At 38.3% G+C, this 51,402-nt stretch carries 44 protein-coding genes; 24 read left to right on the forward strand and 20 right to left on the reverse strand.

The features are described 5' to 3' along the window. Nucleotides 1-194 (forward strand): hypothetical protein (locus Q0X77_RS10295; protein ID WP_297796919.1); only part of this gene is annotated, 194 nt, incomplete at its 5' end. Between the two features lie 252 nt (nt 195-446). On the opposite strand, the gene Q0X77_RS10300 is transcribed toward Q0X77_RS10295, so the two are convergent. Continuing rightward, a complete protein-coding gene (locus Q0X77_RS10300) occupies nt 447-2,426 on the reverse strand; it encodes a putative porin (protein ID WP_297796921.1) in 1,980 nt (659 codons plus the stop codon). Nucleotides 2,427-2,719: 293 nt separating this feature from the next. Here Q0X77_RS10300 and Q0X77_RS10305 point away from each other — a divergent pair, with 293 nt between their 5' ends. Genes Q0X77_RS10305 through Q0X77_RS10315 form a run of 3 tightly spaced genes read left to right on the forward strand, consistent with a single transcriptional unit; the run spans nt 2,720 to nt 7,658 of the window. Continuing rightward, nucleotides 2,720-6,682: a thrombospondin type 3 repeat-containing protein gene (locus Q0X77_RS10305; protein ID WP_297796922.1), complete on the forward strand. Its 3,963-nt coding sequence runs from the start codon at nt 2,720-2,722 to the stop codon at nt 6,680-6,682. 14 nt (nt 6,683-6,696) lie between these two features. Then, nucleotides 6,697-6,951: a T9SS type A sorting domain-containing protein gene (locus tag Q0X77_RS10310; RefSeq protein ID WP_297797014.1), complete on the forward strand. Its 255-nt coding sequence runs from the start codon at nt 6,697-6,699 to the stop codon at nt 6,949-6,951. Then, nucleotides 6,948-7,658, forward strand: coding sequence for a hypothetical protein (locus Q0X77_RS10315; RefSeq protein WP_297796924.1), 711 nt, complete (start codon nt 6,948-6,950; stop codon nt 7,656-7,658). Before Q0X77_RS10310 ends, Q0X77_RS10315 begins: the two co-directional genes overlap by 4 nt. 26 nt (nt 7,659-7,684) lie before the next feature. On the opposite strand, the gene Q0X77_RS10320 is transcribed toward Q0X77_RS10315, so the two are convergent. From Q0X77_RS10320 to Q0X77_RS10335, 4 genes are all read right to left on the reverse strand, one after another. Further along, a complete protein-coding gene (locus Q0X77_RS10320) occupies nt 7,685-8,365 on the reverse strand; it encodes a hypothetical protein (protein ID WP_297796926.1) in 681 nt (226 codons plus the stop codon). Between the two features lie 98 nt (nt 8,366-8,463). Then, nucleotides 8,464-9,300, reverse strand: coding sequence for a hypothetical protein (locus Q0X77_RS10325; protein WP_297796928.1), 837 nt, complete (start codon nt 9,298-9,300; stop codon nt 8,464-8,466). 17 nt (nt 9,301-9,317) lie between these two features. After that, complete coding sequence (locus Q0X77_RS10330) at nt 9,318-10,766, reverse strand: RagB/SusD family nutrient uptake outer membrane protein (protein ID WP_297796930.1); 1,449 nt, start codon at nt 10,764-10,766, stop codon at nt 9,318-9,320. Between the two features lie 20 nt (nt 10,767-10,786). Next, nucleotides 10,787-13,822 carry a TonB-dependent receptor gene (locus Q0X77_RS10335; RefSeq protein ID WP_297796932.1) on the reverse strand — a complete coding sequence of 1,012 codons (3,036 nt, stop codon included), beginning with the start codon at nt 13,820-13,822 and terminating at the stop codon, nt 10,787-10,789. Nucleotides 13,823-14,042: 220 nt separating this feature from the next. Between Q0X77_RS10335 and Q0X77_RS10340 the strand changes: the two genes are divergently transcribed. The 4 genes from Q0X77_RS10340 (at nt 14,043) to Q0X77_RS10355 (ending at nt 19,454) form a co-directional block, all read left to right on the forward strand. After that, nucleotides 14,043-14,639 (forward strand): ribonuclease HII, encoded by a 597-nt coding sequence (locus Q0X77_RS10340; protein ID WP_297796934.1) that lies wholly within the window; start codon nt 14,043-14,045, stop codon nt 14,637-14,639. Nucleotides 14,640-14,756: 117 nt separating this feature from the next. Further along, on the forward strand, nt 14,757-17,219 hold the full coding sequence (locus Q0X77_RS10345; protein ID WP_297796935.1) for a ribonuclease HII: 2,463 nt from the start codon (nt 14,757-14,759) through the stop codon (nt 17,217-17,219). A gap of 201 nt (nt 17,220-17,420) precedes the next feature. After that, nucleotides 17,421-18,761, forward strand: a complete 1,341-nt coding sequence (locus Q0X77_RS10350; RefSeq protein WP_297796937.1) for an OmpA family protein — start codon at nt 17,421-17,423, stop codon at nt 18,759-18,761. Between the two features lie 3 nt (nt 18,762-18,764). Then, nucleotides 18,765-19,454: a hypothetical protein gene (locus tag Q0X77_RS10355; RefSeq protein WP_297796939.1), complete on the forward strand. Its 690-nt coding sequence runs from the start codon at nt 18,765-18,767 to the stop codon at nt 19,452-19,454. Nucleotides 19,455-19,475: 21 nt separating this feature from the next. Here Q0X77_RS10355 and lipB read toward each other — a convergent pair whose 3' ends face one another. The 3 genes from lipB to Q0X77_RS10370 form a co-directional block, all read right to left on the reverse strand. Beyond that, nucleotides 19,476-20,192, reverse strand: a complete 717-nt coding sequence (gene lipB / locus Q0X77_RS10360) for a lipoyl(octanoyl) transferase LipB (protein WP_297796941.1) — start codon at nt 20,190-20,192, stop codon at nt 19,476-19,478. Between the two features lie 20 nt (nt 20,193-20,212). Then, nucleotides 20,213-20,368 (reverse strand): YqaE/Pmp3 family membrane protein, encoded by a 156-nt coding sequence (locus Q0X77_RS10365; protein ID WP_297796943.1) that lies wholly within the window; start codon nt 20,366-20,368, stop codon nt 20,213-20,215. 176 nt (nt 20,369-20,544) lie between these two features. Next, complete coding sequence (locus tag Q0X77_RS10370) at nt 20,545-21,459, reverse strand: hypothetical protein (RefSeq protein ID WP_297796945.1); 915 nt, start codon at nt 21,457-21,459, stop codon at nt 20,545-20,547. Nucleotides 21,460-21,725: 266 nt separating this feature from the next. On the opposite strand from Q0X77_RS10370, the gene lysS reads away from it, so the two are divergent. The 3 genes from lysS (at nt 21,726) to Q0X77_RS10385 (ending at nt 26,482) form a co-directional block, all read left to right on the forward strand. Further along, nucleotides 21,726-23,417 (forward strand): lysine--tRNA ligase, encoded by a 1,692-nt coding sequence (lysS, locus tag Q0X77_RS10375; RefSeq protein ID WP_297796947.1) that lies wholly within the window; start codon nt 21,726-21,728, stop codon nt 23,415-23,417. 135 nt (nt 23,418-23,552) lie between these two features. Beyond that, complete coding sequence (locus Q0X77_RS10380) at nt 23,553-24,950, forward strand: PKD domain-containing protein (RefSeq protein ID WP_297796949.1); 1,398 nt, start codon at nt 23,553-23,555, stop codon at nt 24,948-24,950. A 98-nt stretch (nt 24,951-25,048) separates the two neighbouring features. Further along, entirely contained in the window at nt 25,049-26,482 is a 1,434-nt protein-coding gene (locus Q0X77_RS10385; protein ID WP_297796952.1) for a DASS family sodium-coupled anion symporter, read from the forward strand. 55 nt (nt 26,483-26,537) lie between these two features. Here the strand turns inward: Q0X77_RS10385 and Q0X77_RS10390 are convergent, their stop codons facing one another. Next, nucleotides 26,538-26,960, reverse strand: a complete 423-nt coding sequence (locus Q0X77_RS10390; RefSeq protein WP_297796955.1) for a hypothetical protein — start codon at nt 26,958-26,960, stop codon at nt 26,538-26,540. A gap of 364 nt (nt 26,961-27,324) precedes the next feature. Further along, nucleotides 27,325-27,948: a hypothetical protein gene (locus Q0X77_RS10395; RefSeq protein ID WP_297796957.1), complete on the reverse strand. Its 624-nt coding sequence runs from the start codon at nt 27,946-27,948 to the stop codon at nt 27,325-27,327. Between the two features lie 268 nt (nt 27,949-28,216). Between Q0X77_RS10395 and Q0X77_RS10400 the strand changes: the two genes are divergently transcribed. From Q0X77_RS10400 to Q0X77_RS10410, 3 genes are all read left to right on the forward strand, one after another. Further along, the gene (locus tag Q0X77_RS10400; RefSeq protein ID WP_297796959.1) at nt 28,217-30,724 is read left to right on the forward strand and encodes a zinc-dependent metalloprotease; all 2,508 of its coding nucleotides are present in this window, start codon (nt 28,217-28,219) and stop codon (nt 30,722-30,724) included. A 185-nt stretch (nt 30,725-30,909) separates the two neighbouring features. After that, nucleotides 30,910-31,098 (forward strand): hypothetical protein, encoded by a 189-nt coding sequence (locus tag Q0X77_RS10405; protein WP_297796960.1) that lies wholly within the window; start codon nt 30,910-30,912, stop codon nt 31,096-31,098. Between the two features lie 206 nt (nt 31,099-31,304). After that, a complete protein-coding gene (locus Q0X77_RS10410) occupies nt 31,305-31,763 on the forward strand; it encodes a hypothetical protein (RefSeq protein ID WP_297796962.1) in 459 nt (152 codons plus the stop codon). Nucleotides 31,764-31,834: 71 nt separating this feature from the next. Here the strand turns inward: Q0X77_RS10410 and hemL are convergent, their stop codons facing one another. Genes hemL through Q0X77_RS10430 form a run of 4 tightly spaced genes read right to left on the reverse strand, consistent with a single transcriptional unit; the run spans nt 31,835 to nt 35,198 of the window. Further along, nucleotides 31,835-33,124 carry a glutamate-1-semialdehyde 2,1-aminomutase gene (hemL, locus tag Q0X77_RS10415; protein ID WP_297796964.1) on the reverse strand — a complete coding sequence of 430 codons (1,290 nt, stop codon included), beginning with the start codon at nt 33,122-33,124 and terminating at the stop codon, nt 31,835-31,837. A 6-nt stretch (nt 33,125-33,130) separates the two neighbouring features. Further along, on the reverse strand, nt 33,131-33,952 hold the full coding sequence (locus tag Q0X77_RS10420) for a glucosaminidase domain-containing protein (protein WP_297796966.1): 822 nt from the start codon (nt 33,950-33,952) through the stop codon (nt 33,131-33,133). Continuing rightward, a complete protein-coding gene (locus tag Q0X77_RS10425; protein ID WP_297796968.1) occupies nt 33,949-34,851 on the reverse strand; it encodes a 1-aminocyclopropane-1-carboxylate deaminase/D-cysteine desulfhydrase in 903 nt (300 codons plus the stop codon). The genes Q0X77_RS10420 and Q0X77_RS10425 overlap by 4 nt, the downstream gene beginning before the upstream one ends. 14 nt (nt 34,852-34,865) lie before the next feature. Next, complete coding sequence (locus Q0X77_RS10430) at nt 34,866-35,198, reverse strand: hypothetical protein (RefSeq protein WP_297796970.1); 333 nt, start codon at nt 35,196-35,198, stop codon at nt 34,866-34,868. A 178-nt stretch (nt 35,199-35,376) separates the two neighbouring features. On the opposite strand from Q0X77_RS10430, the gene Q0X77_RS10435 reads away from it, so the two are divergent. The 4 genes from Q0X77_RS10435 (at nt 35,377) to Q0X77_RS10450 (ending at nt 39,287) form a co-directional block, all read left to right on the forward strand. Beyond that, nucleotides 35,377-35,538 carry a DUF5522 domain-containing protein gene (locus Q0X77_RS10435; RefSeq protein ID WP_297796972.1) on the forward strand — a complete coding sequence of 54 codons (162 nt, stop codon included), beginning with the start codon at nt 35,377-35,379 and terminating at the stop codon, nt 35,536-35,538. A gap of 73 nt (nt 35,539-35,611) precedes the next feature. Then, the gene (locus Q0X77_RS10440; protein ID WP_297796974.1) at nt 35,612-36,199 is read left to right on the forward strand and encodes a DUF4136 domain-containing protein; all 588 of its coding nucleotides are present in this window, start codon (nt 35,612-35,614) and stop codon (nt 36,197-36,199) included. A gap of 60 nt (nt 36,200-36,259) precedes the next feature. Continuing rightward, a complete protein-coding gene (locus tag Q0X77_RS10445) occupies nt 36,260-38,011 on the forward strand; it encodes an aromatic amino acid hydroxylase (protein WP_297796976.1) in 1,752 nt (583 codons plus the stop codon). A 10-nt stretch (nt 38,012-38,021) separates the two neighbouring features. Continuing rightward, a complete protein-coding gene (locus Q0X77_RS10450; RefSeq protein ID WP_297796977.1) occupies nt 38,022-39,287 on the forward strand; it encodes an acetylxylan esterase in 1,266 nt (421 codons plus the stop codon). A gap of 17 nt (nt 39,288-39,304) precedes the next feature. On the opposite strand, the gene Q0X77_RS10455 is transcribed toward Q0X77_RS10450, so the two are convergent. From Q0X77_RS10455 to alaS, 3 genes are all read right to left on the reverse strand, one after another. Next, nucleotides 39,305-39,925: a DUF4230 domain-containing protein gene (locus Q0X77_RS10455; RefSeq protein ID WP_297796979.1), complete on the reverse strand. Its 621-nt coding sequence runs from the start codon at nt 39,923-39,925 to the stop codon at nt 39,305-39,307. Then, complete coding sequence (locus tag Q0X77_RS10460; protein WP_297796982.1) at nt 39,922-40,884, reverse strand: GSCFA domain-containing protein; 963 nt, start codon at nt 40,882-40,884, stop codon at nt 39,922-39,924. Before Q0X77_RS10460 ends, Q0X77_RS10455 begins: the two co-directional genes overlap by 4 nt. An 80-nt stretch (nt 40,885-40,964) precedes the next feature. Continuing rightward, nucleotides 40,965-43,580 carry an alanine--tRNA ligase gene (gene alaS, locus Q0X77_RS10465; protein ID WP_297796986.1) on the reverse strand — a complete coding sequence of 872 codons (2,616 nt, stop codon included), beginning with the start codon at nt 43,578-43,580 and terminating at the stop codon, nt 40,965-40,967. A 104-nt stretch (nt 43,581-43,684) separates the two neighbouring features. Between alaS and Q0X77_RS10470 the strand changes: the two genes are divergently transcribed. Genes Q0X77_RS10470 through Q0X77_RS10490 form a run of 5 tightly spaced genes read left to right on the forward strand, consistent with a single transcriptional unit; the run spans nt 43,685 to nt 46,832 of the window. Then, complete coding sequence (locus Q0X77_RS10470; RefSeq protein ID WP_297796988.1) at nt 43,685-44,662, forward strand: M23 family metallopeptidase; 978 nt, start codon at nt 43,685-43,687, stop codon at nt 44,660-44,662. Beyond that, complete coding sequence (locus Q0X77_RS10475) at nt 44,662-44,991, forward strand: MerR family transcriptional regulator (protein WP_297796991.1); 330 nt, start codon at nt 44,662-44,664, stop codon at nt 44,989-44,991. Before Q0X77_RS10470 ends, Q0X77_RS10475 begins: the two co-directional genes overlap by 1 nt. 27 nt (nt 44,992-45,018) lie before the next feature. Continuing rightward, a complete protein-coding gene (locus Q0X77_RS10480; protein ID WP_297796994.1) occupies nt 45,019-45,618 on the forward strand; it encodes a LemA family protein in 600 nt (199 codons plus the stop codon). A gap of 10 nt (nt 45,619-45,628) precedes the next feature. Further along, the gene (locus Q0X77_RS10485) at nt 45,629-46,066 is read left to right on the forward strand and encodes a TPM domain-containing protein (protein ID WP_297796997.1); all 438 of its coding nucleotides are present in this window, start codon (nt 45,629-45,631) and stop codon (nt 46,064-46,066) included. Further along, nucleotides 46,047-46,832 carry a TPM domain-containing protein gene (locus tag Q0X77_RS10490; RefSeq protein WP_297797000.1) on the forward strand — a complete coding sequence of 262 codons (786 nt, stop codon included), beginning with the start codon at nt 46,047-46,049 and terminating at the stop codon, nt 46,830-46,832. The genes Q0X77_RS10485 and Q0X77_RS10490 overlap by 20 nt, the downstream gene beginning before the upstream one ends. 104 nt (nt 46,833-46,936) lie before the next feature. Here Q0X77_RS10490 and Q0X77_RS10495 read toward each other — a convergent pair whose 3' ends face one another. Both Q0X77_RS10495 and der read right to left on the reverse strand, forming a co-directional pair. Continuing rightward, nucleotides 46,937-49,243, reverse strand: coding sequence for a hypothetical protein (locus Q0X77_RS10495; RefSeq protein ID WP_297797003.1), 2,307 nt, complete (start codon nt 49,241-49,243; stop codon nt 46,937-46,939). 25 nt (nt 49,244-49,268) lie between these two features. Further along, a complete protein-coding gene (gene der, locus Q0X77_RS10500; protein WP_297797006.1) occupies nt 49,269-50,570 on the reverse strand; it encodes a ribosome biogenesis GTPase Der in 1,302 nt (433 codons plus the stop codon). A 150-nt stretch (nt 50,571-50,720) separates the two neighbouring features. Between der and Q0X77_RS10505 the strand changes: the two genes are divergently transcribed. Then, nucleotides 50,721-51,215, forward strand: a complete 495-nt coding sequence (locus Q0X77_RS10505) for a GTP-binding protein (RefSeq protein ID WP_297797009.1) — start codon at nt 50,721-50,723, stop codon at nt 51,213-51,215. 1 nt (nt 51,216) lies between these two features. Here the strand turns inward: Q0X77_RS10505 and Q0X77_RS10510 are convergent. Further along, nucleotides 51,217-51,402, reverse strand: a 186-nt coding sequence (locus Q0X77_RS10510) for a KH domain-containing protein (protein ID WP_297797011.1), incomplete at its 5' end; no start/stop codon positions are given.

The following is a 51,402-nucleotide window of genomic DNA, read 5'->3' on the forward strand; positions in this document are numbered from 1 at the left end:
TACGCCTATATAACTACGAAAATCCTAATCCCAACCCTCGTTTTTATCCTCTTAATCTCAAAATAATTCAAATTTCTTTGCCCAAAACCATCACTGGCCCCAAACAAAAAAACGCTGTTCGTCAATATGTCAATGAACTTCTAATCGCTTATCCTAAATCCTTCTTCACCAAATCTATCATCTGCCTCTCCTGATAAGCGGGTGCAAATATAAAGCACTTTTTCTGCTTGCACAACACTAAATCAAAAAAAATTACCTTCTAAAAATATTTAAATTATAAACCCCTGAAAATAAAGTGTTTATTATTCATATTCATACAAAAAATATTTAAATTTTATAGCTAATAATCCACATGCTCACTAAACAAATCTATAATAATACCGCATGGAAAAGTCAGCTCTTCAATCTGAACCGGTTTTTATGTTCCATTTTGAGGCAAATTATAACTAAGAGAAGAAATTCCATACCAACCCAAAACGAATCACAAAATCCCTGTAAGGATAATCCGGGGCAGCGTAAAAATTATTTCCGGTGAATGAAGAATTAAAATGTTCTGCTTTGAGATAGATCCTCGCAGTTCTGACTTTGGCGTTCACAAAAAAGTCTAATAATGGAAATCCCCCCAGTTTCTCCCGATTCTGCGTGTAGAATTCCGCAAGTAAGGGATTATAGGCATCCATATTGTACGAACTAAAATACTTGAAGGTAATCCCGGTTTGTAAAAACATTGCCTTTTTAAAAACATGCTTGGAATAATAAAATGTATTTCTGGTAAGAAAGGTTGGTAGATTTAATACCTCATTATTCTGTGAGACATTCTGATACATCAAAGTATTGCTCAAAGCAAAGTCTCCAAATTTGAATTCTTTGAAGTATTGAACTTTAAGGTAATTCACACTCTGCTCTTCCTGAAAAGGCTTTATAAACGCATTTTCTAAATTAGTATCCGCTTGTTCATCATTTGCCAAGGACCTGAAATAGGTATAATTGTCCGTCGTGGTATATTTTGCACTTAGATCCCCCCATACCTGTGACTCTAAATTAAACTGCAGACTACTTATTTGTTCTTTATCAAAACCCGGTTCATTGTACCAATTGTAATTCTCATAGTCAGATTGGTACAACAAAAAATTGAAGTCGGGTAATCGGGAAGAAGAATGTAAACTTGCACTTATCTTATTCTTCTCATTTATCTGATAACTGGCAGAGGCATTAATAATATTTCCAGTTAAATCACCCACGAGGTTGAACGCAACATCAGCTGCTATCTTAAAACCCCCAATCTGTTTATTATATTTTGCCCCCAATGCAATCTCTTCTCCTGTTAATCGATTGGGTATAAAGCCTTCATCGGTAGTGACCGTGCTATTAAAAAAGTAATTATAATTATATAAGCTAATCGATGCCTTTAATACCCCCAGGGTTCTATTCGAAAATTCAGTGTTAATTTCATTGTACATGGTCTTTAAGTTAGCCCGATCACTTATTGGACTTACCAATGCATCACCAAAAAACTCATTTTCACTATCCTGTGAAAACTGGTAATTCTTTGTTTCGTAAGTAAAGATATGGCCAATCCCTAAGTAATTAGATTTCGATCGAACAGAATCCGTCTCACTTTTCAAAAATCGATATTGATGATCTAGAAAATATCTTTTCCCAATTAGGATATTCTCTGCATCGGTAAAAAAAACATCTATCCTGGACCTATCCTTAAAATCCGGGTCTTTCGACTCAAACTGTAATTCTTTATTGGAAATACCGCCGTTTTCTTCACCTTCCAATTCCTGGGAGGTCCAGTGTGCTCTTAATCTATAGCGACCATCCTTGGTAACGTAATTGGCTGTGGATCTGAAATTACCCCATTTGGATTGACTCCACTGGTACTTACCTAAAGATCTGCCTCCTTTATAGGCAACAGAAAAGTTAAATCGCCTGGAGGTGTTAAACGTAAGCATAGCATCCAGAAGCTGACCCTGTTCAAAGGTCGTTTTAAAGAACAGATCTGTCATGGGTGTTGCTACATTATAATAGGATATATCCTGTACCTCCATATAATTAAAATGCCTGGCATTTGCACCTAAAGAGGGGTATAGGGTATTGCGCTCAAAATTGAGGCCGAGATGATTGTAAGGCTGGCCTACATTGGAAAAGGGCATTAATTCAAAATCATCCTTTCGTAAAAAATTATACTTGTATTCTTTTTGTATGCTTAAGGTCGTATCTAAATAGGTGGTGTCCCTGGCGTAAGAAACAATTTTATAATCCTTAATTGTAATTCCCAGGCTATCCTTCTTTATAGCCCTTTTTGATTTCTTCTTTCTCAACAATGAAGTATCTTTAGCTCCTTCGGGAGTAACCGGATCTTTTTGCGCACTAAGAGCGTGGCTCAACAAAATTAGAATTAACAAAAGGAGATATCTCATTGAAAGACTTAGGTTACAGTTTTTAAAATGCCAGATTCATATCCAAATGTTCATAATATTAACGAAACAATTTGTCACAGCATTATTCTCCTAAAGGCAAATAAAAATTGTTCGATCTTGTTCGCAAAGTTAATTTTTTTGTTCCTAACTAAATGTGAAAGTTTAAGTAGATTAAAAGTGGTAAATTATCAAACATGCATAAATTCCAAAAATACCATGACTATAATTGGTGCCGTTCGACAGAAAAAATTGAATATTCCTAGTTTTTTAGTGATATTAGCAAAAAAAATTACATGATAAGAAGATTCACAGTTCTCCTCTTACTGGTGGGTTCCTTTTCGTATGCTCAGTTTAATAGTAGTGCTCCCTGGATGCAAGACTTAAAAAGCAAGAAGTCAGTAACTGCGAAATCCGGTCAACAAGATTTTACTTTTAACGAAATAACCAATGCTTTTGATGCGTATTGGAAGGGAAAGGATATTACTAAAAAAGGAATAGGATACAAGCCTTTTAAACGATGGGAAAATTATTGGAAGCATTTCGTTAATAGCGACGGATATCTCCCCACATCTAAACAACTTCATAATAGTTGGAAAAATAAACAAACCAACAAGGCAGTAAACCCAACCAGCGACTGGACAGCAATTGGTCCTTTTACATCCGGCACATTAGCTATTGGGCAGCCAGGAACAGGTAGAATAAATGCGATAGCTGTTGATCCGAATAACGAAAGCATATGGTATACAGGAGCCCCTTCAGGAGGCTTGTGGAAGAGTATTGATGCAGGTAGTACATGGACCAATCTTTTTGACAATTTTGCTCAGATTGGGGTCTCAGGAATTGCTATAGATAAAAATGATTCCAATATTGTGTATATCGCAACTGGAGATGATGATGCGGGTGATTCTTATAGCGTTGGTGTATTTAAGTCCCTGGATGGCGGAGCTACCTGGAATGAAACCGGACTGAATGCCAGTATTTCTGATTTTAGTTGGTCCATGAATGAAATAACGATAGACCCCACCAATTCTCAGGTAATTTGGGTTGGAACCAATAAAGGCCTCTACAAATCTACAGATGCGGGTGCCAGTTGGGATAGGACTTTTGATAGCGAAGTAAAAGATTTTAAGCTAAAACCCGGAACTCCCAATACTGTATATTTGGTAACTCCAAATACCTTTCACAGATCTACGGATGGAGGAGTTACTTTCGAAAGAATCAGAGAACCTTTACCCGATGCTTCCGGAAGGCTCGTCATTGGAGTAACTCCAGCCAATGAAGACGTTGTTTACGTTCTTAGTGCGGCAACACGGGCTAATGACTATGTTTTTCAGGGGTTATATAAATCTACCGACGGAGGTTCCACTTTCGTGAAAACGGCGAATACTGCAGACTTAATGGAGCGGAACCAGGCATGGTACAATATGGCAATAGCAGTTTCTCCAACGGATGAGGATCTATTGTATACCGGAGCCATTAATATTTGGAAAAGCACAAATGGTGGAGATTCTTTTATTCGATTAAACAATAACGATACCGAAGTTACACCTGCGTATACACATGTAGATACACATACGCTGAAGTTCTTTAATAACCGATTATTTGCAGGAACAGATGGCGGTTTTTATGTCAGCGAAGATGAAGGGTTAAGCTTCACCGATTATAATTCCGGTCTGGCAGTATCTCAATTCTATAGAATTTCTATAGGCAAAAATAACGCCAACAAGATAGCCGGAGGTACCCAGGATAATTCCGGTTTTGTTTTCAATAACCAAAATTGGAATATTTATACGCTTGCCGATGGGATGGATTACGAAATTGATCCCGCCAATAGCGATGTTATTTATGGTTTTAGTCAGTTTGGCAGCATCCTTTTTATTACCAATAATTCCGGTCAAAATATCGGTGCAATTGGTGCACCCCTGGACGGCAATGGCAATAGTATTTCCGGAGAATGGATCACCCCATTGGCCATAAATAGTGAAGGAGAGGTATATGCCGGATTCGATGCTGTTTACAAATTGGCAGGAAACACCTGGGAAAAAGTGTCTTCCAATATTAGTTCGGATGCAATTGATGATTTGGAAATAGATCCTAACAATTCACAGAATATTTATTTGGCAGAAGGGAATAATCTTTATCGAAGTCAAAATGGGGGAGCCACTTTTATTCTTTTAAAAGGTTTTCCGGCAGATATTTCGGATATTGCCATCAATGGAAATGACAGTAATATTGTTTATGTGACGACTTCCATAAGGGTAGGTATAGCACAAGAAGATCAACCTGGTGAAAGAGGCATTTATAAAGTTACTATTGATGGAAGTACCGCAACTGAAGAAAACATTACTTATAATCTCCCAACGGACCAGGCATTTTTCTCTATTGTCCATCAGGATCGGGACGCCCTAAATCCAATATTTGTTGGCACGAGTACAGGGGTTTATCGGCTGGATGATACGCTTACTGAATGGGAAGATTATTTTACCAACCTACCCAACACCGGTGTAAGTGATTTGGAAATCAGTATTGATGATGAAGTAATTGTAGCAAGTACTTATGGCAGAGGTGTATGGCAATCGCCGATAGATGTTGTTCTTCCCGATAACGACGTGAAATTAGTTTCTTTGACTCCCAAACCGGGCGCTGTGCTATGTGGCGAGATTTTCCCGGAAATTACGGTTCAAAATAAAGGTCTCAATCCTATTTCAGAAATTGATATTACCTATTCCATCGATGGGGGACCCCCGCAAGATATTGCCTGGAATAGCAGTACTATTGCCAGCGAGGAAATTGTAACTATTCCCCTGCCTTCCCAAAATATTAATAACATTGGCGAAGCATTACTGGAGGTAACTATCAGCATTATCAACGACACTTATGATGACAATAACAGTAGCTCCAGTCTTTTTTATGTGAACGATTTTGGTATAGGTGATTTTGTAAACACTTTTGAAACACCAGAGGAAACCCTGGTCACTTATAACCAAACAGGAGGTACCAGTGTTTGGGAAAAAGGAGAACCCACAGGGACTTTATTAAATGAGGCAGCATCTGGAGTACAGGTCTATGCCACTAATTTAGATGGCAATCATCCGGACGAAACTGCATCATACCTTGTAAGTAACTGTTACGAACTATCCTCTATTATAGCTCCGGTACTCAAGTTTAATATGGCGTATGATTTAGAAACGAATTTTGACATAGTTTATGTAGAATACTCCCTTGACGACGGTGCTTCCTGGACTGTACTTGGTACAGTAGACAGTGAACCCAATTGGTATACCAGCGACAGAACCAACGCTTCCTCCGGGGATGACGATGATTGCCAGAATTGCCCGGGAGCTCAATGGACGGAAACCAATGCCACGATGACCGAATACGCGTATGATTTTACTTTGAATGCGGCCAGAGGGGAAACAGATTTGACCAATGAACAAAACGTAGTATTCCGGATAGCTTTTGTCTCAGATCCGGCAGTTAACCAGGAAGGGGTTGTAATTGATGATTTAGTGGTCACAGGCTTTCAGGACGACGACGACGACGACAATGATGGAATATTGGATGTGAATGACAATTGTCCCCTTATTGGGAATGCAGATCAATTGGATAGTGATGGTGATGGTGAAGGTGACGCCTGCGACCTTGATGATGATAACGACGGGGTTCTGGATACTGAAGATAACTGCCCCCTTGTAGCGAATGCAGACCAGGCGGATTCCGATAATGACTCTATAGGTGATGTCTGTGACGATGATGCAGATAATGATGGCGTACCCAACGGAACAGATGTTTGTCCAAATACACCTCAAGATGATGTTGTTGATATTACTGGTTGTACGGTTTTTTCATTAGCGGCAACTAATTTTCAATTACAAACCACCGGCGAATCCTGCAGTGTCAGTAATGATGGAAGCGTTACTATTACAGCTCAGGCTAATTTAAATTATACAGCTACGCTCAGTGGGAATGGGACCAACCAGGAATTAAATTTTACAGACACGGTGTCCTTCTCAGACCTTACGGCCGGTGATTATACTATTTGTATAACTGTGGAAGGTGAAAGCGGTTACGAGTTATGTTATGATATCATTATCACCGAACCGGAAGCTCTTTCGGTAACTTCCAAGATAAGTTCGGCGACCAATAAGGTTACTCTTGGTTTAGCAGGTGGAAAAAATTATATCATTAACTTAAATAACAAGGAATACCGAACTTCCAACTCTAATGGCACAGCATACTTGGACGTTGGATGTTGAGTGTTTGCTGTTGGATGTTCGATTGCCCTACGTCGGATTCTCTATCGGAAGCAGAGAATGGTGAACTCAGTGTCTATTTGGGGAATAGTTTTTTAGATGATGTGGAATTATCTCTGTTTTCAATTAATGGTGCCAAAGTTTTCACAAAAACATATAGAGTTTCGAATAATGAAGTAAAATTTAATGTAGATGGACTTTCAAAGGGGATTTACATGTTAAATATTAAAACAAACAAATCCCTGTTGAATTATAAAATAATCAGAAGATGAAATTAAAATATGGAATTTTCGTATTTGCCGTTTTATTAATTGCCGCATGCGGAGGTGGGGATGATAACAATACTAATCCAGATCCGGATCCGGATCCGGTAGCAGCACCTTCAGCCGCGACACTAATATTTCCGGATAATAATGAGGAGTGCAATGAAGGCGTAGTCATCAACGATACTCAAAGCACTGTTACTTTTGAATGGAATGCATCTCAAAACACCGATAGCTATGAGGTAAAGCTGAGAAACCTGAACTCCAATGCAAATTCAACAACTAATTCCAATAGCAATTCTGCTGGTATTACACTTGAACGCGGTGTACCCTATGAGTGGTTTGTGGTCTCTAAAGCCAATGGAACCAACGCAACTGCTACAAGCAGCACCTGGAAATTTTATAATCAGGGCCCTGGGGTCGAAAACTATGCCCCATTCCCTGCTGAGGCTATTTATCCGGGAAGAGGTGAGGCAATAGCTAATTCAGCTACGGTACAATTAGAATGGTCGGGGAGTGATGTGGATAATGATATTGCGGAATATGATGTATTTTTTGGTACGGAAACTGATCCTGCCAACCTCTTAGGTACTACTTCAGATTCCTTTATTGATGCCACTATTGCAACCGGAGTTTACTACTGGCGTGTGATTAGTAAGGACAGCCAGGGGAATAGTTCTGAATCTGAAATATTTGAATTCAGTGTGCTGCAATAAAAAGAGTGTATTTTAATGGTATATTCCTAAAGGGAATTGTAGTAATCCATTATTTTGATAAGATCGGCTTCTTTTCTCACGCTTAGATTATCGCCTTTTATATACGCCTGGATTTCACTTTTTTTATCCTCTAATACTTCAAGGATATCAATTTTCTTGAGTCTGATCCTTTTTGCGATACCATCTCCTTTTCTAATATAATAGGCGCTTATATCAATATAAGTAGGAGGCACAGTTCTGTCATAAGAAGTGGCAGGTATCCTTCCTTGTTTTAATTTTATTTCCGGCTTGTATAACAAGACTGCATTTCCTTCATTTAAAGGATTAAAATAACTGGATCTGTTATTACCCCTGGCATCTTCATAAATATATATGTTGAATCTTTTAGCGCCTATTTTAGCCATTATATAGGACCTTTTAAGCAGCGGATATGATTCATCCCCTTGTTGCAGAACCTGTATTTCGTTCCTAAAGGCATTAAAGCGCATTTCAGCCCTTAAAACAACACTATCCTTTGAGAATACTTCACCATACGCAAATTCCTCATCGAAGTACTGTGACCCATTGGCTTTTATATCCGCATAATCTATATTCCGTGTTATAAATGAAACCGGAGCACCTTCGGGGTTTACCTGGCTGATGGGACCGGATTGCGCCAAACTAAGTGCGGGTAATAAACTAAAAACAATGATCTTCCAGGTTCTCATTAAAATGTATTTCTAAACATTAAAAATATCGCAGCTATCCAAATATATATGAAAAGACCTCTGCTTAAACAGAGGTCTTTATAATTATTTACTAAAATCTATGGTTGTTTAACCAAGTTAAACACATGAGGATTTCCAGCAATGTTTGCACTAAAATCCAGGTTAACTTCAATTATTCCAACACAAGTTAATACCCTACTTGCGGGTTGTAGTACATAGAAATTAGGACCAAAACTCACTGTAGAGTTAATTTTGGTTTCATCTACAGCTATAATACTTCCTGTATCCGGATCTATAGTAAGGATCAGGTCTTCTGCTCCTTCAACGATATAAGTACCATCAACAATTGTTACCTGGTTTGCTCCTGGTCCTGCTACAACTTCTCTTGTGAAGTCTGTTTCACCAAAGAAACCTGCAAAAGTAGATTCAACAACATCATAACTACCAACAAGAGCCGAAATATCTACTGACGGACATTGAACATCAAGTCCTATAGACAATTCACTAATACTCTCGGTTCCAAACTCTGCTCCTTCTACGGAGACCAATTGAAGAACCAGAGCGTCTGAAGCTCCAGGCAAAGCAGTCCCTGCCAAAGTGGTTATAGTTATATCAGCAGTAAAATTACCCGGTTCAATGACCGGACTTAAATTATCAATGCTATAAAAAGAAGGATCTAAAGTTGAGTTAGTTGTATCAACAACAACCTGAACGTTCCTTCCGCTTTCTGAAAGCGTAGAAACACCAACTGTAATAACACTTTGGGTATCTTCCGCCGGGTTAAATGTGATTCTGGTACTACTAGTACCCCCGTTAAAACCGGCAATCGAAGGACCGTTTATTGTATCGAATATAGGCCTTTCCGTTTCAGTACAAGAGAAAAGAACTAGCACTGCGATGAAAAGTACCGAAAATTTATTAATTATATTTTTCATGATTTACTTTTTATTTTTTAATAGCCTTCGTTCTGTTCCATATTAGCATTGGCATTAATCTCGTCAATCGGAATAGGCAATTGAAATCTAAAATCTCCGGCAGCTAGCGTTTGCACCTCCGCTGGAGTTCCTGAACCATCAATTATATCCCCGAAAGCTGACCTGTTAACTGCCTCACCTCTACGTTTAATATCAAAGAAACGATGTCCCTCAAATGATAGCTCAACCCTTCTGTTAAATTGAATGGCATCTTCCAATGCCTGTCCGGTTTCACCGCCGGTATACGATGTAAATCTAAGATCTCTCAATTCATCTAATGTAGCTAATGCCGCTGTTTCCTGTCCAAGTTCAAACTGGGCTTCTGCTTTGTTCAAAAGAACTTCTGCTGCACGCATCACTTTGATATCCACACGGCCATTTACCTGGCCGGTCTCACCTAAGAATTTTTTGACAGCATTGTAATCATTCCCCTGGTTTGTCCCTACAAATTGCATAACATTCCTTCTAAGGTCATTAGGATCAACGCTCGAGAAAAACTCAAGGTCTATAGCGTATTCTGAAATTGTCGCATCAGAATTGGACTGACTGTAAAGTACCCCTACATTAGGGAAATTACTTTCAGAAGTGGTGTTTACCGCCCATTTCACAACAATACCCGCTTCACTTGCATCCGTATAAACTTCTTCCAATTCTGTCGCTGTAGCCAATGGCGTAGTAACCTGATTTGCTGCAGTAACTGCTTTGGCATATTCTCCATTATAAAGGTATAGTCTGGACAAAATTCCAAAAACACTATTCCTGTCTAATCTACCCTGACCATTATCAGTACCAATCAAAGTACTTGCACGCTCCAGGTCATCAATCATTTCTGAATAATTACTTGCAACTGGTTCTCTTGCAGGTTCAAAAGAAGGATCTCCGGTATCACCATCTTCAACCTTAACGTAAACGATTCCGGGTGAACTATTGGCATCACCACTCTGGGTAGGTATTTTTGCGAAAATACGTGCCAGGTCAAAATGCGCCAATCCCCTTGCAGCAAGAGCTTGTCCTAAGATATTGTCTTTTTCAGGGCCATCAGCAAGGTTATCAATTTGTCCAATTACCAGATTAGCCGCATTAACTGCTTCATAGAGCTCACTCCAGTAAAGTGGAATTGCACCTCCGGTATTCGGCACATAGCGGTAATCGTAATAATCTTCGTTTGACGTCCGTCCGGTCTGTACTAAAATCACATTATCTGAAAGGATATCAGGTATTCCCTGTAATCCTGATCCAGAATTGGCATAGCATAGAAAAAATTGTCGGTATATTCCGTCCACACCATTCTGAAAAGTAGCCACAGAATTAAAAAATGTCTCCGGGTTACCTTCAGTAAAAGGCTGTAGTTCATTGATTTCATCATCGCAGGCAAAAAACCCGAATGACAAAAACAAAAGCGATAATTTTATAATATTATTTTTCATTTCTTTATCTGTATTTTTTATTAAAATCCAATTTCTACCCCAAAGGTATAAGACTGTGTTTGAGGATAACTGAATAATGAGAATTCCCCTGGTACAAATCCAGCATCACCAGGTTCAGCTGTTTCTGCGGAACCTAAACCTATTTCAGGATCACCATTGTATTTTGTAAATGTCAATAAATTCTGGCCCGTAATAAATACACGGAAAGAACTTAATCCTGTGTTGTCAAGCATTTTACCGGGTAATCGATAATCCAATGTAAGGGTTCTTAACCTTACATAGTCACCTCTTTCGAGGAATCTATCAGTTCCCTGATCCGCCGTATTTTGAAACAATGGACTTGGCAATACATCCTGGTCTCCTGGTTGCTTCCAGTAGTTAAAGGATTCAACCCTCTGATTCCTGTTTATATTACCAATAGCCACACCTTGCTGTCTTTGGAAGTTAAGAATATAATTTCCTTTTTTGTAGACAAAATCTGCTCTTAAGCCAATCCCTTTGAATCTAAAATTTGTAAAAAAGCCACCTTCCAAATCTGCCTGAGGGGATTTTCCCGGAAGCAGTACCTGGAATCCAGGACTGTATTCATTGGTAACTGTCCCTTCTGTGTCCAGATATAAAGGTTCTCCATTAGCAGGATTCACACCGGCGTAACGTTCCAGATAAAAAGAATTAATTTCTTCGCCTTCCCTAAGGATGGTATTCCCATTAATTATATCCTCTCCATTAACCAGGGATACTACCTTATTATCCAGGAAAGTAATGTTTCCACCTAAGGTCCAGGTAAAGTTTTGACTCCTGATAACATCAGCATTTAAAGAAATTTCAAAACCGCTGTTCTCAATCTCACCAATATTGGCCAAAATTGAATTATCCTCGTCCCCTATTGTTTGTGTAATGGGCCTGTTTAATAAAAGGTCTTTAGAATTCTTCTTGAAGTAATCAAATACACCGCTAATACGGTTGTTTAGCAATCCAAATTCTAAACCAATATCCAGGATGGCCTGTGATTCCCATTGAATATTAGGATTCCCAACTCCAAGAGGTACCGCGGCAGTAAAGCCGTTATAGGTGCTAAAGCCCAATAAATTTAAGTATTCAAAGTCCCCAATATTTTGGTTACCTGACGTTCCGTAAGAAGCCCTAAGTTTTAAATTGTTAAAAACAGAGCCTTCCATCCAGCTTTCACGGGCAATATTCCATGCGGCACTACCACTGTAGAATGTACCATACTTATTATCAGGTCCAAACCTTGAAGAACCGTCCCTTCTGATGGAAGCTGAAACAACATATTTACCGTCATAATCATAGTCAGCAAAAAGACCTAAGGAAAATAATCTTCTCCTTGCTTCTGTTGAACCTGCACTAGTTGGTTCGGCTGCTACATCCTGGTATGGAAAATCCGGAGATGGAAAACCTCTACTCGTAGCAAATAAGTCGGTAAAGATGCGTTCGTTAAATTCAAATAAACCACTTACCGTCAAATTATGGAATCCACCGTAAGTATCACTATACGTTAATAAATTATTTACGTTGTATTCCAAAGTATTATCGAAATTATCTGTCTGTGTTCCGGGGAAGTTAGCATCCCCAACAAATCCCTGTAATACACCTCCGGCAAGAGAACGGCTGGTTCTGTTGAACCTGTTATTCGTAGCACCAATGGAAAAACGGTTTGAGAATTTATCAGAAAACTTAATGTCCGCAAATAAACTACCTATGATAAGGAAGTTTCGTTCACTCTCAGGTTCTGTTTGCAATGCCAGGGCTATAGGAAAACCAGTAGTTGTTGGATTGTAGACAGGATCTCCCTGTTCATCCAATACAATATCATTATTAGCATCCCTCAAAAAAAGTGGATCCCATGGATTGTAATCATACATAGCCCTAAACGGGTTCTGTACATTGTTCCTATCTCTTGGTAAATCCGTAGAGCTCCTTGCGAAGGAAAGATTAGTGCCGATATTCAACCATTCTTTAGCCTGATAGGTTGTATTTAAACGGGCGGAATATCTTTCAAATCCTTTAATCCTGTCAATAATACCTGAGTTTTTGTCGTAACCAAGACCAAGGAAATACGTAAGTCTTTCCTCTCCCCCTGAAACAGACAAATTGATAGATTGAACTACTCCTTTACGAAGAAGTTCTTCCTCCCAATTGGTATCATTTGCCAAAAAGTTTTGCAATTCCTCCGGGGAAGCAGAAGCTCCCGGAAGACTTTGAGCAGCGTTAACGCCCAGGTTCGCGAATTGACGTTCGAGTTCCAATTTTTGTGCTGCATTCATTATATCGAAGGGATCCTTAATTCGCTGAGTGAAACCATAAGAAGACCTCAGTAAAACCTGTGCATCACCTGTTTTACCGGTCTTGGTTGTAATCAGAACAACTCCATTTGCACCCCTGGATCCATATTTGGAAATCGTAGCCGCATCTTTAAGGATAGAGAATGTCTCAATATCATTTGGATTTAGGTTATTAATAAAATCCGCTCCAACGGGGATTCCATCAATAACATATAAAGGAGTAGTACTTGCGTTAATTGAACCAACACCCCTGATCTGCACAAATGCTGTCTGACCGGGTCTACCGTTTGCAGCAGTAACCTGAACACCAGCAGCCTGTCCCTGTAGAATATTATCAATACTCGTAGAAGGTACAAACGCTTCGATTGTCTCGGTACTTACTGTTGAGACAGCAGAAGTATTCAATTCGCTTCTTTTAGAACCATAACCTACTACTACAACTTCCTGGAGGGTTTCTGCATCTTCCTCCATTTTTATATTAATTGTAGTAGAAGCACCTATAGTCCTTTCCACCGTTTTTTGACCTAAATAACTAAATTGCAATACCTCGCCGACACCGGCAGTTATTGTATAGTTACCGTCAAAATCTGTTTGTGCTCCATTGGTGGTTCCAACAACCACAATGGACACTCCTGGTAAAGGCAGATCATTCTGATCTGTCACATTACCGGAAATTGTCTTCTGTTGTCCATAACCAAAAGACATTGCCAACACCAATAAAGGTGTTAACATCCAAGTTAACTTTGATCTCATTTAAATAGAATTTTTTGAATTAGTCGCGTCAAAAGTCTTAATTAATAGTTAACTATGCAAGAGATAAATCGTATCGTTAACGAATTATGTTAAAATATTGTTGATAATTACGAATTTGATAATATTTAACTATGTTTTTTAGAATATGTTTATTTTATTGTGCTACTTAATGAGTATTTCTAAGCATTGATTAGAAACGGGTTTATAATATGCTCTTAAAATGTTAAAATATTATAGGGATCTTGACCATGAAGCCGGAACGGATGAAGCAGGAAGGGGATGTCTGGCCGGGCCAGTTACAGCTGCTGCGGTAATATTACCCGAAGAATTTAAAGAGGCGTCACTCAATGATTCCAAAAAACTATCCGAACCCATAAGAAATAAATTACGCCCGCTAATAGAAAATAATGCGTTAAGCTATGGTGTAGCGCATATCCCTAATGAGGTTATCGACAAAATCAATATTCTTAATGCTTCTATTTTTGCAATGCATCAGGCTATTAGGAAACTGACTGTGACACCGAACTTCATAATAGTAGACGGCAATAGGTTCAAGCCTATTAATGAAATTCCTTATAAATGCATCATTAAAGGAGACAGTAAATTTGAAAGTATTGCTGCAGCATCAGTTTTAGCTAAAACCCACAGAGACGCTTTTATGGAAAAAATTCACGAAGAGTTTCCCATGTATAACTGGAAGCAGAACAAAGGGTATCCTACCAGAGAACACAGGCAGGCAATTAAAAAGTACGGTATCACAAAATATCACCGTAGTAGTTTTAAGCTTTTGCCTGAGCAACTAAGTCTCAACTTTTAGTCACCTGCTACCGGATCAATCCACTGAATACATTCCCTTTTTCCAATTTGAAAAACTTCCTTGTACACAGTCAATAAAAATTAGATAATGTTCTAAATTTGCGGCAAAGCATCATAGATGAGATTTAAATTAGTTATTATCCTCACAGTTTTTTGCATCATTTCCTGCCAAAAACAAAAAGACCACACGACGCCACTTCTAAACTATTTACCTGAAAATGCCTCGGTAATACTGAAAATCAATAATTTAACTAATCTAAAAAGTGAACTTAAAAACAATGAGTTTATAAAACCCTTGTCGGATGTCACTAATTATGACCACGTCCTTGGTAGGATTAATGCCCTTGAATATGTTCAAAGCGACACCACAGGTATCCTTGCCTTTATGGAAATTGATTCTCTGAAATCAGAATTTTTTTATGTTTCAGATAAACCCATGACTTTTGTAAATCCTGAAAAGGACACCAGTCCCACTATAGAACCTGTCACTTTTGAAGGAAGAACCTATAACAGATACGAAATAAATCAAAGTACTTTCTTTAGTATTGAACTCGACCATCAAATCATCCTGGGATCGTCACTTAACTCAATGGATGAAATCATAAGAAAGTCCGGAAATGTTGAAGTTGATCCTACACTTAAAGCATTGCTTGAAACTTCGAACAGCGAGAAATCTGCTTCTATATATATTAAATTGGATCAAAGTAAATGGTTGGACGATTATGTGCTAAACACGGAATCTGAAGCCCGATTTTCATCCTTTGCCGATTGGGTAACTTTCGATATAGAACCAGCTCAAGACCACCTGCAGTTGAATGGTATAACTGTTGCAAATGATTCAACTAAAAAATTCCTTAACCTATTCAGGAACACAAAACCCCTTGTTAGCGCCTTAAGCAAGAAAATACCTGCGAAAGCCGATGCCTTTCTTTCCTTTGCTTTTGACAATGAGGAAGTCTTTGCTGAGAATCAGCAGCACTATTTAGAATCAACATTTAAGAGAGATAGTGTATTTAATACCGTTGAAGAAATTGGACTTGTTTTTGTTGAAGACAAGAAAATAGTTATGTTAAGCACATATGGTGCAGAAAATATCACGCAATTCTTAGAAACGAAAAGCAGTACTCGTGCTGTTTATCAGGGTCATGAAACCATTGAACTTCTAAACGACCAATTTCTTCTCGATTACTTTAAACCATTAATAGAGGAGTTTAAAGCCAAATATTACACCATTCTTGAAAACACCTTTGTTTTTACAGAAGATCTTGAAGTCCTCAGAGGAATAATTGGGGATAACAATAGTGGTTCTACTTTTGATAAAAGTATGCTAAATGAAACTGCTCAAAAAGTTCTGGCAGATGAATCGAGTATTATTTTCATTGCTAATTCCAAGGGAATGGAAGATATCCTGAAAGTGAATTGCACCAAGGAACTCCTAACCGATTTTAAGAAAACACCAGCTTCCGATTATATTTTTGCCGGACAAATTGTTGCCGATGCAAAATTTTTTCATTCTAACCTGATTATTCAAAAAAAGCATAAAGAAAAAGAACGGAATACCATTTCTCCCTTATTCCGTGTTGAATTGGACAACGATTTAGCCACGAACCCTCAATTCGTCAAAAATCACAGGACCAACAAAAAAGAAATTGTGGTACAGGATCAGGAGAACAATCTGTATCTCATCTCTACCAAGGGTAAAATATTGTGGAAAAAGCAATTGAAAGGACGAGTACAGGGTAAGATAAGTCAGGTAGACCTCTATAAAAATGGTCGATTACAACTGGCCTTCACCACAGGAAATGAATTCCTGATTTTAGATAGAAATGGTAAAGAAGTCAAACCCTTTACAATGGATTTTCCAGGTGGCAATTTAAACGAACTGGCAGTATTTGACTATGAGAACAAAAGAAATTACCGCTTTGTAGTCACCCAGGGATCAAAAGTCTATATGTATAATTCAAAAGGTAAAATCGTCAGGGGATTTAAATATACAGATACGGGCAGTGCCGTATTATCAGCTCCCAAGCACATACGAATCGGGAATAAGGACTACCTAATTTTTATGCTGGAAAATGGAGATCTTAAAATCTTAAATCGGGTAGGCAATACAAGGGTTAGGGTAGCAGAGAAAATAGATTTTTCGAGCAATCAAACCTATCTGTATAAGAATAATTTTATTGTCACCGATAAAAAAGGAACCCTCTTTTCTATTGATACGAAAGGAAAAATTACAAAGACAAAATTCAATTATTCTGAAGATCACGGGCTGGATGCCACAAGTAAAACATTGGTTACGAACAATGAAAATATACTGAGTATTAAAGGGAAAGATGTATCGCTGGATCTGGGTGTGTACACACATCCCGCCATATTTTATGTCCATGATAAAATTTATGTCAGTGTAACCGACATCCAAAGTCAAAAGGTGTATTTGTTTGACAGTAACGCCATACCCTTTAAAAATTTCCCAATATATGGTTATTCAATGATTGACCTTGATGATATTGATAATGATCGGAAAATAGAATTTGTTTGTAAGGACCAGGAAAATGTACTTGTCCTGTATAAAATTAACTAGGTCTATTTGAATGACCATCTGCACATTAAAGCTACCCATCCATACATAAATAATTAGAGGATATTCCTTTTTAGTTATTTTTACCAAAGCGCTAACAATTAGGTATTTGTAAGGTTTTTTTGATATAAAAAAGCCTTGAATAATGCTATACTTATTGCTTATTATTTTGTACTTTAAAAGGCACTTAACACCACAATGATCATGAAAACACTCACCCGGCTTTTCCGTCTTATCCTTCCATTGATAGTATTCCTGTGTATACCGCCCGATACGAGTGCGCAGTTATTAAAAAAATTAGGAAAGGCAGCTGAACGAGCTGCGGAACGCACAATTGAAAGAAGGGTGGAAAATGAAACCGCGGAAAAAACAGACGCTGTATTAGATAGCATCTTAGAACCCGGATCTAAAGGGAAACAAGGTAAAGCTCCGACCAATCAGGACGGTATGCCAATTCCACAAGGACAAACTCCCAATGATGGCGGGGGTGGAGAAAATAATCCATCTGCCACAGGAGCAAGTGGACCTAAAACCATACAGGTCTATAGCAAGTTCGATTATGTCCCCGGAGACAAATTATTGTTCTTCGACGATTTTTCAAATGACTTTATAGGTGATTTCCCTTCCAAATGGAATACCAATGGAGGTGGTGAGTTAGTAACTTTTGATGATTCACCTGAAAAATGGATAGAACTGATATCAGGATATGGTGTATATTTTATTCCCGATGTGCCAAAATTACCTGAAGAATACACCATAGAATTTGATGTGATGGCCATTGGTTTAGATAGAAAGACTTCTTCAACCGCCAAGTTAAGAATAGACTTAAGCGATGATGATAAATTCAAGGAAGGCAACAATTTTGTGCAGGCACTTCTTCCATTTTGCCAATATTCCGCCATTGGAATAACGATGGAAAGTCGCATTAATGGTAAAAGGGAAATCTATAGTACGGTAAATGCCGACCTAAGGGAAGAGGTATTGAACAAACCACATATTTCTATTGCCGTTAACAAGCAACGATTTAGACTATGGGTGAACGAAGAAAAACATATTGACATTCCAAGGATTGTGCCGCAGGGCGGGGTCTCGAATACACTGAAATTTCATTTGAACAATTTTAAAGATGGTAAAGAACGGTTGTTCATCACAAATCTAAAAGTGGCTGAAGGAGGCCTGGATTTAAGGAGAACATTAATTTCTGAGGGAAAAGTATCTACAAATGGTATCTTATTCGATTCTGGCTCAGCGAATATACAACCTCAATCTATGGGGATTATCCGCCAGATCTCTCAGGTATTGCTGCAGGAAAAAGATATGAATTTAAATATTATTGGCCATACGGATTCTGATGGGGACGACACTGCCAACATGAAATTATCTGAAGCCAGGTCCGAGGCGGTAAAAAGCGCATTGGTCAATGTATACAATATTGATTCGGGGAGACTAACAACAGCCGGAAAAGGAGAATCTGAACCGGTTGGTGATAACGGCACGCTTGATGGAAAAGCACAAAACAGAAGAGTTGAATTTATAAAAATCTAAATAATGAAATTGAAACTTTTATTTATCGGAATGGTCCTCTTGTATGCATTTTCGGCAGCCGGCCAAAATTGCAGCAAATATTACCCGATGGAAGAGGGTACCAGTATGGAATACACCTCTTATAATGGTAAAGGCAAAATCCAGGGAACAATTAGTTACACAGTTACCAATGTTGTGGATACGGGTGGTACTACTTCAGCCACTATGGCTATGAATTATAAAGATGCTAAAGGCAAAGAAGCTTTTAGTTCGGAATTCACTTATTCCTGTACCGGGAATACTGTAACGATTGACTATCAATCCCTAATGTCCAATCAAATGCTTCAGCAATTTGGAGATATGGAAATGGAACTATCCGGAACGGATATCGAGTTGCCGAATGATCTTGCAGTCGGACAGGAATTACCGGATGCCAATATGTCCATGAAAATGAGCATGAGCGGTATGAATATGACTTCAACAATGAATATGACCAACAGAAAAGTGGAAAAACAAGAAACCATTACCACACCTGCAGGCACTTTTGATTGCTTTGTGATTTATAGCGAGAATCAGTCTAAAATGATGATGGCTAGTCAAAACTTTCCCAATCGTCTATGGCTGGCCGAAGGTGTTGGTATGGTAAAACAGGATAGTTTTAATAAAAGTGGGAAACTCATGTCCAGTACAGTACTCACTGCCCGAAGTAATTAAAACAGTATGAATCTTTAGTTTTTATACCTCAGTTCTATCTTTGATAATTTGGGCATGGAATAATTCTGCGAAATGTTTTAAAAGTTTTTGCTTAACCTCACCCATTGGAACTTCTTTTTGACCAAGTTCTACATTCAGTGAAGTCACGGCCTTTCCTTTGATCCCACAAGGAATCATCAGATCAAAATAGCCCAAATCTGCATTCACATTCAGGGCAAAACCATGCATGGTCACCCATCGGCTGGCTCTGACCCCCATAGCGCATACTTTCCGTGCAAAAGGTGTACCTGCATCAAGCCATACCCCGGTTTCCCCATCGGAACGCTCCCCTTTTAATCCGTATTCCGCCAGAGTTAAGATGACCATTTCCTCAAGGAAACGCAAGTATTTATGAATGTCGGTAAAGAAATTATCCAGATCCAGGATAGGATAACCTACTATCTGGCCTGGGCCATGGTAGGTAATATCACCTCCGCGGTTGATCTTGTAGAATTTTGCATCCTTTTCGGCTAAGGTTTCTTCGTTGACCAATAGATTCTGAATATCACCACTTTTACCTAATGTAAAAACGTGAGGATGCTCAACAAATAATAAAAAATTGGGGGTTGCTAATTGGGTATTTTCCCTTCGGTTCTTTATTTTAAGATCCACCGTTTGCTGAAACAAGAGTTCCTGGTAGTCCCAGGTTTCTTTGTAATCCTTTAAGCCTAAATCCTGAATAGCGACTTTCTTATTCATCAAATGCAAAGATACAACCTTCAGCTCGGATTATTGAGGATCACAAGGGCTGCTATTACTCCGGGAACCCATCCGCAAAAGGTTAGTAGCAATACAATTAAAAAAGAACCGCAACCTTTCCCAATGACGGCAAGGGGTGGGAACAATATGGCCAATAAGACGCGTATTAAACTCATATGATTTGGAATTTGATTGATGATTTGTCCTGGTAAAGGACAACTGTACTTATATGTCGCAAATTTAGCTGCTTTGTTACAGCATAGGGCGTTAAATAATTATTGTATAAAATAGGCCCTGCAATCGCAGGGCCTATGAAAAAAACTAAACAACTTTTAATACTGCTACTATTAAATTATTTTGAATTTTTATCGGATACAGGCATTTCACAGATTCCCTTCAGGGTGTCCTCAATGTCGCCAGGAGTACTCATGATTTTCATAAATGTACCCATGGTCAAATCTGGCCAATGTAATGCAATTCTATATTTTCCATGCAACATTGTTGCCTCTTTACCCTGCAGAATAATTTCATAGGGCATAGCTGCTGCATGATCCATTCCTATTTTAGGTAAAAAATGGGATTCGCCATCTTCTTTACTCTTTAAACCGACACCAAATACGGCAACTTTTTCATCACTATAAATAATCTTATAGACTTGCACTGTTTCTCCTTTATTGGCTTTTAGATTGGATTCAATTACCCTGAGACCTTCTTCAAATGAAGCATATTCATTTAGTTCAACAGGATCGGTGAAATAGGGCATCATTATTTTATAATGATATTTTTTTAGTTTATCAGCCTCTACAGTTCCTCCAAAAGGAACAAAATCAGTACCAATAGCGGAAAATGTTGTTTTTAAATCGCTGCTGAATTTATCAAAAGCAGTTTGGTGCGTGCTATAATCTCCTCTTAGATAAGCTCTTAAGATATAATCAGGATTGGTATAGGAAATAGTAACCTTACCATTTTTCTGTACTAAACCTACCTTAAATGCCGCTGCAAGAGCACCTCTATCAGCAACTTTGATAACCGTATTTTTTAAATCACTACGGGTAAAAACAATCACTTTTAAAGAACTCCGATTCGCAGGATGGTAACTTCCCAATACCTGAAATGAATTTTCTTTTAGAACGCTGATAATTTTTTCAGAAGATTGTTCAATAGATTCGTCTGTCTCAACAATTTTGATATACGGGGCCAAATCCTGGCCAGAAGAGCTAAAACTAAAACCTAAAACAGCAATAACACTTATAATAAAACTTTTCATTTTGTAGATGGATTTAATATTATATTAAACATTTTGAATCAACTAATTTTAGATGGTTACGATGTAATAGAAATTATAAAATATTAGCATCCTTGCCATGACCAAAATAACCGATCAAAATAAAGGCTGAATCAGACGTAATTCTATGATATTTATCATGATTTCATATTAGTTTAATATGAGAAACCTATTTCATAATAGTATGAAAACATGGGATTGATAGATTAGTGCATTGTACCTATATTTGCAGCTTTAACAACCAGCTTATGCAACTTTCTGAGCAAGAAATCGTACGAAGAGAAAAACTGAATAAGCTTCGGGAAATGGGGATTAACCCATATCCGGCAGCGCTTTATCCTGTAAATGCTACTTCTATGAGCATTTCCAACAACTACGCAGAGGGAAAAAAGGTGATCATTGCCGGAAGGTTAATGTCTCGAAGAATCCAGGGGAAAGCCTCCTTTGCAGAATTGCAGGATAGTGAAGGCCGTATTCAGGTTTATTTTAACCGGGATGAAATTTGTCCTGGTGAGGATAAGGTAAAATACAATGAGGTTTATAAAAAACTCCTTGATATTGGTGATATCATTGGAATAAAAGGCGAACTCTTTACCACACAGGTTGGAGAAAAAACGGTCATGGTCAAAGATTTTACCATCCTGAGCAAAGCTCTAAGACCTTTACCTCTGCCTAAAAAAGATGCTGAAGGCAATGTTTATGATGAGTTTAATGATCCTGAACAGCGCTATCGTCAACGCTATGTGGACCTTGCCGTCAATCCTTCCGTTAAGGATACGTTTATAAAGCGAACTAAAATAACCAATAGCATACGCGAATTTTTAAATGACAAAGGGTATTTGGAAGTTGAAACTCCTATTTTACAGCCTATCCCGGGCGGAGCGGCCGCAAGGCCGTTTATCACACATCACAATGCTTTAGACATCCCTTTATACTTAAGAATTGCCAATGAACTTTATCTCAAGCGATTAATTGTAGGGGGATTCGATGGGGTATATGAGTTTTCCAAGGATTTTAGAAATGAAGGAATGGATAGGACCCATAATCCGGAATTTACCATCATGGAGCTCTATGTGGCCTACAAGGACTACAATTGGATGATGGACCTAACGGAAAAGTTGCTGGAGAAAGTAGCCATAGATGCCAATGGTTCGACAAAGACTAGAATGGGTGATAAAGAAATCGATTTTAAAGCCCCCTATCCGCGTATTCCAATCCTTGATGCCATTAAAGAACATACTGGTTATGAAGTGTCCGGGATGGATGAAAAGTCACTTCGCGAAGTGGCTGTAAAACTTGACATCGAAGTGGATGAAAGTATGGGAATTGGCAAACTCATTGATGAGATTTTTGGTGAAAAATGCGAACACCACTATATTCAACCTACCTTCATAATAGACTACCCAAAGGAAATGAGTCCGCTTACAAAAGAGCATAGGTCCAATCCTGACTTAACCGAACGGTTTGAACTCATGATTAACGGCAAAGAAATTGCCAATGCCTACTCAGAACTAAACGATCCAATAGATCAACGTGAACGCTTTGAAGAACAGTTAAAACTGTCGGAAAAAGGAGATGATGAAGCCATGTTTATCGATCAGGATTTTGTGAGGGCCCTGGAATACGGAATGCCCCCCACATCAGGGATTGGCATTGGTATAGACCGTCTTGTAATGCTGTTAACAAACAATGCCTCTATCCAGGAAGTTTTGTTTTTTCCTCAAATGCGACCCGAAAAAAAGCCCCTGGAGCTAAATGAAAATGAAAAAACGATTTTTAACATCTTAAAAACCAATAAATCCATGGTTTTGGCTGATTTAAAAGAAGCTGCCGGATTGAGTAATAAAGCGTGGGATAAAGGTCTTAAAGGTTTGAACAAATTAGGGGTGACTAAAGTAGTTAAAGAAGGAGACACCCTTTTTTGCAGTTTAATTGAGTGATGGCATCATCTTCCTTTGCTTATATAATTCATTATCAATATATTACGCCTTATGCATTTCATCGAATGAGTGTTAAAATTTAAAATAAACACTTAGGCATTCCCGTTTTATTAGTAGAACCCCAAATCTGTACTAATGAAGAAATTCTACTTCCTGCTTATTTTGGTGGCTTTATACACCTCCTGCTCTAAAGACGAATCTCCTGCTGATCCCAATCCGGACTCATCATTGGTGGCCTGTTTTGAATTGAGTAAAGAGATCCTTATGGTTGGTGAAAACCTGCAAATAAACGATTGCTCGGTTGGAGCCAGTTCATATTCCTATAATCTTGGTAATGGGGAAACAAGAACGGAAAAAAACCCCACTGTGGTATATGGAAAAGCTGGTGACTATACGATCGCCCTAACAGTTTCCAATACAGCTATGGAGACAAAGACATTTTCACAACAAGTCCTGGTGAATGATGCCGTGGTAGAGGACTTCTTTATTTTCCCCGAAGTAGCCAACGGATTTAACGGAATTCCTTTGGAAACAGGAATTAACCCGGAGAATGGATCTATCTACTATATAAAACTTTTGGAAGATCTTGAAGGTACCGGTGGAGAGAAATTCTATTATACAGAATTAGATGAAGATTATATGCAATCCTCGAATTATATTGCAGATAAACCTTATAATTCAAATAGTGCTTTTATAAATTTTTATCCCAGTGGAAAAATGAATTTTGTATTTTCAAGAACCCTGGACGGTCTCTATGGAACGCAGGAGGTAAATTATAACAATTCCTGGAGTTTTCTGAATGGGATAAATTCATCCACCAAACTCAGCTATGGGTACCTCGAAGATGGTGCTAATTACCTGTATTTTGGAACAGAAGAAAATGGCGGAATTTACCAGACGGCAATTGAGACTAGAAATTCTACAGGCGATGCATTCGCAGTTGCTCTGAATTCGTTTGGAGATTCAGATTCCATGATTGGTGATATGATAAAATCAGGTGGTGGATATATCGCCTTTGGAGCGGTTTTTAGTAAAAATGATACCAATCCTAAAATAACGGATTATAAACCCTTACTTGTCTTTTTCGATTCCGCTCTGAATGTCACTTCGCATGTAATTTATGAAGACTCTGTCTTAGATACCAAGATCAGTTCTGCTAACGATCTCAATGGAAGTTACCATCTGGAAGAGCTTTCAAACGGTAACATTGCTATGTACGCCAATGGCGAACTCATATTGGCAGATGCCTCAGGCACAAAGGTGCTATCATCTTATTTTGAAGGAACAAAGAATAATCAGGCTATGATTTCCCTGGGAGATTCCTTTATCCTGTCCAGTGATAAAAATTTAAGAAAGTTTGACAATAACGGAAATCAGATTAAAGAGTTCTACTATCCGGGAAAATATTTACCTGAAATACTCAAGGTTAACGGGGATCTATTTTTTGTAGCCGGTTATGAAACGGAAGGGGAAGTAAAATTACTCTATGGCCAAACGGATACAAACCTCAACCCGATTAATTTAAATGACTAAAATTCTAGGGCATATTGAAGGTGACAGTGAAGCTTAGCCATGGCTTTTATTTTTTAAACTAAAGTAAAAGATATAGATTAGAGCCTAAAATAAACCAAATGGGCCTAAACAAGAAAATCGGACTTCTAGCCGGTCCCCTACTTTTCTTCATTATTACTTATTTACCTGCACTTATCCCCGAAAATGAAACTGCCAATAGCGTCATTGCGGTTGCAGTCTGGATGATCATTTGGTGGATTACTGAGGCCGTTTCTATTTCGGTAACAGCACTTCTGCCTCTTGCTCTATTCCCCATCATGAAAATAATGCCGATTGCAGATGTGGGCGCCAACTATGGTAGTCCAATAATTTTCCTGTTTTTTGGAGGTTTTGTATTGGCCTTGGCACTGGAAAAAGTTAACCTTCACAAACGTATTGCTCTCAATATCATTAAAATAACAGGCACTACTCCCAATAAAGTAGTTCTGGGATTCATGATTGCAACGGCTTCGTTGAGCATGTGGATAAGCAATACAGCAAGCACCGTAGTGATGCTTCCAATAGCCATGTCTGTAATTGGATTGCTCATTAACGATGAAGATGGATTTACAAAAAATGATCAGAATTTTGCCCTCAGCGTAATGCTGGGGATAGCTTTCTCTGCCAATGCCGGCGGTATTGCTACGGTCATTGGTACGCCTCCCAACTCAGTTATGATAGGTTTATTGGAAAATGAATATAACATTGAGATCTCATTTTTAAAATGGATGACCTTAGGTCTTCCTTTCTCTATGATTCTGCTAGGTATATCTTACCTGGTGCTTGTAAAATGGATGTATCCAAATAAACAGTTGAAGTTCAAGGCTTCCAAGGAAGTAATCAACACTGAACTACATAAACTGGGGCCAACTTCAGGTAAGGAAAAAATGGTTTTGGTCATTTTCGGGATTACGGTATTTCTATGGATATTCCGAACGCTTATCAATAAATTTATTCCCGGCCTTAAGCTTTCAGATACTATTATAAGTATGATTGCTGCAATTTCTCTTTTTGCGATACCTTATAATATAAAGAAAGGTGATTTTATCATCAAGTGGAATGACACTCATAAATTGGCCTGGGGGATTCTAATTCTTTTTGGTGGCGGACTTGCCCTTGCAAAAGGGATGTCTGTGAGCGGCATCGTTGATGTCGTCTCCAATGCAATTGCTACAAGTGAGATAGGTATATTATTTACAGCTTCTCTTCTTATACTACTAATGCTATTTATGACAGAATTAATGAGTAATGTTGCCCTGGTTGCCGTTTTAGCTCCCGTAGTTGCCGGAATTGCCATAGGTCTTGATATCCCCATAGTCTATTTGTTAATCCCTGTAACTATTGCCAGCAGCTGCGCATTTATGCTGCCCATGGCTACACCGCCCAATGCCATAGTTTTTGCCAGCGGTTATATAAAGGTTCACCAAATGGCCAAAGTTGGAATAATTTTGAATCTGATCGCTGTTGGTTTATTGATTGTAGTTTTTCAATATGTTATCCCTCTTTTATTTTAAAAAAAAAAGCCCCGATACAATGATCGGGGCTTTGACTCTTAAAGGTTAATAATTTCTACAAAGTGTTATTGTCAATTGATACCTCTGTTGCATACGGATCAAAGTCCGCTGGTAAATATTCCTCTGTTTCTATTTCCAATTGTATTTCGTCATTTGGATCAATGTAACTCACATCTCTAAAATCAGACGGATTTGCATAGACATCAAAATTTGCTGGTAAATTCTTTTCAGTTTCAATATCCACTTCCAAGACTTCTACATAAGCAATTGAATCCAGATTTACATAATATGAATAAGGATCAAAATCTTCCGGAAGGTACTCCGAAGTATTAAATCCAAGATCAAAATTTTCTTCTTCTATATATTCAATGCTATTTAGGTCAAATTGATTTTCATCACAATTTGGATTCTGAGCATTTAAGCCAGTGATAGCTACCGCTACCAGAAAGCTACTTACTATTGTTTTTAAATTTTTCATAACGCTAAAGGTTAAATATTTATGTAAAAATACAACATGAAAATATGCTTATTATTGCTCTTCAGATACTATTAACAATTGCCCAAATTCAGTTGAAAAATGATTCTCTCAGTTACTATAGACAAAACTTATGGATTTTACATAAAATCTTGATAATATCTATCAATACCTAGGTGTCTATACCTTCTTATTGACAATTTGAAAATCGATTTTTTTAGGTTAAATTTTTGTTAATTAAACTTTGAACTGACTTATTAGGCGGTAAAAATACTTTTGTATTAAAAAAGCCTTTGCGGAGCAAAGGCTTTATGGTGACTAACCCAATAAATCGATAGAAATAAGATCTCCTATCTGTTTATTACTTTTATAGAGGATTAAATCCAGCAGGCAAATAATCCTCTGTATTGAAATCAAAATCCAATTCTTCTTCCTCTTCAATATACTCCACAGAATCCAGATCAAGGTAGAATTCATATGGATCAAATCCTTCAGGTAAATACGCTGCGGTATCAAACCCAAGGTCAACTACTTCTTCTTCCATATAATTAATCCCTTCTATACCTTTGGGGTCCGCATAGGCATTAAAATCTTCCGGTAAATAAGCTGCCGTATCGAAACCTAAATCTGTGTTTTCATCATCAATGTATGCAATGGAATTTATGTCAAAATAAATAGTATAAGGATCAAAACCTTCAGGTAAATAATCCGCTGTATCAAATCCTAAATCAAGAGAAGTGTCTTCTTCAAGATATGCGATTTCAGATACTTTAATTTCCTCCGGAGCATTTTCCACGACTCTGCTAATAAGTTTAGGCGCTCTCCATATTGTTTTGTTTTCCATAGCCATTAGTTCATGGCCATTTTTCTCGGCTATACTTACATGAATACTATCCTCCGATGTGGAACAATTGGTAGTCATTGTATTTTCCTGCGGCGTGGTGGTTGTGCCCAGCATTACCAATCCACATGCTATTAATAATTTGTTCATTTTAATATCGTTTTTTGTTGATCGTTGTTTGTATATAAGACGGCAGAAAAATAAAATTGTTACACTATTAGTTTTTGTTTAACAGCTAAAACTATAATTGATCACCCCAAATAATAGGCTGCTTTAATGTGTTATATATCTGTATATCTGATAGTTATATTCATTAGTAGAATTAATAGAAAAAAATTATGCTTATGAATTAATTAACAATAGTTTCCATTAATTTTTCAGTTCTTTGATGAATTTTAATCAAAAAAATTACTATTTGATGGCAAAAAGATTTCTCCCCTTACTCCTATTGGCAGTTATTGCTCTGGGTAACCCAAACCAAACCGAGGCACAGGTTTTTAAAAAGAAAAAGGCCAAAAAGGAACAAACTGCAGATAAAAAAGATTCCAAAAAGGATAAAATACAACCTTATTCCAAAGTTGTTACAAAAGACGCGATTACAGATAAAGGACTGTTTAACGTGCACATTGTTGACGACAAACACCTATATGAAATTCCCGATTCACTTTTTAACAGGGAAATGTTGATGGTGAGCAGAATTTCCAAAACAGCCTCAGGAATTGGTTTTGGGGGTGGAAAAATTAATACTCAGGTATTGCGCTGGGAAAAGAAACCTAAAAAAGTTTTATTACGCGTAGTGAGTTATAATGTAGTTGCAAATGACTCGCTACCTGTACATGAAGCGGTGGTAAATTCTAATTTTGAACCCGTCTTATATGCCTTTGATATTAAGGCTTTCAAGAAAGATTCTCTAAATCCTGCAACCGTAATAGATGTCCAACAATTATTTATCAAGGATGTTAAGGCAATTGGCATGCCCGGATTTTACCGAAAGCGTTACAAGGTCACAAAATTGGACGAAAGCAGAAGTTATATTGAATCTATAAAAAGCTATCCTCTAAACCTAGAAGCGAGACATGTTAAAACCTATAGCGCTGCTAACCCACCTTCAAATGCCAGCCTGGGATCTATCTCTATAGAAATAAACAATTCTATGGTCCTTTTACCGAAAACACCAATGAAGAGGCGTTATTTTGATCAACGGGTTGGTTGGTTTTCCAGGGGTCAAACAGATTACGGACTGGATGCGCAGGAAAGTAAAACAATAAAATTTCTGGACAGGTGGCGCCTTGAAATTAAAGAAGAAGACATTGAAAAGTTCAAAAGAGGTGAATTAGTAGAACCCAAAAAACCTATCGTTTACTACGTAGACAGAGCTACTCCAACCAAATGGGTCCCATACATAAAAAAGGGGATTGAGGACTGGCAGGTTGCATTTGAAAGTGCAGGCTTCAAAAATGCTATTCTGGCAAAAGACCCTCCAACAGAAGAAGAAGATCCGGAATGGTCACCCGAAGATGTAAGATATTCAGTGGTCCGTTATCTGGCTTCTCCTATACCAAATGCCAATGGACCCCATGTTAGCGATCCCAGAAGCGGTGAGATTTTAGAATCAGATATTAACTGGTATCACAATGTCATGTCTCTCTTACGCAATTGGTTTTTTGTTCAAACGGCAGCGATAAATGATGATGCCCGGGGACTGGCTTTCAAGGATGAAGTAATGGGTCGTTTGATACGCTTTGTTTCTTCTCATGAGGTGGGCCATACTTTAGGCTTGCCACACAATATGGGAAGTAGTGTAGCGTACCCTGTAGATTCACTGCGTTCTGAGTCCTTCACAAGAAATAACGGAACAGCCCCTTCAATTATGGATTATGCCCGTTTTAACTATGTAGCACAACCGGGGGATGGAGATGTGGCACTTATGCCAAATATCGGGGTTTATGACAAATATGCCATTAATTGGGGTTACAGACCCATTTTAGACAAAACGGCTAAAGAAGAGAAAAAAACACTGGATAGCTGGATTCTCGAACACGCAGGGGACCCACTTTACCGTTTTGGGCATCAGCAGGTTGGTGATGTGGTAGATCCAAGTTCACAGACCGAAGATTTAGGAGATGACGCCATCAAGGCAGGTAAATACGGAATAGCAAATTTAAAAAGGATAGTACCGAACCTAACTAAATGGACGGAAGAAGATGGAAAGGATTACGAAGATCTTGAAAAACTATACGGACAAGTGGTTGGACAATTCAACAGATATATGGGACATGTCTCAAATAATATTGGAGGCGTTTATGAACATTATAAGACCTATGACCAGGAAGGTAAGATATATACTCCTGTACCCAAAGGACATCAAAAGAACTGTTTGCAATTTCTTCATGAGGAATTATTCAGAACTCCGGAATGGTTATTAGACGATGAATTATTCGGAAGAATAGAATACTCGGGATCTGTTGAAAGATTGAGGGCCTTGCAAGTACGAACTCTGAACAATGTCCTTAGTTTGGGAAAAATGGCTCGCCTCATTGAACAGGAAACACAATTGGGGAATAATGCATATTCTTTAAATGCTATGATGAAAGACTTGCGAAACGGCTTATGGTCCGAACTCAAAGGAGGCCTTAAAATTGATACCTATAGAAGAAATCTACAGAAAGCTCATATAGACCGATTGGCATATCTCATGACTGCTGAGAGCAAAGTAAAGAAAGCTAATCTGCGTGGATACCGAAAAGGTACAGTCGTTAACACCAGTCAATCTGATATTCGTTCTGTTTCAAGGGCGGAATTAAATAGCCTTAAAAGAAGTATTCGCACTGCTATACCTAAAACTTCGGATATCATGAGTAAGTACCATTTACAGGATGTAGAAGAGCGCATAGATGAAATACTGAATCCCATACCAACACGCTAAATTGGATCGATGAAATACCTTATTTGACTAATTAAATGTAATTGATATTTAAAGAAGTTTATGCTAGAATATACGCTTACCACAAATAATGCGTTGTTTACCATAATAAAAGTGTCCTTTACAACAATATTTCTGCCTCAGTAAGTATTGGTTATAATTTAGTAATGAACAAAAACCCCGAAAAAATGAATAATAAAACTAAAAGTCTTCTTTATTTTATTTGTTTTGTATTCTCCGCGTTTACCTACCACGCTTTGGAAGATAATACAACCATTACAAAGTCATACACGGAGACAAAAGAGACAAAAGTTGAAAAAATATCTGATGACAAATTAAACCCGGAATCCACAAAAGAATCCGTTGCTTTGAACTAGTATATCAACCAAAATATTAATCCCAATTCAAAAGGGCTCGGTCTAAACCGGGCCCTTTTTCATTTTACAGGCCATGAATGGATGTCATTCCTGTCAATACCAATTGAATTATTGATTGCAGTGTTAATTTTTTTATAATATCATAATTGCATTTAAACCTTATAGAAAATCTGTGATCTAAAGGGCATAACATAAAACATAAACACATGAAAAAAGTAATCGCAATTACCGTTTTATTAATTGGCCTGGTAGGTTATTCCCAAAGAGGTCACCAATTTGATAATGCTCATAGAAATATGAAAGAAATGACCTCTGAACAAATCGCAATCCTTAAGACAAAAAAGATGACATTGGCCCTGGATTTAAACAGTGAACAACAAAAGGAAATCCAAAAGATAAATTTTGAAAATGTTGAGGACCGCAAAGCCATGATGATGGAAAGGGATGCAAAAAGGATGGATGAAGAACATTCTAAACCAAGCGCTAAAGAACGTTTTGATTTTCAAAATGAACGATTAGACAAAATGATTGCCCAAAAAGCTAAGATGAAGCAAATCTTATCGGAAGATCAATTTGAAAAATGGGAGCGCATCCATCAACATCAAAGACATCATAGAAAAGATAGAAATAAAGAACACAGGGGCCAAAGGGGACACAGTAAATAACACATGAAAGAAAACGGAGTAATGATTTCAAAGGCAGTTATCATTACTCCGTAAATTTTAACTTTCTTTTCTTACTTCAAATCCGAAGCCGTATTCTGTAGCGCTTCAATTGTATAATCCAAATCCTCATATGTAATTGCATCATTTAAAAAATAGCTTTCAAAAGCACTTGGAGGTAAGTATATGCCTTGTTCCAACATGCCGTGAAAATATTTCCTGAAGAATTCATTATTACCCTTAGCAGAACTGGTAAAATCTATTACCGGGGTTTCAGTAAAATGAACAGATATCATGGAACCCATTCGATTAATTTGATTGGGAATTCCATGCTCCGATAGTACAGAGGAAAGTCCGTCATGCAGGTAAGATGTTTTTTTGGCAAGGCTTTCAAATATTTCAGGCTTGTTGTTTAATTCTGTAAGCATAGCAAGGCCTGCACTCATAGCCAGAGGATTACCACTGAGAGTTCCTGCCTGATATACAGGACCTTCGGGAGCCAAATGTGCCATTATTTCATCCCTGGATGCGAAGGCACCTACAGGTAGCCCCCCGCCAATAACCTTCCCAAAAGTTACAATGTCCGCGTCTATTCCCAAGGTTTCTTGCGCTCCTCCTCTGCTTAACCGGAAACCGGTCATTACTTCATCAAATACCAACAATATATTTTCTTCAGTACAAATCTTTCTCAGACCCTTTATAAAAGAATCTGAAGGAATAATACATCCCATATTCCCGGCTACAGGTTCTATAATTACGGCAGCAATTTCGCCTTTATTCGCTGCTATCAGGGTCATTACGCTTTCGAGGTCATTATATTCCGCTAAAAGGGTATCTTTTGCTGTACCTTGAGTTACACCGGGGCTATTTGGACTTCCAAAGGTAACTGCGCCACTTCCGGCCTGAATTAAAAAAGAGTCTGAATGGCCGTGATAACATCCCGCAAACTTTATGATCTTGTCTTTACCCGTATACCCCCGTGCCAGGCGAATAGCACTCATACAAGCTTCTGTGCCACTATTTACAAATCTGATCTTATCAATATTAGGGACCATAGAAACCGCCAACTGGGCCAACTCTGTTTCTATTTCTGTGGGCATTCCAAATGAAGTGCCTAATTTGGCTTTCTTAATGACGGCATCAATGACCGGTTCATAGGCATGTCCTAAAATAAGTGGTCCCCAGGAAGAAATATAATCAATTAACCTGTTTCCATCCACATCATATAGATATGCGCCTTTAGCCTTTTCTACAAATATTGGATCGCCCCCAACTGACTTAAAAGCCCTTACCGGTGAGTTTACACCTCCGGGAATAAATTTTTTGGCCTCAGCAAATAAGGCGCTACTTCTTTTATAAATCATATTTGATTATTTTACCCGTTCCGACTTAACCTTGAGTTGTTGTCCAACGGACAAGTTACTGGAGTTCATATCATTAAGTTCCATGATCTCATCTACGGTAATATAATAGGTTCTGGAAATAGAATATAAGGTATCTCCTTTTTGAACAACATGCATTTTGTAATTATAGGTCTTAGGCTCCGCCTGAACCAAATATCCCTGCGCCAGCACCTGCTTATCGTATTTGTAAAGTTGATATCGCTCTATAAACGATATTAACTTTTGGGGATAAGCCTTATCAGTTGCATAACCTGCTTTTTTAAGTCCCTTTGCCCATCCTTTATAGTCATCTCTCCTTAGATCAAAAAGAGATGCATACCTTGCCCTTGAGGAGAGAAAAATACTGTGGTCCCGAAAGGAGTACATCGGATGATTGTATTTTCTAAAACACTCCCCTTTTTCATCATCATCATGATATGCAAACTGGCCCTCCCAACCACTATGGCATTTAATTCCAAAATGATTATTAGTCTTTCGGGTAAGGTTTCCCATCCCATAGCCGCTTTCAAGGATCCCCTGTGCCAGGGTAATACTTGCCGGGATGCCATAGGCTTTCATTTCAAATTGGGCTATTTCGGAATAGGTATCCAAATACTCTTCAATGGAAGATGTTGAAAAATAAGTAAACTTTTTGGCATCTTCAGGAAAAGGAAATCCTGAGTATTCTTTATTAGTTTTATTGGACTTTACAGTCTCAGAAGATTTTTTCTTGGAATAGGTGGTTCTTTTTTTAGTTCCACAACTTACTAGTAAAAAAACCAAAACAACTGCCAGGCTAACGCGTTTCATATATCGATTATGGGTAAATTTTTGCTTTTCAAATATAAATTCATTCCGGCAATTCCTTGTAATCCACCGGTATGAATGGCCAATATTTTGGTCTTAGGCTTAAAAAAATCTTTGGCAATCAAATCCAAAATGCCGTACATCATTTTACCCGTATAGACCGGATCAAGGGGTATTCCAACGTTTTGTTTCATTTCATTAATAAATGAGACTAACGATTTATTAACCCTTGCATAACCTCCAAAATGGTAATTTGTACACAATTCCCAATTCCCATTTTGCACAAATTTACAAATATCTTTCTTTAAAAAGTCTCCCTTAAGTGCTGGAAAACCAATAACCTTTTGATTTGTTGCAGCAGAATTAATAATCCCGGCTATGGTACCTCCTGTTCCAACCGGACAACAAATTATGTCATATTCGGCATCTTTTAAGCTGAGTATCTCCTCACAGCCTTTTACAGCTAAATCGTTTGTCCCTCCTTCGGGAATCATATAAAAATTACCTATTTCCCTCTTTAAATTTGATATAAACTCTTTAGTCCCTTTTTTCCTGTAGTCTTCCCGCGTGACAAATTTAAACTTCATACCTCGTTTTGCTGCCTCCGAAAGGGTTGGGTTTTTAGACCATGAATCCCATAACTCTTCCCCGCGAATTACCCCGATGGTCTTTATGTTGTTTAACTTGCCTGCATAAGCCGTAGCTGCAATATGATTAGAGTACGCACCACCGAAAGTTAACAAGGTATCATAATTCAATTCCCTGGCTTTAAGCAGGTTATATTTAAGTTTACGATATTTATTTCCAGAAATTTGCGGGTGAATTAAATCCTCGCGTTTTATACTGAGCGTTACTTTCTTTTTCTCTAAAAGGGGAAGGATTATTTTTTGATTGCTTACCAAAACGGTTTAGGAATTCATTCCCTACAAAGATAATTAATGAAGCTGAAAGGTTTCCTATTGTCCAGGTAATCCAACTCTTTTTCATTTTGATAGGCCTCACGCTCAAAACTAATGTTCTGGTATGCCCTGTAGGAGTCTAAATAAAGCAATGATCGCAATAACCATTCAGAAATATAAAGGAAATAAAAAGGAATTATAAAAAGTTCCTGTTGCTGTTTTAAATGAATCCTCTCGTGATTAATTAGAACAGCGTCTTGTTTTAACTGAACATCCTTGAGAATAATGAAAGGCCATAAAGACAAACCCACATAATTTTTATAAAAAAAATGTCTCACTATCACAATCATAGGCACTACTATAAAGAGCTGAAAACAAATATAATTCTTATATTTTACATTGGCATCTCAAAGCGGATGGGCTACCAACATTTACGATAAGCTGATCGTATTTGGTAAATGAACCGCTTATCCCTGATTAAATTATATCTTGAGCCATATGTTGCAATAATCTCGTAATTTTATGCCTATGAAAAAAATAATCCCATTGGAAGAAGGCGATTATTACTGGTCTGAAGAAGGCTATAGGGTTTTCACGAAAAAATATCATCTTAAACGAGGGTATTGTTGTGAGAGCGGATGCAGGCATTGTCCTTACGGGTATAATGCAAAGACAAATTCGCAAAATTAAAACCACCCCTTTGGCATGATAATTGTGCTTATTTGTTGATGGTTTAGGATTGACTAACTCAAAAACTAGTATTATGAAAAAGATCACATTTCTTGCAATTCCAGCACTCTTCTTACTCTTAATAGGTTCATGCGCTTCGGTAAATGTTTTATCCGATTATGATAAGCAGACCGATTTTACTACATATAAAAGCTATGCATTTTACAAAACAGGAATTGACAGAGCTCAAATTTCTGATTTAGACAAAAAACGCATCCTTAGAGCAATTGAAACGGAAATGGATTCTCTTGGTTTTGTAAAGTCGGATAAGCCTGATATTCTTATCAGTATATTTACAAAAGAGAGAGTTGAGGTTGATATATACAACGGCGGCTGGGGTTACGGCTGGGGTTGGGGTTACGGCTGGGGCTGGGGTTATCCGGGCTTCTATAACCCTTACTTTTATGGCCCGGGTTATTATGGCAATAATGTGAGTACCAGAACTGAAGGCTCCTTGTATATTGATCTGATAGATCCTGTAAAAAAAGAACTCGTTTGGCAGGGAAGAGGGGTTGGCACTCTGAATAACACAAAAAACATTGAAAAGAAAGAGAAGCGCATTCGCCAGTTTGTATCTCAAATATTACAGCAATATCCTCCGGAGGTTATTGCTGCCAACTAAAAGTTTAACCGCCCGCTTTGGGCGGTTTTTTGTATCTTTATAGGACATAAATTAAGCGCAATGTCCTACGAAAGTAATCCAATTTTAGATAAACTTCCCACTCATCTTAAACAGTATATAAAGCCACAGGATTATGAGGATTATTCCGCAATTGATCAGGCTGTTTGGCGCTATGTGATGCGAAAAAATGTGGATTATCTGAGTAAGGTAGCCCATAAATCATACGTAGAGGGTTTAGATAAAACAGGGATTTCTGTTGATCATATTCCTAATATGTATGGGATGAATCGCATATTAAAAGAAATTGGTTGGGCTGCGGTTGCTGTAGATGGTTTTATCCCGCCGGCTGCTTTTATGGAGTTTCAGGCTTATAATGTCCTTGTTATTGCATCAGACATCAGGCAACTGGAGCATATTGAATATACCCCGGCTCCGGATATTATCCATGAGGGCGCAGGCCATGCTCCAATTATAGCCAATCCGGAATATGCAGAATATTTAAGAAGGTTTGGCGAAATAGGTTCTAAAGCCATTTCCAGTGCAAAGGATTACGAACTTTATGAAGCGGTAAGATATCTTTCAATCATAAAAGAAGCTCCGGGAACCCCCTTGGCTACTATTGAAAAAGCAGAAAAACATATTGAAGAATTACAGCAAAACATGGGTGAACCCAGTGAAATGGCCCTCATTAGAAATTTGCATTGGTGGACGGTGGAATACGGCTTAATCGGTACCGTTGAGGCACCTAAAATATATGGCGCGGGCCTTTTATCTTCTATTGGTGAGAGTGCATGGTGCATGACAGATAAGGTAAAAAAAATACCCTACAGCATTGAGGCCGCACACACATCTTTTGACATCACTAAACCTCAGCCACAACTCTTTGTTACACCGGATTTTGCCTTTCTGAGTCAGGTTCTTGAAGAATTTGCAAATACAATGTCTTTGAGAAAAGGTGGTCTTTCGGGTGTTACTAAATTAATCAACGCAAAAGAACTCGGCACAATAGAGCTCAGCACAGGCTTACAGATTTCCGGGATGTTCAGCAAGGTAATTTCGCATGAAGGGAAACCGGTTTATCTTCAAACCGAGGGAGAAACAGCCTTGTCCTACAGGGAAAAAGAACTTGTGGGCCATAGCACCCAAGACCACCCAAATGGATTTGGTTCTCCGGTAGGCAAATTAAAAGGAATTAATCTGGCTATAGAGGATATGAGTCCACGAGATCTGAAGGCATATAACATCTATGAAGGGGAAACTATCTCCCTTGAATTTGAAGGAGATATTAAAATTAAAGGAGACATCATTACGGGAACACGAAATCTGATGGGAAAAATAATCCTGATTACTTTTCGGAATTGCACGGTGAGCCATGGCAAAGAAATACTTTTTAAACCGGAATATGGCTTATACCATATGGCCGTCGGAGAACGTGTGATATCCGCTTTCAATGGACCAGCTGACCTCCATAGTTTTGATTTAATAACCCATGAAATTTCCTCCTCGACCATAAAACCTGTGAAATCTGAACCTCTTAAAAAACTCGAACAATACTACGAGCAGATACGCCACTATCGCGAAGGTAGTAACACAACAATCTCAAGAAACAAAGTGTTTAAGGTAATTCGTGAAGAGTATCCGAATGACTGGCTTTTATCAGTAGAACTCTATGAATTGGCCAAAATGAATGGTGATCATGGTTTTGCAGAACAAATCCATTCTCATTTGGAAACCGTTAAACTCAATAATCCAAAAGTGGGTCATTTAATAGATGATGGATTATCTTTAGTAGATGGACAATTGGTCAATTAAAATTTGATCTATGAGATATTGTAGCTTATTTATATGCATAATCTTTGCTCTAGGAACTATGAATGCGCAATTCGTTGCCAATTATGATGAATCTAAAGTGCCGGAATTTGACCTGCCCGATCCATTAACCACTTTTGCTAAAAAGGAAGTTCAGACAAGCGCCTCCTGGAACAAATTAAGGAGACCAGAATTGATCAGTTTCTTTGAAACTGATGTATATGGCAAGGTTCCGGGAAAAATAGATGCGAATTCTTTTAAGGTTTTGGAAGAGCGAAACTCAGCGCTGGGGGACAGAGCCAAACGAAAACAGGTTAAAGTCACCCTGACAAAAAATGGAAAAACATTAAGTTTTACCATGCTTTTATATCTGCCAAAGCAGATTGCCCTCAATGGTTTATTTTTAGGTTATAATTTCCACGGAAATCATACCGTGACTGATGATCCGGAGATAATTATTTCCAAAGCCTGGTCGCTTAATAACGAATCTATTGGTATTACCAACAATACCTTAACCGAAGCAAACAGGGGAAAGCGATCTTCCAGATGGGCCATTGCCAAAATGATTGAAGCCGGATATGGTCTGGCTACTATTTACTATGGCGAAATTGACCCAGATAAAAACGATTTTACGGATGGCATTCATCCTTTGTTTTACGCTGAGGACCAAAAAAGGCCTGCCAAAGATGAGTGGGGCAGTATTGGGGCATGGGCATGGGCTTTAAGCAGGGCCATGGATTACCTGGAAGAAGACACTGAAACTACCCAAAAACCTGTTGTTGTATTTGGACATTCGAGATTAGGTAAGGCTGCATTATGGGCCGGTGCAACAGATACAAGATTTTCAGGGGTTATTTCCAACGATTCAGGTTGTGGAGGAGCTGCCTTGTCCAAACGAAGATTTGGTGAAACTGTGGCTCGTATTAATGAAAGTTTTCCCTATTGGTTTTCAGGGAATTTTAAAAAATTTAATAATGCTGAAGAGCACTTACCGGTTGATCAACACGAGTTATTGGCCCTAATTGCCCCCAGGCCATTGTATGTGGCTAGTGCCCGGGAAGATGAATGGGCAGACCCAAGAGGTGAATTCCTTTCTTCCTATTACGCCTCGCCGGTTTATGAACTATTTGGAAAAAAGGGGATCTCTTCCAATCAAATGCCCAATGTAAATTCTCCCATCTTTAATACGGTCTCATATCATGTAAGAACCGGCAAACACGATGTTACTGCATACGACTGGGAACAATATATAAAATGGGCCCTTATGCATTTTAATTAAGTAGTGCTTTTGGGGTATTAGAATTCGTTAGCCGGGTTTATTTCGAACATGTTTTCTTCAACAATCTCATTTTTATAGGAAAGTGTCCACCCCATTGAATGGGTTAGTATATAGAATTTGGAGAGTTCGCTTAGGAGTCTGTTTTCGGCATTTTTTTTAAGAGAAGAAGCATTTACTTTTTTAAGCAATGATGCATTTATATTTTTTTTGATCTTATTATAGTCCTCAGCACCAAAGCTGTTAAAGTAATCAGCAGTGACATCATAATATTCAAAATCAGGGTTAATCTTGATCTCTGGTTCCGGTATATTCCTAATTCTTAGTGTCTTGTCAGCCTCATCCACTTCAAAATTAATTTCCCTGAGGTCATAGGCTATGGTAACTTCGGCATTTACAACGACCAGGGCTTTCTTATCCGCAGTAAAATAAGGACCAAACAACTGTTGTGAGTCGTGATAGGTGTAGACCTCTGTGAAGTGTCCTTCAGTAACTATTAACTTTGCAACATTATTTATCTGCTGCTGAATAAGCAAGCTATTTTCCTTTAGGATGGCCTTTTCTTCTTTTCCTTTATTCCAGGACTGAAAAATCAAAATCATGGCCATAGCAATGACTATTCCCAATAAAACTCGTTTCATCTATCGAAATTCATAAATGTATATTCCTTCTTTAATTTGGCTATTTTCTTCTTAAGTGAATTAAGAAAGAGCTGGTGCTTTACCGATGATTCATTAAAGGGTACATGCTTTAACCCCTTTTGAATATCCTGGACCGTTTTCATTACTTTTTCTGTATTCCCGGAAACCCATACATATTTAAATTTTTCCCAGATATAATCCATGGCCAGACTATTAGGATGCACCATATCTTCAGCGTAAAATCTATAGTCCCTAAGCTCATCCAGCATAAGTTCATAGGCGGGAAAATAAGATACCTTTTTATGCGCCAATGCTGACTTATTTATCTTACCAATTGCTGAAACTAAATGTGCTTTACTCCGTTGATTTTCTACAAATCCATCTTTTAAATGCCGCACCGGGGAAATTGTCAAAATCACGGAAGCTTGCCCATTAACTTTCCTGATATTTGAAATAATCCTTTTTAGACTTGCTTCTATTTCATCTGCCTCAAGTAACTCTTTTGTAAATTGGTTCTGAGGAAGTTTATGGCAGTTGGCGACCCTTTTCTGTGTTGCAACATCTTTATAAACCCAGGCCGTCCCTAATGTAATTATAATATGGGTAGCTTTAGTGAGCTGATTTCTTGTATTAACAAGGGCATTATTTAAATTGGTAAGTAGTAGTTCTTTGGATGGATCACTCAGGTCTGAATGTGCATCCGGGGAGTGCCAGCGCTCATTGGTATAAAAAACATCAGCATCCGAATAATTGGCTTCTTCTATTGCCCGTTCTATTAGGTTATCTATTGATTCAGAGTGGAACAATATACCAAAAGGATTCTGAAGGGTTTGAAATTGGTAATATTCGAGTTTACTCCCAATATTTTCTACAAAGCAGGAGCCCAGGAGTAAAACAGAACTTCTGTAATCTATCTGTTCATCCTCAGCATGTAATGGAACTGTTGTTTGAAGTTTCATCCAATTTGTTTCAAAGAATTATAACCCATTAATTATATGCCATTTTGTACTATACAGACATTTCATTAATCCCCAACATGCTATTTTAAGTAATCCCTTACATTATCCAGTACCAAGGGGATGCCTTCAGGATTTTTACCTCCGGCGGTGGCGAAAAATGGCTGGCCCCCTCCGCCCCCATCAATAAACTTTCCTAAATCCCGAACAATCTGTCCGGCATTTAAATTTTTTGAATCAACAAGTTCCTTCGATATATAACAGGACAACAAAGCCTTACCATCTCGTTCTGAAGCTAGCAATAGAAAAAGATTGTTTCTGTCTCTCCCTATTTCAAACGCCAAATCTTTGATGGATGCTGCATCTAGGTCTACTTTCTGTGACAAAAATTGAACCCCTTTAATTTCTTCTAATCCCTGGATGAGGTTGGCCTTAAGATTTTTAGCTTTTAATCTTAATAAACCCTCTATTTCCTTTTTTAGTCTTGCATTTTCTTCCTGAAGGGTTTCAACGGATTTCACCGGATCCTTGGTTCCTTTAAACAGATCTCTGATCTCATACAATTTTCTGTTATTTTCATGATAAAACTCCTTGACGGCATCAGAGGTAATGGCCTCTATCCTGCGGATTCCTGCGGCAATTGCACCTTCGGAAACAATTTTAAAATGCCAAATCTCCGAGGTGTTCTTTACATGGGTGCCACCACATAGTTCAATTGATTGCCCATATCTCACCGTACGAACCACATCTCCATATTTTTCTCCAAAAAGGGCCATTGCGCCTTCTTTTAAAGCTTTTTGCATGGGTATGCCCCGCTGTTCTTCCAGTGGGAGTTGTTCATCTATCCTCATGTTTACAAAATCTTCAACATCTCGGAGCTGCTGAACCGTCATTTTCGCAAAGTGGGAAAAATCGAAACGAAGATATTTGGAATGTACGGCAGAACCTTTTTGCTCTACATGCGAGCCCAAAATTTCCCTTAGCGCCTGGTGCAGTAAATGGGTAGCTGTATGATTTCGAGCTGTACGCTCCCTTTGTTTTTTATCTACAACTGCTGTAAGCACCTCATTTGGATGTTTGGGAAGGTTTTTTGAGAAATGAACAATTTCATTATTCTCCTTCTTTGTATCCAGGATGTATATTACATCACCATTTGGAACTTCCAGGTATCCCTTATCACCAACCTGGCCACCACCTTCAGGATAAAATGGGGTTAAATTAAATACCAGTTGAAACAGGCTTCCCTCCTTTTTGGAAACAACCTTTCTATATTTTACCAATTTTACATTGGCTTCAAGGGAATCATAGCCTATGAACTCTTGTTGGGCATCCGCCATAAGAACTGTCCAATCTTCTTTTGAAACTTCAGAAGCAGCTTTGGAACGGTCTTTTTGTTCTTTCATGGCCATTTCAAAACCACTTTCGTCTAAATTCATACCTCTTTCACCTAAAATCAGAGCTGTTAAGTCTATTGGAAATCCATAGGTGTCATATAATTCAAATGCCTTCTTACCACTTACCGTAGTACCGCTTGTATTAGCTATTATGTTATCCAGTAAAAGCAAGCCTTGCTCGAGTGTTTTTAAAAAGGAGTATTCTTCTTCCCGAATGACATTTTCTATAAGGTTGCGTTGTTCTTTTAACTCTGGAAAAGCCTCTCCCATACTGGCTACAAGAGCACTTACCAGACGAAACATAAAAGGGTTTTTGGTATCTAAAAATGTAAATCCATATCTAACCGCCCTTCTTAAGATTCGACGGATTACATAACCTGCACCGGTATTACCGGGCAACTGCCCGTCGGCGATAGAAAATGCTACCGCACGTATGTGATCTGCAATAACCCTTATGGCAATATCTGTATTCTCGTCCTTACCATATTTCGCATTGGTGATTGTTTCTATTTCTCTAATAATAGGAGAAAATACATCCGTATCATAATTAGATTGAACTCCCTGCAAGACCATACACAGCCTTTCAAAACCCATTCCGGTGTCTACATGTTTTTCCGGAAGCGGCTCCAGCTCACCATTCGCTTTTCTATTATATTGGATAAATACAAGGTTCCATATCTCCACAACCTGGGGATGATCCTTATTGACCAAAGTGGCCCCATTTACCTTCGCTTTCTCTTCTTTGGATCGAATGTCTACATGTATTTCCGATGAAGGACCACATGGGCCCTGATCACCCATTTCCCAGAAATTATCTTTTTTGTCTCCTTTTATAATCCTGTCTTCCGGAACAATACTTTTCCACAAATTGAAAGCTTCCGTATCCATTTCCAATGCATCGGCATCCGAACTGCCTTCAAATACAGAAACATAAAGGCTATTCTTGTCAATTTTACATACTTCCGTAAGAAATTCCCATGCCCAGTTTATGGCTTCTTTTTTGAAGTAATCTCCAAAACTCCAGTTTCCAAGCATTTCAAACATGGTATGGTGGTAGGTGTCTTTACCCACTTCTTCCAGATCATTATGTTTACCGCTTACCCGGAGACATTTTTGTGTATCCGCAACTCTTGGATCTTTAATAACAGAATTTCCTAAAAAATACTCCTTAAACTGATTCATTCCCGCGTTGGTAAACATCAAAGTAGGGTCATCTTTTATCACCATAGGTGCGGAAGGCACTATTTTATGTTGATTTTTCTTAAAAAAATTTAAAAAATTAGCTCTTATTTCCCTGGAAGTCATTTAATATGGCAAGGTTTTATTAATTTTAACTGTTTAAACAAAACAATTTTTATATTTGTTCGAGTGGATAAGACGAAAGCACAAAAATAGGATAAAATCCATACATGTCTAAGGTAAAATACTTTTACGATCCTGACACCCTTTCATATAGAAAGATAGAGCCAAGAAAATCTCGACACTATAGGAATATTGGCCTCTTTACGCTTGGTTCAATTATTTCCGGTTTGCTGGGTCTAATCCTTTTACTCAATACCAATATTTTAAATACTCCGAGGGAACTTTCACTGCAAAGGGAAGCCAAGAATTATGAACTGCAATTTGAACTCCTGAATAAGAAGATGGAGCAAATGGAGTATGTTCTGGCCAATATAGAGGACCGGGATAACAATATTTACCGTTTATATTTTGAGGCAAATCCTATTCCTGAAGAACAACGAAAAGCAGGTTTTGGAGGTGTAAACCGATACAAATCCCTGGAAGGATTTAATAATTCAGAAATGATCATATCTACTTCTAAGCGATTGGATATCATTCAAAAACAAATGGTTATACAATCCAAGTCACTGGATGAGATAACGAAGCTTGCAGAGGAAAAAGAAAAACTTTTGGTAGCGATCCCGGCAATTCAACCTGTAAATAACGAAGAATTAATAAGAATGGCATCCGGATTTGGATGGCGTTCGGACCCTTTCACCAAGGCGAGGAAAATGCATAGGGGCATGGATTTCACTGCCCCCAAGGGCACACCAATATATGCATCAGGTGATGGTGTGGTAAAACGTGCAGATAATAATGCATCCGGATATGGCAAACATATTAGAATAGATCACGGATATGGTTATATGACCTTATATGCGCACCTTAGCAAATACAATGTAAAGAGGCGCCAGAAAGTAAAGCGCGGAGACCTAATTGGTTTTGTAGGTAGTACAGGGAGGTCAGAAGCACCTCATCTGCACTATGAGGTTTGGAAGGATGGAGAGCGGATAAATCCAATTAATTTCTATTACGGAAGTTTATCTGCCGAGGAATTTGAAAATATGCTGAAATACGCCACTCAGGAAAATCAATCACTGGATTAATGCATATAGAACTACCCGAAAAACGTTATTATGGAATTGGCGAAGTCGCCAGGGCTTTTAACGTAAATACTTCCCTGATTCGATTTTGGGAGAAAGAGTTTGATGTTATTCAACCCAAAAAGAATGCAAAAGGTAATCGGAAATTCACTCCCAAGGACGTTTATAATATCCAACTGATTTATCATTTGGTTAAGGAGCGAGGATTTACCCTTGAAGGTGCTAAAACACACCTGCGCGAAGAAAGACAAAAAACCTTGTCAAATTTTGAAATCATCCAAAAACTCGAGGGAATAAAAGCCGAGCTGATCAAAATAAAAAGTCAACTTTAAACAATATAACAACTTAATAAAACGATTATGAAAAAGTGGTTAATTCCCGTAATTGTTCTCCTGGTTTTGGCATTTGCTCTTTACCAATGGGCTGTTGGATTTAATAATACCTGTGTAGAATATGAAGCTAATGCAAAAACAGCCTGGTCTAATGTTGAGAGCTCATATCAAAGAAGGAATGATCTGATTGGAAATTTGGTAAAAACAGTGCAGGGAGCAGCAGATTTTGAAAGGGGTACTTTAACCGATGTCATTGAAGCACGAGCCAAAGCAACTTCAACCACTATAGATGTAGATAATCTGACACCCGATAAAATGGCTGCCTTTCAGGAAGCACAAACAGGATTGTCCTCTGCATTATCGCGTTTGTTGGTTACCGTTGAAAGATATCCGGATTTAAAAGCCAATAAAAATTTTCTTGAATTACAATCGCAATTGGAAGGAACAGAAAATCGCATTAATGTAGCCAGGGACAGGTATAATGAACAGGTTAATATCTATGACATCTACATTAAAAAATTTCCCAATAAAATATTAGCAGGTTGGTTTGGATTTGAAGAAATGGCAAGGTACCAGGCAGATCCCGGTTCTGAAAATGCTCCGGATGTAAATTTTGAATTCGATTAATTCACTTATTATGTCCATCGTAGAAGATTTCTTAACTGCAGATGAAGAACAGGAGATCGTAGATGCTATTCTGGAGTCGGAAAAAAATACCTCCGGTGAAATCAGAGTACATATAGAATCATATTCTCATAAAGACCATTACGCCCGCGCCAAGGAAGTTTTTCATTTCCTGAAAATGGATAATACACGTGAAAGCAATGGCGTACTGATTTATGTAGCGGTAGGGGATAAAAAATTTGTTATCTGCGGAGATAAGGGCATTGATAAAGTAGTCCCGGATAATTTCTGGAATTCCACCAAAGATAGTATTGAAAATAATTTCAAGGCCGGGAAATTCAAAGAAGGGATAATCGAGGGAATACTTATGGCCGGGGAAGAATTGAAGGTACACTTTCCATGGAAACCGAATGATACAAATGAATTGAGCAATGAAGTATCTAAAGGCTAGTCTGATCTTGTTCCTCATTTGGGGAACCTCTTCTTTTGCTCAATTTACGATTCCCGAAAAACCTAAACTTCAAACCAGTGTTTACGATTACTATGAATTATTAGCCGATGCTGATAAGAACGCTTTAGAGCAAAAATTAATACGTTATTCCGATAGCACTTCCACCCAAATAGTTGTTGCCATAATAGCATCAACCAAAGGTGAAAACATAAACTACCTGGGTGCTCAGTGGGGGGAAGCCTGGGGAATTGGACAGGCAGTCGAGGATAATGGCATCCTGATCCTTCTGGCCAGAGAAGACCGAAGGGTGGCCATTAATACGGGATATGGTGTTGAAGCAACCCTCACAGATGCATTGTCTAAAAGGATCATTGAAAATGTCATTATCCCCGAATTCAGAGCTGGTGACTATTATGGCGGATTGGATAAGGGGGCAGATGCTATCTTCAGTGTGTTAACCGGCGAATTCAAAAACGAACGTCCTCGGGAAGAGGACAGTCACTTTCCATTTGGAGCATTTCTACCCATACTTATTTTTATCATCATAGTCATCGTCCTAAGCAGCCGAAACAGACGCGGCGGTGGTGGCAAGGGCGGAGGCAGAAAAAGGGGCACGAGCCTTTGGGATATTATAATCCTTAGCAATATGGGCCGGGGCGGATATGGCGGATCATCATCTTCCGGAGGAGGATTTGGAAGTGGTGGTTTTGGCGGCGGCTTCGGTGGTGGAGGCTTTGGCGGAGGCGGTGCTTCCGGGGGCTGGTGATATCGAAATACGAAATGAGAAAAAAATAAGAGGTTAAAGGGTGAAATAATTATAGATAGTAATAATCCTGATTGCTGCAAACCAAATGCTGAACTCCACAAAGATTACCTCAACTGCACGGTTTTGACCGTTGACAAAAGTTTGCCATCGGTACTCATACCCTCGATGTACACCTTTACTTTAGGTTGTTCCTGTTTGGGAAAAGAAAAATCGACTTGGTTCTTATCATTAGTCAGCATTGCAGGTTGCCAATTTACGGTACCGTATTGTTGAAAAACAGTAGAGTCATAATCAGAATATTTGGGTTCGTAGTACTTATTTGGTTTCGTGAAACCATTTGTAATTAATTTTTTGATATAACGTTTTGGCGCATCAGGGTCTACATACTTTCCCGTGCTCGTAAAAGATAAATAACCTCGCTTTGCTTCGTCATAGGCAATGACCTGGATAGCAGATAAAGGCTTACCTACCAAATCGGAACCATCGGTAGGAAATCCATTTAATGATAGAGGGATGTTCATAGTGCCTCCTGAACTGCGTGCTGGAGCTTTAACTGCCAATTTAGTAAACCCAAAAGCATCGGTTTCTATCATTGCTTGAAATCCTAATTTTCTGAGATAGCCAATCAAACTTCCATATTTTTTTATATCTCTCCGCGGCAATTTTCTTTCAACAACGGTCACTTCATCTAACTGTATAGTATTATCCAATAGCTTTAAAGGATGAACAGCAGTTTCTGTCAATTTCGATTTAAATATTAAAGGGTAGTCTCTGATGTGAGAAAAATTCAAATTTTCCTTTACCAATCGAGGCACGTATGAAAGCTCTACCTCCGGTGCCCTTAGTTTTCCTTTTCGATCGATCAAAGCCATAGCAAGAGAATCATTTTTATAAAGTATTAATCCACCCTTGGTAAATTCCTTTTTATTATTTAGATCCAGAAAATAAAATTCCATAGGACTACCGTCATTCACCCACAAGCTATCCTCCTTCGATAAATCTGCGTTTAGGGCCTTACCCTTTATGGAAATCCCCTGTTCATACTCAAAGTTTTGTTCGAATACATCTTTAAATATTGTCTTCCAGTCATATCTGCCCCATCCCTGTACCAACAACATTAAGTCCAATTCATAAAGCTTCAAACGATTATACCCGTTGAAATAATAAGAAGGTTCTTCTATTGGATTACGCAAATAAGGCATCAACCAAAATGAACTATAAATTGAATTATTAGGCTGGTTCGCTTCAGTTCCCTCAGGCAGTATAGAAGCACTCAATGTAAAAGTAGTCGTATCTATTATCTTTATTATCGCTGCTAATTCTACAGAATCCCGTGCTGTTTCTTCTTTCATCTCAATGACCACTTCTGGGATATCAATCGCCCATTCGTTAAAAAAAAGACGACTTGCAATTACATTGAGTTTATCATCAAAAAGGGTTAATGTATTGACCCCAAATGGCAATTTGGCCTTGTCAAAGCTAAAAACCAAATCCTTTTCGTTTAAAATAAACTCTTCAACCAAAAGGCTCGTGTTTTGATGAAAAGCCACAAAGAAGAGTTCTCCTTTATTCGAATTCAGCGTTCTTTCATTTGTACTTATGGATAATAATAACCTTTTTGGATCAAGATTATTTGACATGATTAGGATACCTTCACTTTGCGGTCTTGGAAGTATGCTTTCAATAATCTTCTCATTTTCGAGTAATATCCGCAATTTATATTGGCGCTGGCCTTCCTGAAAATGGGCAAACTTCCCAAAACCCAAATGGTTATTATGAATGTTTTCTAAAATGGTTATGCCATCACTATTGATTAGGGAAGCGGATAAGATTTTTTGCCCAGCTCCTTTGACATCTACTACCTTGAATCCTACTATACCATTCGTGTTCTCCAAAATATAGCCACCCTCCGGCAATAATTGTACATCGAATTCGTCTGTATTATCGGGCAACGCCATTTCAGGCGCCTGAGGGAGAACTTCGATTTGTTGAATAAAGCAATCTTTGTGCCTAAAGTTCTTCATCCAATTCGTGTACGCCTTGATATAATAAATCCCGGAGGTCAAGGACGAATCAATCTTAAAATCACCATGCCCTACTCCTCCTTCTATATAAAGCAGATTTCTTCTAACCTCATTACCCTCTTTATCATAAAGACACACGTATAAATTGGTCGTTTGCAGTGACGGGGATTGCGAATTTTGATCATACACATAAGCAGAAAACCAAACATGTTCTTCCTGAAAGAATATTGTCTTATTTAAATGAAGGTGTATGTTTTCACGGTCGGGCTCAAAAAATGCTTCATGTTTCGTTTCCAGGTACTGCCGTGACGAGTTCTGAGCAAAAACGGATGGTGCCAAAAAAAATGTAATTAACCCAAAGACTAAAAGAAGGATGGATTTGATCATAGCAAAATCAAGATACAACAAATATCTATTTCTTACGCATAAAAATGGTCACAGGCACCCCTGTATAATCAAAGTTCTCACGTAATTTATTCTCCAAAAATCGTTTGTAAGGATCTCGCACATATTGTGGCAGGTTGCAAAAGAATGCAAACTGAGGATAAGGTGTTGGGAGTTGTGTAATAAATTTGATCTTTACATATTTCCCTTTATAAGCCGGTGGCGGTGTATGCTCGATAATCGGGAGCAAGACATCGTTTAATTTTCGGGTTGGGATCCTTTTGGAACGATTCTTATAAACCTCCACTGCCGTTTCTATTGCCTTAAAAATCCGCTGCTTTGTTAGTACCGATATAAAAAGGATGGGAACATCCGTAAAGGGCTCAATGGCCTTTTTTATTTTTTGGGTGTATTGCTTAACCGCATGGGTATCCTTCTCAACCAGATCCCATTTGTTTACCAGGATCACTATACCTTTATTGTTGCGCTGAGCGAGCCAGAAGATATTTTCTACCTGCCCGTCAAAACCACGGGTAGCATCTAATAACAACAAGCACACATCACAGTGTTCAATTGCTCTTACAGACCTCATAACAGAATAAAACTCGAGATCCTCTTTAACCTTTGCTTTCCTTCGAATCCCGGCCGTATCCACCAAATTAAATTCAAAACCAAAGCGCTTGTACTTTGTATCTATACTATCTCTAGTGGTACCTGCGATATCTGTAACTATATAACGTTCTTCACCAATCAATGCATTGATAAATGAAGATTTCCCGGCATTTGGCCTTCCAACAACGGCGAACCTTGGTAATTCATCTTCTTCTGCTTCACTTTCAGGTAAAACCTTAACCAGGTCGTCCAACAATTCCCCGGTACCGCTGCCATTTATACTGGATAAATTGTAATAGTCTCCTAGCCCAAGTCCATAAAACTCAACAGCATCCTCTGCCCTTTTTGCATTATCTACTTTATTGACTGCCAAAAAAACAGGTTTTTCAGCACGGCGCAAAAGGTTTGCGACATCCTCATCCATGCCCGTAATACCGGTTTCCACATCTACCATAAAAATAATGGCATCTGCTTCTTCAATGGCCAATTCTACCTGCTTGTCTATTTCCTGTTCAAAGATATCGTCACTCCCAAGTACATACCCCCCCGTATCGATTAATGAGAATTCCTTACCGTTCCAGTCGCTTTTACCATAATGCCTGTCCCGGGTGACACCGCTAACAGCATCAACAATAGCTTCACGCCGCTGGATTAAACGATTAAAGAATGTAGATTTTCCCACATTCGGCCTTCCTACTATGGCTACAATAGCGCCCATACTCACAAATTAGGGTGCAAAGTTAGTGCTAAAGGCTCTAGATAAAAAATAAATGATTAAGCCTTAAACCGGGATCTTCAAGATTTAAATATTTTTGAGATGGATTTTTCCTGAGAAATAGGTATCTTTTAGATGTAAACAATTGCAGGCATGAAAGCTTTACCCAATGACATTGTTTTAAGGCCCAGGTTTCAGCTGGAACTTCAACAGCCCAAGGAAAATGCCTTAGAATCTTTTGAAAAGGAAAAGGACAAGTCCTTTCTTATCAATCGAATAGATGACCATGTCTTTATAAAATTTCAAAAGAAAGATATTCATTTTTGGTCTCCCCAACTGCATTTGGAAATTAACGAAATAGATTCTGAAAAAGCCAAAGTATATGGCCTTTTCGGTCCTAACCCTACCCTTTGGACATTTTTTATGTTTTTACATTTTGGGGTGGGAACATTTTTTATAATCTTCGGTATCTGGGCGTATTCCAGTGCTTCTTTAGACAAGCCCTATGGGCTGCAACTGGGCGCCATGATATTTATGGTTGTCTTATGGTTTGTACTTTATGCTTTTGGCAGGGCAGGCAGGAGAAAAGGCAAACCTCAAATGAACCAATTGTTCCATTTTATGAGGGAAGTTTTACAATTGAATTGAATCATTTCTGATCATATCCAAACCGGCGAAGCTGATTGGGGTTACTTCTCCAGTTTTTATTCACTTTTACAAAGAGTTCAATATGCACCTGTTTGTCAAAGAATTTTTCCAGATCCTTTCTGGCAGCTATTCCTACCCTCTTCAGAGCCGACCCTTTATGCCCGATGATTATTCCCTTCTGAGAATC

Source organism: uncultured Eudoraea sp. (genome assembly GCF_947258925.1).
Classification (GTDB): Bacteria; Bacteroidota; Bacteroidia; order Flavobacteriales; family Flavobacteriaceae; genus Eudoraea.

Coding starts and splice junctions, on each gene's coding strand:
- Q0X77_RS10300 (WP_297796921.1), bottom strand. CDS start 2,426: ATGAGATATCTCCTTTTGTTAATTCTAATTTTGTTGAGCCACGCTCTT.
- Q0X77_RS10305 (WP_297796922.1), top strand. CDS start 2,720: ATGATAAGAAGATTCACAGTTCTCCTCTTACTGGTGGGTTCCTTTTCG.
- Q0X77_RS10310 (WP_297797014.1), top strand. CDS start 6,697: ATGTTCGATTGCCCTACGTCGGATTCTCTATCGGAAGCAGAGAATGGT.
- Q0X77_RS10315 (WP_297796924.1), top strand. CDS start 6,948: ATGAAATTAAAATATGGAATTTTCGTATTTGCCGTTTTATTAATTGCC.
- Q0X77_RS10320 (WP_297796926.1), bottom strand. CDS start 8,365: ATGAGAACCTGGAAGATCATTGTTTTTAGTTTATTACCCGCACTTAGT.
- Q0X77_RS10325 (WP_297796928.1), bottom strand. CDS start 9,300: ATGAAAAATATAATTAATAAATTTTCGGTACTTTTCATCGCAGTGCTA.
- Q0X77_RS10330 (WP_297796930.1), bottom strand. CDS start 10,766: ATGAAAAATAATATTATAAAATTATCGCTTTTGTTTTTGTCATTCGGG.
- Q0X77_RS10335 (WP_297796932.1), bottom strand. CDS start 13,822: ATGAGATCAAAGTTAACTTGGATGTTAACACCTTTATTGGTGTTGGCA.
- Q0X77_RS10340 (WP_297796934.1), top strand. CDS start 14,043: ATGTTAAAATATTATAGGGATCTTGACCATGAAGCCGGAACGGATGAA.
- Q0X77_RS10345 (WP_297796935.1), top strand. CDS start 14,757: ATGAGATTTAAATTAGTTATTATCCTCACAGTTTTTTGCATCATTTCC.
- Q0X77_RS10350 (WP_297796937.1), top strand. CDS start 17,421: ATGAAAACACTCACCCGGCTTTTCCGTCTTATCCTTCCATTGATAGTA.
- Q0X77_RS10355 (WP_297796939.1), top strand. CDS start 18,765: ATGAAATTGAAACTTTTATTTATCGGAATGGTCCTCTTGTATGCATTT.
- lipB (WP_297796941.1), bottom strand. CDS start 20,192: ATGAATAAGAAAGTCGCTATTCAGGATTTAGGCTTAAAGGATTACAAA.
- Q0X77_RS10365 (WP_297796943.1), bottom strand. CDS start 20,368: ATGAGTTTAATACGCGTCTTATTGGCCATATTGTTCCCACCCCTTGCC.
- Q0X77_RS10370 (WP_297796945.1), bottom strand. CDS start 21,459: ATGAAAAGTTTTATTATAAGTGTTATTGCTGTTTTAGGTTTTAGTTTT.
- lysS (WP_297796947.1), top strand. CDS start 21,726: ATGCAACTTTCTGAGCAAGAAATCGTACGAAGAGAAAAACTGAATAAG.
- Q0X77_RS10380 (WP_297796949.1), top strand. CDS start 23,553: ATGAAGAAATTCTACTTCCTGCTTATTTTGGTGGCTTTATACACCTCC.
- Q0X77_RS10385 (WP_297796952.1), top strand. CDS start 25,049: ATGGGCCTAAACAAGAAAATCGGACTTCTAGCCGGTCCCCTACTTTTC.
- Q0X77_RS10390 (WP_297796955.1), bottom strand. CDS start 26,960: ATGAAAAATTTAAAAACAATAGTAAGTAGCTTTCTGGTAGCGGTAGCT.
- Q0X77_RS10395 (WP_297796957.1), bottom strand. CDS start 27,948: ATGAACAAATTATTAATAGCATGTGGATTGGTAATGCTGGGCACAACC.
- Q0X77_RS10400 (WP_297796959.1), top strand. CDS start 28,217: ATGGCAAAAAGATTTCTCCCCTTACTCCTATTGGCAGTTATTGCTCTG.
- Q0X77_RS10405 (WP_297796960.1), top strand. CDS start 30,910: ATGAATAATAAAACTAAAAGTCTTCTTTATTTTATTTGTTTTGTATTC.
- Q0X77_RS10410 (WP_297796962.1), top strand. CDS start 31,305: ATGAAAAAAGTAATCGCAATTACCGTTTTATTAATTGGCCTGGTAGGT.
- hemL (WP_297796964.1), bottom strand. CDS start 33,124: ATGATTTATAAAAGAAGTAGCGCCTTATTTGCTGAGGCCAAAAAATTT.
- Q0X77_RS10420 (WP_297796966.1), bottom strand. CDS start 33,952: ATGAAACGCGTTAGCCTGGCAGTTGTTTTGGTTTTTTTACTAGTAAGT.
- Q0X77_RS10430 (WP_297796970.1), bottom strand. CDS start 35,198: ATGATTGTGATAGTGAGACATTTTTTTTATAAAAATTATGTGGGTTTG.
- Q0X77_RS10435 (WP_297796972.1), top strand. CDS start 35,377: ATGAAAAAAATAATCCCATTGGAAGAAGGCGATTATTACTGGTCTGAA.
- Q0X77_RS10440 (WP_297796974.1), top strand. CDS start 35,612: ATGAAAAAGATCACATTTCTTGCAATTCCAGCACTCTTCTTACTCTTA.
- Q0X77_RS10445 (WP_297796976.1), top strand. CDS start 36,260: ATGTCCTACGAAAGTAATCCAATTTTAGATAAACTTCCCACTCATCTT.
- Q0X77_RS10450 (WP_297796977.1), top strand. CDS start 38,022: ATGAGATATTGTAGCTTATTTATATGCATAATCTTTGCTCTAGGAACT.
- Q0X77_RS10455 (WP_297796979.1), bottom strand. CDS start 39,925: ATGAAACGAGTTTTATTGGGAATAGTCATTGCTATGGCCATGATTTTG.
- Q0X77_RS10460 (WP_297796982.1), bottom strand. CDS start 40,884: ATGAAACTTCAAACAACAGTTCCATTACATGCTGAGGATGAACAGATA.
- alaS (WP_297796986.1), bottom strand. CDS start 43,580: ATGACTTCCAGGGAAATAAGAGCTAATTTTTTAAATTTTTTTAAGAAA.
- Q0X77_RS10470 (WP_297796988.1), top strand. CDS start 43,685: ATGTCTAAGGTAAAATACTTTTACGATCCTGACACCCTTTCATATAGA.
- Q0X77_RS10475 (WP_297796991.1), top strand. CDS start 44,662: ATGCATATAGAACTACCCGAAAAACGTTATTATGGAATTGGCGAAGTC.
- Q0X77_RS10480 (WP_297796994.1), top strand. CDS start 45,019: ATGAAAAAGTGGTTAATTCCCGTAATTGTTCTCCTGGTTTTGGCATTT.
- Q0X77_RS10485 (WP_297796997.1), top strand. CDS start 45,629: ATGTCCATCGTAGAAGATTTCTTAACTGCAGATGAAGAACAGGAGATC.
- Q0X77_RS10490 (WP_297797000.1), top strand. CDS start 46,047: ATGAAGTATCTAAAGGCTAGTCTGATCTTGTTCCTCATTTGGGGAACC.
- Q0X77_RS10495 (WP_297797003.1), bottom strand. CDS start 49,243: ATGATCAAATCCATCCTTCTTTTAGTCTTTGGGTTAATTACATTTTTT.
- der (WP_297797006.1), bottom strand. CDS start 50,570: ATGGGCGCTATTGTAGCCATAGTAGGAAGGCCGAATGTGGGAAAATCT.
- Q0X77_RS10505 (WP_297797009.1), top strand. CDS start 50,721: ATGAAAGCTTTACCCAATGACATTGTTTTAAGGCCCAGGTTTCAGCTG.